Origin of the sequence: Yimella lutea, assembly GCF_006715095.1 — a bacterium.
Taxonomy (GTDB): domain Bacteria; phylum Actinomycetota; class Actinomycetes; order Actinomycetales; family Dermatophilaceae; genus Yimella; species Yimella lutea.
In genome coordinates this window covers 2,283,800-2,341,470 of sequence record NZ_VFMO01000001.1, presented here as the reverse complement: position 1 = coordinate 2,341,470, position 57,671 = coordinate 2,283,800, and the positions used below count along the sequence as shown (strand labels likewise).

Here is a 57,671-nt window from a genome sequence, read left to right as displayed (position 1 = left end):
CCTGGCAGACCGAGCGGTTCACCGACCTCATGACCGACCGCGACGACTGGGTGGTGCGGGTGCGTCCGGAGCAGGTCGTCGAGATCGCGTTCGACGGCCTGCAGAAATCGACCAGGTATCCCGGCGGAGTCGCGCTGCGGTTCGCGCGAGTGCTGCGTTACCGCGACGACAAAACCGCCGAGCAGGCCGACACGATCGACGAGGTACGGCGTTTGGCACAGTGGTAACAGACCGACGAGACCGGCAAGTAGACGCAGGAGCAGCGATGAACGATCAGCAGCAGACCCGAGCGCGGGACGAGGTCGTGCGTATCTGTCAGGACCTCATCGGCATCGACACCAGCAATTACGGCAACGACAAAGGCCCCGGCGAGCGCAAAGCCGCCGAGTACGTGATGTCGGAGTTCACCGAGGTGGGCCTGGATCCTGAACTCATCGAAAGTGAGCCCGGCCGCGCGAGCGTCGTCGTCCGTATCGAGGGTGAGGACTCCTCGCGCGGTGCGCTGGTCGTCCACGGCCACCTCGACGTCGTGCCCGCGAATGCCGAGGACTGGCAGGTCGATCCGTTCGCCGCCGAGATCAAGGACGACTGCGTGTGGGGACGCGGCGCGGTCGACATGAAGGACATGGACGCGATGATCATCGCGAACGTGCGCGAACTCGTCCGCTCCGGCAGGAAGCCGCCGCGCGACCTGATCGTCGGCATGTTCGCTGACGAGGAGGCCGGCGGAGCCAAGGGCGCGAACTGGCTGGTCGAGCACCGTCCGGAACTGTTCGAGGGCGCGACCGAAGCAGTGAGCGAGGTGGGCGGCTACAGCGTCACGGTGCCCAAGAAGGCCGGGGGACAGCAGCGTGTCTACCTGTTGCAGACCGCCGAGAAGGGCATCGCCTGGTTGCGTCTGGTGGCTCACGGACGGGCCGGTCACGGATCGGTGCCGAACGACGAGAACGCCGTGGTCCGACTCGCAGAGGCGATCGCACGCATCAACGCTCACTACTGGCCGCGCGAGTACATCGCCAGCGTCTCGCTGCTCCTCGACGGCCTGAGCGAGATCACCGGCATCACCTACTCGCCGGACGACGCGGGCGAGCTGCTCGCGACCATCGGCGGCGCACGGGGGTTCGTCGAAGGAACACTGCGCGACACCTCCAATTTCACGATGCTCAACAGCGGCTACAAGCACAACGTCATTCCGCAATCAGCGTCGGCGAGCCTGGACTGCCGGTTCCTTCCCGGCCACGAGGACGAGTTGATGAGCACAATCGAACGCCTCGCGGGTGAGTTCGTCGAGGTGCAGATCGTGCACAAGGACATCGCGTTGGACGCACCGGTCGAAGGACCGCTGGTCGACAAGATGAAGCGGGCACTCGCCACCCAGGACCCGGACGCGGCGGTGCTGCCGTACTGCCTCTCCGGTGGCACGGATAACAAGTCGCTCGCGAAACTGGGCGTCGTCGGCTACGGGTTCGCCCCGCTGCGGCTGCCGGCCGACCTCGACTTCGCGCCGATGTTCCACGGCATCGACGAGCGAGTTCCGTTGGAATCGCTACGGTTCGGAGCCGACGTGCTCGGTGAGTTCATGCGCGACTGCTGACCGGCGCCGACCGATCGAACTCAGGCGGTGCGGCGCACCCGGATGATCCGGCGCCGCAACCACACCTTGCGCAGACCGCCCAGATAGAGCCGGGTGCGGGCCAATTCCCAATGCCCGTACTCGGCGTGATCGGTCAGCGTCTGGCGCACGACGGAGCGCTCCACGTCTCGCGGGAACGTCAGCACCTGGTACTCATACTCGGTCATCGCTGCCTATTGTGCGTCAGAGCCGATAGCGTTCGGTGTATGAGCGTCGACCCGCGTGCCGCCCTCTCCTGCTTCATCAACGCCGTGGAACGGCATTTCGAACTAGCGTCCAGCGGACGCGGCAACGACGACCCCCATGTCCAGGAGGCCGCCGACTCGCTCGCCGACGCCTTCGAGACCTACGAGGATGCGCTGTACGAGGCGTACGGGCTCAACACCCCCTTCTTCCTGCCCGCCGACGAGGACGACTTCGACGACGACCTCGATGAAGACGAAGACTCGGACGATGACTCGGACGACGAAGACTCGGACGATGAGGAAGAGGACGACGATGACGAGGTCGACCTGAGCGAGTTCGAGGACGACGACGATGACGACGAGCCGTACCGCGGGTTCGAGGTCGACGACATCGACTACGAGTCGGAATAGTCAGCAGCTCCTCAGCGCGCGGAGACCTCGTCGAGCGCCTGACGGATCGCCGGGGCGATGTCGAGCCGCTGGGACGCGAGCGCGGCGCGCAACTGGGTCTGCTTACGAGCTCCGACGACGCAACTGCTGAGTCCCGGACGTTCGCGCAACCAGGCCAGCGCCACCTCGGTCTGCGAGACGCCGAGCCCGTCAGCCGCCGTCGCGACGGCCTTCATCACAGGCCCGTCCGCCGCACCGAGCATCTGGGCGGCCCAACGCGGGTGATCGCCCGAGCTCGCCCGGCTCTCGGCCGGGACGCCACCACGGTACTTGCCGGTGAGCACCCCACCGGCCAACGGTGACCACGCCATCACCCCGAGCCCTAGCGCGTCTGCAGCCGGCAGAATCTCGGCCTCGGCCGACCGGTCGAGCAGGCTGTACTGAACCTGGTTGGCCACCAAGGGAATTCGCAGTCGCTGCGCCTCACCGGCGACGATCGCCGACTGCCAACCGGAGTAATTGGAAACCCCGACGTAGCGGGCTTTGCCCGACGTCACCGCGCACTCCAACGCTCCGAGCGTCTCCTGCCAGGGCACCTCGTCCGACCAGCTGTGCACCAGCCAGAGGTCCAGATGCTCGGTGCCGAGTCGGGTGAGGGACGCGTCCAACTGGGTCAGCAGCGCACGACGGGAGGTGTCGACCACCCGCTGCCCGGTACGACGCGAGATACCGGCCTTTCCGACAAGGACGAGGTCCTCGCGGTGCAGGCCCTCGATGAGGGACCCGATGATCGTCTCGCTGCCGCCGTCGGCGTACCCGTACGCGGTGTCGATCGTGGTGCCACCGGCGTCCAGATAGTCCTCGAGCAGCAGGCGCGCGTCGTCCTCGTCGACCTGGGTGCCCCAGTTCATCGTGCCGAGAGTGAGCGTGGAGACGGTCAGTCCGCTGCGACCGAGGGAGCGCGAAAGCATGGCCCCAACCTATCGGCGGCCACGCGGGCGGCCCCGCTGACGCACCGTGGAGCGAGTACCGTTCCAGACATGCGACTTGCGCTCAATGTGGGCTACTGGGGAACGACCGGTACCGACGACCTCGACGGCATGCTTGCCCTGGCGAAGGCCGCCGACGAGCATCGCTACGACGTCGTATGGCTGGCGGAGGCGTACGGCTCCGACATCCCGAGCCTGACCGGTTACCTGGCTGCACACACCGAACACGTCGGGTATGGCGCCGCGATCATGCAGATTCCGGGTCGCAGCCCGGCGATGACCGCGATGACCGCCGCGACGCTGGACCGGATCACCGGCGGACGCTTTCACCTGGGCCTCGGTGTTTCCGGGCCGCAGGTCAGCGAGGGCTGGCACGGCGTCAGGTTCGCCGATCCGCTGGGTCGCACCCGTGAGTACGTCGAGATCGTCCGGCAGGCACTCGGTCGCCAGAACGTGGAGTTCCACGGCAAGCACTTCGATCTACCGCTGCCGGACGGCCCGGGCAAGTCATTGCGGCTGCTCTTGCTGCCCGAACGGGAGAACGTGCCGATCTACCTGGCCTCGCTCGGTCCGAAGAACCTCGCGCTCACCGGCGAGATCGCCGACGGCTGGATCGGCATCTTCGTCAGCCCCGAATACCTGCCCGAGCAACTCGAGACGATCGCGGGCGGCCGGGCGAAGTCCGACCTGACGATGGACGGGTTCGACGTCGTCGCCTCCGTCAACGTGAGCATGGCCGACAACGTCGACGCCGCAGCCGATCGGCTGCGCGGCCACGCCGCTCTCTACATCGGTGGCATGGGCTCGAGGGACAAGAACTTCTATCACGCGCTCGCCACCCGGATGGGCTTCGAGAAGCACGCAGACCACGTCCAGAATCTGTTCCTGGCCAAGCAGCACCGCGACGCGGCCGCAGCCGTGCCGCGCGAGTTCATCGAACGCACCGCGATGGTTGCAGACGCAGAAGCGATCCGCGCCCGGCTGCGTGCTTATGCGAAAGCCGGCGTGACGACGCTCGCGGTTTCGCCGTGGATGGACAGCATGCAGGAGCGGATCGAACTGCTCGGACTCATCGCACGATTGATGGACGACGAGGGACTGCGTTCCTCGTGACCACCGTGTTGTTGCTGCGGCACGGGCGGACCGCGGCGAACGCCGCCGGGCTGCTGGCCGGCTGGACCGAGGGTGTCGGTCTCGACGACACCGGCAAGGAGCAGGTGACCGCGCTCGGCCGACGGCTGCGCGATGTTCCGTTGGCCGGCGTGGTGACCAGCCCGTTGCAGCGCTGCCGTGAGACGACGGACGCGATCGTCTCCGGGCGTGAGGTTGAGGTGACGGTCGACGAGGGCGTGGGGGAGTGCCACTACGGCGGTTGGACGAACCGGCCGCTCAAAGAGCTGGCGAAGGAAGACCTTTGGCGCACGGTGCAGGATCACCCGAGCGCGGCCACATTTCCTGCGAGCGAGCAGTACCGGCACGAGTCGATCGCCCAGATGCAGTTGCGAGCGGTTGAGACGATGCGGCACTACGACGCACATTTCGAGCAACAGGTCGGTGCGCACGCGGTGTGGGCGCTGGTGTCCCACGGCGACGTGATCAAGTCGATCCTCGCCGAATGTCTCGGTGAGCACATCGACCAGTTCCAGCGCATCACCGTCGGTCCGGCCTCGCTGAGCGCCGTACGCCTCACCGCTACGCGGCCGTTCGTGCTGCGGATCAACGACACCGGTAGCGATCCCGCCGACCTCGTGCCGAAGCCCGATCAGGCGAAGGACGCCGAGGCAACTGTCGGCGGTGGCTCGACCGCGCAGGGCTGAGGCGCGGCGCTAGGGTCGGTACATGCCGTTGATCGAGTACCTGGACCCCGACAGGTTCGTCGCGGGCACCGTCGGCCCTGCGGGCCAGCGCACCTTCTTCCTGCAGGCCGTCGACGGCCGCCGGATCACCAGCGTGTCGCTGGAGAAGGCGCAGGTCGCGATGCTTGCCGAGCGGATCGATGAACTGCTCGACCAACTGGACGCCACCGCTGACGTCCCGGTCATGGAACCGGACAACGAGCCACTGAGCACCCCGATCGATGATGAATTCCGGGTGGGCACCCTCACGCTTGCCTGGGATCCGGAGACGCTGCGCGTGATCGTGGAGTGCCTCGATTCCACCGTGTCGGTCGAGGTGGATGAATCGGGCGAACCGTCCGTCGCCGTCGACGAACCCGACAGCACCACGCTCCGCGTCGCGGTGCAGCCGCAGATGGCGCGCGAATTCACCCGTCGTGCAACGGCATTGCTTGAGCAGGGCCGTCCGCCGTGCCCGCTCTGCGGCGACCCGCTGGACCCGAACGGCCATGTCTGTCCCCGTGCCAACGGATACAAGCGCTGACGACCAGGTGCTGCGGCTGCTGGCCGACAGCGACCTGGAGATCGAAGGGCGGCTGGTCGATGCGTCCAATGTCGCGCTGCGTGTCTGGGTGGGCGAGGGTGAGAAGCGAACAGCCGCGGTCTACAAGCCGATTCGAGGCGAACGACCCTTGTGGGACTTCCCCGACGGGTCCCTCGCCGGACGCGAGCTGGCGGCCTCGTACGTCTCGGACGCCACCGGCTGGAACTTCGTGCCCAGGACGGTCCTGCGGGACGGGCCGCTCGGGCCGGGCACCGTTCAGCAGTGGGTCGGACCGCTCGAGGGGCGGGAGGACCCCGACTTCGTCCGCATCGACGCGCCGGCTGACGTCCCGGACGGCAACGTCCCTGTGCTCGCCGTCCGGGACGAGGCAGATCGACCGCTGGTCGTCTCGCACAGCGACACCCCGCGCCTGCGTACGCTCGCGGTGTTCGACGCACTGCTGAACAACGCCGACCGCAAGGCGAGTGCGCTGCTGGCGGACGACGCCACGTTCTGGGCCATCGATCACGGCCTGTGCTTCCACGAGGAGGAGAAGCTGCGGACGGTGTTCTGGGGCTTCGCCGGTGAGCCCATCGCCGCCACGGATATCGCTGCGCTGCAACGCTTTTCCGAGGCACTTGACGGCGGGCTTGTGGCGCAGTTGGAGCCCTTGCTCACGCTCTCTGAGATCGAGGCATTGCACGAAAGGCTGCACGGCCTGCTCGCCGACGGCGTGATGCCCGAGGTGCCCGAGGACCGGCATCCGCTGCCGTGGCCACTGTGGTGACCCGTGGTGGCACTGTGGTGAACGGCTCAGCCGACCGTCTCGTGAGCAAGCCCGCCCGACAACTAGGCTCTACGCCGTGAAGTCCTGGTCTCAGCCGTCCTTTCCCCGCCTGGCGAAAGCGGCACCCGCCCTGCGGTTGCGCGACGAACACACCGGTGAACTCGAGGTCGTCCCGACGAACGACCCGGTCGGCGTATACGTCTGCGGGATCACCCCGTACGACACGACGCACCTCGGGCACGCCGCCACCTATGTGACCTTCGACCTCGCGATCCGCGCACTGCGCAACGCCGGCCACGACGTCACCTATGTACAGAACGTCACCGACATCGACGACCCGCTGCTCGAACGGGCAGCGCGCGACGGCATCGACTGGCAGGACCTCGCCCAGCGTGAGATCGACATCTTCCACGCCGACATGGAGGCCCTGCGCAACCTTCCGCCCCAGCACTACGTCGGCGTCGTCGAGACGATGCCTCGCCATGTCGAGGTCATTTCGCGACTGGTCGCGGAAGGCGTGGCGTACGGCCTGCCGGTGGACGCGTCCGAAGCCGGGCAGGACGGCGTCCAGGACTTCTATCTCGACCTGTCGACCCAGCCCAGCTTCGGTGAAACAAGCGGCTGGAACCGCGAGCAGATGGTGGAAGTGTTCGCCGACCGCGGGGGAGACCCCGACCGCCCGGGCAAGCGCGACGTGCTCGACCCGCTGCTCTGGCGCGGTTGGCGCAAGGGCGAACCCCATTGGGACGGAGTCGAACTCGGCCCCGGACGCCCCGGCTGGCACCTGGAATGCACGACGATCGCGCTGGACCACCTCGGCATGGGATTCACCCTGCAGGGCGGCGGCACCGACCTCGTCTTTCCCCACCACGAGATGTCAGCGGTCCAGGCGGAAGCGCTGACCGGGAAGAGCCCGTTCGCGCACCGTTACGCCCACCAGGCGATGGTGGCCTACGACGGCGAGAAGATGAGCAAGTCGCTGGGCAACCTGGTCAAGGTCTCCCAACTACGCGCGGAGGGCGTCGACCCGATGGCCGTGCGCCTGGTCGTCCTTGACCACCACTACGCCCTCGACTGGGAGTACACCGACGACCAGCTCGAGAGTGCGAAGGAGCGCCTGGCGACTTGGCGCGACGTCGCGTCCCGAGCCGGCGATGACGATGCGGACCAACTCGCCGACGCGATCACCGCTGCACTCGCCGACGATCTCGACGCACCCGCCGCGTTGCAGGCCATGGACGCGTGGGCGGCCGATCACGTCCGGGCCGACGCCGGCCCTTCAGCGCGCGTCACCGACGCGATCGACGCCGCCCTCGGCATCGCCCTCTGACAACGGGCCACACGCCGACGATGACTCTCGATGCATGAGGGCACTCCGTATACGGAGTGCCCTCATGCATTTTGCGTTCCCTCAGGGGCGAGGGCCGGGGCCGCCCTCGTCGCGACGGCGCAGGTACTTCTCGAACTCGCGAGCGATCGCGTCGCCGCTGGCTTCGGGCAGGTCGGTGGTGGCCTGGGCCCGTTCGAGGGCCTCGATGTACTCGGCGATCTCCTCGTCGGCGGCGGCAAGTTCATCGACGCCGCGCTCCCACGCCGCTGACTCGTCCGGAAGTTCACCGCGGTCGACCACGGTGTCCAGCAGTTCCTCGAGCTTGACCACCATTGCCAATGTCGCCTTCGGGGACGGGGCGGTCGCGGCGTAGTGGGGCACTGCCGCCCAGACCGAAAGACTCGAGATACCAGTGCGATTGGCGGTGTCGGTCAGCACGCCGACGATGCCGACCGGGCCCTCGTACTCACTGGGCTCGACGTCGTAGCGCTGCTGCATGTCCGGATGTTCGGCAGTCACCGACACCGGCATCGGACGACGGTGTGGCACGTCGGCCAGTAGTCCGCCGAGCGTGATGAGCAGGGAGATGTCGGACTCCACGGCGAGCGACAGCAACTCCTGGACGAACTGCATCCATCGGAACGACGGCTCGATGCCGTGCACCAGCAGGACGTCGCGGTCGAGCGGGGTGTCACGGGCCAGGTAGACCCGGGTCGTGGGCCACTCGATCTGCCGTGATTCGGGACCACCGACCACACGTGGCCGGTTCACCTGGAAGTCGTAGTACTCGGCGGGGTCGATCGCCGCGACCAGATCGGCGTCCCATACCTCGACCAGGTGCGCGACGGTGCTCGTGGCCACCTCGCCGGCATCGTTCCAGCCCTCGAACGCGGCGATCATGATGGGATCGTCGAGCAGTGGGATGTCCTCGATCTCGATCACGTGATTCGTCCCTTCATCCCTGGTTTGCCCGCCGGGGTTCGACGGCTTCGATCCAGCGTACGGAGTGATCGACCACGCCTCGGCGGTGACCGGGCAACGGGATGCAGGTGTCGTAAACTCGGGCGACTCTACGAAGGGAACACCAACAGTGAGCAGCCGCTCCGACTCCCGCTCCGAGACTTTCGAGCGCGACACGACCCACCAGCGTCCAGACGCCACCGCCGAACTCACCGAAGCGCTCAATTCCCGCGTGATGATCCTCGACGGATCGATGGGTGTCTTCATTCAACGGCACAAACTGTCGGAGGACGAGTTCCGCGGCGAGCGATTCGCCGACTGGGAGCGTGACGTCAAGGGCAACAACGACCTGCTCTCGATCACCAAGCCCGAGTTGATCGCCGACATCCACCGCGCTTACCTCGACGCCGGCGCCGACATCATCGAGACGAACACGTTCTCGGCACAACGGATCTCGATGGCCGACTACGGCATGGAGGATCTCTCCTACGAGTTGAACTTCGTCTCTGCCGCGCTCGCCCGCGCGGAGTGCGACAAGGCCGCGACCGATGACAAACCGCGCTATGTCGCCGGTGCACTCGGCCCGACCAACCGGACGGCGTCCATCTCTCCTGAGGTCAATGACCCGGGTGCCCGCAACATCACCTACCAGGAACTCGTCGACGCTTACCTGGAACAGGCGCAGGGCCTGATCGACGGCGGCTCGGACCTGCTGCTGGTCGAGACGATCTTCGACACCCTCAACGCCAAGGCGGCGATCTTCGCCCTGGAAACCCTGTTCGAGCAGGAGGGACGCCGGTGGCCGGTGATCATCTCCGGCACGATCACGGACGCGTCCGGTCGCACGCTGTCCGGTCAGGTCACCGAGGCCTTCTGGAACAGCGTCCGCCACGCCAAGCCGCTCGCTGTCGGGTTCAACTGTGCGCTCGGCGCCGCCGACATGCGCCCGTACGTCGCGGAACTGTCGAAGGTCGCGGACGCGTTCGTCTCGGTCTACCCGAACGCCGGCCTGCCCAACGCCTTCGGTGAGTACGACGAGACTCCTCAGGAGATGGCGGACGTCGTCGGCGGCTTCGCCCAGGACGGACTGGTCAACATCCTCGGCGGCTGCTGCGGCACCACGCCCGAGCACATCAGCGAGATCGCCGACCGGGTCGAGGGCGTGTCCCCGCGCGAAGTACCGAGCATCGCCCCCGCGCTGCGGCTGTCCGGTCTCGAACCGCTCAACGTGGTCGAGGACTCCCTGTTCGTCAACGTCGGCGAGCGCACCAACATCACCGGTTCGGCGCGTTTCCGCAAGTTGATCAAGGACGGCGACTACCCGACCGCACTGAACGTGGCGCGGCAGCAGGTCGAGGCCGGCGCACAGGTCATCGACATCAACATGGACGAAGGCATGATCGACGGCATCGAGGCGATGGATCGCTTCTGCAAGCTGATCGCCTCCGAGCCCGACATCAGCCGCGTCCCGGTGATGATCGACTCGTCCAAGTGGAGCGTCATCGAGGCCGGTCTGCGCTGCGTACAGGGCAAGCCCATCGTCAACTCGATCTCGATGAAGGAGGGCCTGGAACCGTTCATCGAACAGGCCCGCCTGTGCCGTAAGTACGGCGCCGCCGTGGTGGTCATGGCCTTCGACGAGGAGGGACAAGCCGACACCATCGAGCGTCGCAAGGAGATCTGTTCCAAGGCGTACGAGATCCTCACGCAGGAGATCGGTTTCCCGGCCGAGGACATCATCTTCGACCCGAACATCTTCGCGGTCGCGACGGGTATCGAGGAGCACTCCAACTATGGCGTCGACTTCATCGAGGCCACCCGTTGGATCAAGCAGAACTTGCCCGGAGCCCTGGTCTCCGGCGGTGTCTCGAACGTCTCGTTCAGCTTCCGCGGCAACAACCCGGTGCGCGAGGCGATCCACGCGGTGTTCCTGTACCACGCCATCGAAGCGGGCATGGACATGGGAATCGTCAACGCCGGCGCACTGGTCGTCTACGACCAGATCGATCCCGAACTCAAGGAGCGCATCGAGGACGTCGTGCTCAACCGACGTCCCGACTCCACGGAGCGGCTGCTGGAGATCGCGGCCGAGCACAACAAGGAAGCCGGCCCGGTCGACAACAGCGCGGCCCTCGAGTGGCGTAATCTTCCTGTACGCGAACGCATCACGCACGCGTTGGTGAAGGGCATGGACGAGTATGTCGTCGCCGACACCGAGGAGATGCGGGTCGAGCTCGCCGAGGCGGGGGAGCGGCCACTGGCCGTCATCGAGGGCCCGCTGATGGACGGCATGGGCGTCGTCGGAGACCTCTTCGGTGCCGGCAAGATGTTCCTGCCGCAGGTCGTGAAGTCGGCTCGCGTGATGAAAAAGGCTGTCGCACACCTGATTCCGTACATCGAGGCGGAGAAGAAGCCGGGCGACGCGGTGCGCGCCAAGGGCAAGATCGTCATGGCGACGGTCAAGGGCGATGTGCACGACATCGGCAAGAACATCGTCGGTGTGGTGCTGCAGTGCAACAACTACGACGTCGTCGACCTCGGCGTGATGGTGCCCACCGCCAAGATCCTGGAGACCGCGAAGGCGGAGAACGCCGACATCATCGGCCTGTCGGGTCTGATCACTCCCTCGCTGGACGAGATGGTCGGTGTCGCGCAGGAGATGGAGCGACAGGGGTTCGACATCCCGCTGTTGCTCGGCGGCGCGACCACGTCCAAGGCACACACCGCCGTCCGCGTGACCTCGAAGTACCACGGACCGGTCGTGTGGGTGAAGGACGCCTCGCGTTCGGTGCCGACGGCGTCCGCGCTGCTGTCCGACACTCGCAAGCAACCTTTCCTGGACGAGGTCGAGCGTGATTACGAGTCGATCCGGCAGCGCCACGCCGCGAAGAAGAACGACCGCCCGCTGATCTCCTACGAGCAGGCGATGGCCAAGCGTCCCCCGATCGACTGGTCGAACTACCAGCCGCAGCGTCCGCACATGTTGCTGCAGCAGGACGAGAACACCGGTAACGACCAGGTGCACGGGCAGATCCGCAGCTGGACCAAGGTGGTGCGCAACTACCCGATCGCCACGCTGCGCAAGTACATCGACTGGCAGCCGTTCTTCAACGCCTGGGAGATGAAGGGACGCTTCCCCGACATCCTCAACAACCCGGCGACGGGGGAGACCGCGCGCAAGCTGTACGACGAGGCGAACGCGATGCTCGACAAGATCGCGGCCGAGAACTGGCTCGAGGCGTCCGGCGTCGTCGGGTTCTTCCCGGCCAACTCCGTCGGCGACTCCATCGAGGTCTACACCGACGAGTCGCGCGGTGAGATCCGCACGATGCTGCACCACCTGCGCCAGCAGGGGCAGCACCGTGAAGGTGTCGCGAACAAGTCCCTGGCCGACTACATCGCCCCGAAGGACTCCGGCCTGCGCGACTACATCGGCGGTTTCGCGGTCACCGCGGGCCTGGGTGCAGGCGACAAGATCAAGGAGTTCAAGGACGCGATCGACGACTACAGCGCGATCCTGCTGGAATCGGTCGCCGACCGCCTGGCCGAGGCCTTCGCCGAGCGGATGCATGAGGTCGTGCGTCACGAACTGTGGGGTTACGCCGCCGACGAGACGCTCTCGAATGAGGACCTGATCGCCGAGAGGTACCGCGGCATCCGTCCTGCCCCCGGCTACCCCGCCTGCCCCGACCACACCGAGAAGCGCACCCTCTGGGAACTGCTCGACGTGAAGAACCAGACCGGCATCGAACTCACCGAGTCGATGGCCATGTGGCCGGGCGCGTCCGTCTCGGGCTGGTACTTCTCCCACCCCGATTCGCAGTACTTCGTGGTCGGACGCATCAACCGCGACCAGGTGGAGTCGTATGCGCAGCGCAAGGGCTGGACGCTGAAGCAGGCCGAGAAGTGGCTCTCGCCCAACCTCGGCTACGAACCGGAGGACTGATCGTGATGGCAGAGATGCCGGAAGCGATTCTGTGGGACATGGACGGCACGCTGGTCGACACCGAGCCGTACTGGATGAACGCCGAGCGTGAACTTGTCGCCTCGTTCGGTGGTGTGTGGACTGATGAGTTGGCGCACCAACTCGTCGGTAACCCGCTCGTGGTGTCGGCACAGATGATCAGGGAGAAATCGCCGGTGACACTGCCCGACGAGGAGATCGTCGACACCCTCCTGGAGTCGGTGATCAGGCAGATGCACGAGCACATCCCGTGGCGTCCCGGTGCCGCTGAGTTGCTGAAAGAGGCTGTGGCACAGGGGATTCCCAATGCCTTGGTGACGATGTCGTACGAGTCCTTCGCGCGGGTGATGGTGGACGAACTGCCCACGGGCACGTTCGGTGCGGTCGTCACTGGGGACGTGGTCGAGCACGGCAAGCCGCATCCGCAGCCCTACCTTGTCGCCGCCGAGGCACTCGGGGTCGATCCCAGCCACTGTCTGGCGGTGGAGGATTCGCCGACCGGTGCGCGCTCGGCTGTCGCCGCCGGAGCCCGGACGATCGCGGTGCCGCACATCGTCGACGTGCCGGACGAGGTCGGTGCGGTGAAGGTCGCGACGCTGGCCGGGGAGACCATCGAGTCATTGTGGAGCCGCACGACTCAGTCCTGACCTACCTCCGGCTCACCGGCATACGCGGGATCAACTGCGCGTTCCGCTGCGAGTGCAGGCAGCGGTGGCACCGTGCCGCCGAACTGCGGACACAACGCCTGATGGCTGCACCAGGAGCACAGGCGTGAACGGGACGGACGCCAGTCGCCGGTGCTCGCCGACCGCGCGATGGCGTCCCAGAGCGCCTTGATCTTGCGTTCGGTCGCCAGCAGTTCGCGCTCGTCGGGGGAGTAGCGGACGATCTCCCCGTTGCCGAGGTAGACCAGTTGCAGCAGGCGGGGGATCTCGCCCCGGGTGCGCCATAGCACCAAGGCGTAGAACTTCATCTGGAACAGCGCCTTGGCTTCGAACAGTGCGGACGGCGAGCGGCCGGTCTTGTAGTCGACCACCCGCATCTCACCCGTCGGTGCGACGTCGAGGCGGTCGACGTAGCCGCGCAGGGTGAGCCCGTCGACCTCGGCTTCGACGTAGAGCTCCCGCTCGGCCGGTTCGAGACGGGTCGGATCCTCGAGCGCGAACCACTTCGCGACCAGCGTGCGGGCCGGACGCAGCCAGTCGCCGAGCTCACCGTCGACCAGGGACGCGAGTTCCGGCTCGCTCTCGACGAGCGCCTCCCACTGCGGTGCGAGCAGCGAGTGGGCATGCTCAAGCGTGCGATCAGCTGCCTCGACATCGAAGAGTCGCTCCAACACGGCGTGGACGAGGGTGCCGCGAGCGGCCGCGGCGGACGGTGGTTCGGGCAGCCGGTCGATGACGCGGAAGCGGTACAGCAGCGGACATTGCATGTAGTCGGCCGCGCGGCTCGGCGAGATCGCTCGTTTCACACGTGTCACCGGATGGTCGCCGATCCTTGAAACAGTCATCATGCCGTCCTGCATGGGTCTGACCCTAGACAGCCCCACCGACACTCAGTCCCGGCTCCGACAGAATGGGGCCTACGAGGCGTCGTGCACGGAGTCGGGGTAGGTGACGTAGGTGCGCCCGGTGAGTGAGGTCCAGGTGCAGACTCCGTCGTCGCTCATGTGGTAGTCCCAGTGCTTCTTGGTCTTCGTGTCGTGGTGGTGTCGGCAGAGTGCGGCGAGGTTGTGCCCGGCGGTGGGTCCCTGGGGCCATTCGATGACGTGGTCGATGTCGCATCTGATGGCGGTCCTGGTGCACATGGGGAACCGGCAGGTTTTGTCGCGTTGTTGCACGAACTCCCTCATCCGCGGCGTGGGCTCGTACGCGGTTGTCGAGGTCTCGCAGGTGACTCCGGTGTCGGCGTCGACCAGTGCTCGGGTCAGGCGGCATCCGAACTGGTCGATCAACGCTTCGAGGACTTCGGGTGGGATGAACCCGATCCCTGCGATCCGTGCCCACCCTGTCGTGTAGCAACGGTCCGATTCGCGTGCTGTTGAGCCGGATTCGGGGCCACCAGTGTCGGCGGCCTGCTTGGAGTCATCAGGACCTCGCGGGGAGGACGCGGACTGCCCCGGTGGTGGTGCACCATCATCCGAGGAGGCGCCGGGCTGGTGTGCGGGGTCGTCGGTGGCGCGTCGGGCCGCGGTCGCAGCCTGTTGCTCCTCACGAACGACAGGGACCTGGATGACGACCTGGTAGCTGACGTCAGCACCTTGGGTGACGAGGTCGTGCAACGCGCCCAGGCGCAGTTGTCCGAGTGTCGGCTTCGATTCATCGGGGTCGTCACCCTCGGGCGGGTTCTTGGCGCGTTGATCAGCGAGTTGGTCGACGGCTCCGTAGATGCGGGCGATCTGGTCGGCCGGTCCGACGGCGCACAGCTCGGCCATCCCGGCAATGTCGGAGGGGCGAACCCAGACACCGGTGGCTTCTTTGGCTTCTTTGACCCGCGCCTTCTTCGCAGCCTCGGCCTCCCATTGGGTCACCAAAGCGCGCGCGGCGGTCTTCACCTTCAGGTAACCCCAGCTGTTGAAGCCTTTGGTGTCGAGCAGGTGCTGCTCGACCCGGTGAGAGGTTTCGGGTGAAGCGTTCACCAACTCCGAGGCAACGAGGCTGACCTTCCAGAAGGGAATCTCCCCTTCCACCGCCGCAGCCAGCAACCCGGGCGTTTTGGTGCACGTATCGATCGAGTTGCTCATCTTGCTTGACGCAGTGCGGGGATTCATCTGACAGGCAGCCGCCAGGTCGGTGTCGGCGAACGGCGCCTGGTGACCGAGCGGGTGTTCGACCTTCGCAGTGACACCGGTGTCGGCGTCGACGGGTTCTTCGTCGATCGCGGCGTACCGAGCCATGGCCATCGCCTGCACGGCCTGTGAGGTGGATGCCAACTGGGTGGAGCCTTTGATGGCTTCCTCCAACAGCCGCATGTCATCGACATCGACAGGGCGAGCGGTGGCGCTGGACCCGGTGTTGAGCACGGCGTCTGATTCGAGCCGGTGAAACGCTTCCCGGGAGATCCGGTTTGCGAACGTCAGCATCTCCGCGGGTGACCCCAAAGCGTTCAGAAGCTGGTTCAACAAACGCTGCTTCGGGTCCGAAAATGATTGCAGCAGAACGAATTCCACCGGTGATACCGGTTCGTAGAACTCGTAGCTGATGCTCATGAAGAAACTCTAGGCGGGACCACCGACAACCTCCGTCGGCGAATTCGTGCCGTGCCTCGATCGACCAACAGGAGGTTTCCGAAAGCGAGGCCGCCGTTGTGTCGCGTCCCGGTGGTTTCGGCACCGATGCCCTCGTTCCTCGGGCGTCGGGCTCAACCAGCGACGTCGGTCAGGCTCAACCCAGCGACGTAGGTCAGGCTCGACCGTCGCGCAACTGGATTCGGAGGCGCACAGGGCCGACGGATAACCTTCGCCCATGACGCAGACCCCGCAGCCGGCCCCCGGTCTCAAGATCGGATCGCTGCGCGGAGTGCCGGTGTTCATCGGACGCAGTTGGGTGCTCATCGCGGTCGTCATCGTGTTCACCTTCGGTCCACAGGTGCGGCGGGCACTGCCCGAACTCGGGACCACCGCCTACGTCGTCGCCTTCGCGTACGTCGTCGGTCTGCTCATCTCTGTCCTCGTCCACGAGGCTGCGCACGCGTTGGCGGGACAATGGCGCGGGTTCGAGGTGCACCAGATCGTCGCCGACCTCTGGGGTGGCCATACCTCCTTCACCAAGGAAGGCCGCACCGCCGGCAGCAGCGCGATTGTCGCGGCAGTAGGCCCGCTGTCCAATGCGCTGCTCGCACTCATCGGATTCGGTGTACTGCAACTCGATCTGCCGGATGTCGCCCGCCTGCTGGTCGTCGCGTTCACCTGGGCGAACGGCCTGGTGGCGGCGTTCAATCTCCTGCCCGGCTTCCCCCTCGATGGCGGCCACCTGGTCGAAGCGGGTGTGTGGGCCGCCACCGGCAACCGAAACAAGGGGACGGTCGTCGCCGGCTGGTGCGGACGTCTGGTGACGCTGGCCGTCATCGCGGTCCTCATCGTCTGGCCCATGGTGCAGGGCCGTCCGTTGTCCCTCATCGGCACGATCTGGATCGCGCTCATCGCGTCCTTCATGTGGTTTGGGGCGTCCGCGGCGATCAACCGGGGCAACGTCAGCAGCCAGCTCGGGTCGGTCGCGCTGCGCGACATCCTGCGTCCGTTGTCGGCGGCCCCGTACGACATCTCGGTCGAGCACCTGCCGCCGTACGACACCGTCCTGATGGCGCCGAACGGTGAGCCCGAGGGCTTCGTCCCGGCCGGGAGCGCGATGATGGTGCCGCTCGACCAACGAGCGGCCACCCCGGCTTCCGCGCTGATGCTCAAACCGTCCGGACCCTGGGTGGTACGCCTGGAACACGACGAGGACGCCGAACACGACCTCTCCAAGCTGGTCGACAACGCCGCGAGGCACGGCGAAGTCGCCGAGCGCACCGTCGTGCTGGCACCGGACGGACGCCCGGTGGGCTGGATCGAGCGCGACGAACTCATCGCTGCGGTGCGCTCCGCCGTCCGCTGACCCGTTCGCCGGTTCGGAGCACCAGCCGGTGCGACCTAGACTTGCGCCTCATGACCGACGCCCCTGAAAGCAGCACCGACAGCGTCCCGGCGACCACGGACGGCCCGCTCGGTGCCGACCTGCGCCGCGGACCCTTCACCGAGGGCGAACGCGTCCAACTCACCGATCCGAAGGGTCGGATGCACACGATCACGCTCGGCACGGGCAAGCAGTTCCACACCCACCGTGGGTACCTCGCGCACGACGATCTGATCGGCCGCCCGGACGGCACCACAATCACCAACACCGCCGGCGTCGAGTACCTCGCGTTGCGGCCGCTACTGCCTGACTTCGTGCTGTCGATGCCTCGCGGCGCCGCCGTCGTCTACCCCAAGGACGCCGGTCAGATCGTCACCATGGGTGACATCTTCCCCGGCGCGACGGTCGTCGAGGCAGGTGTCGGCTCGGGTGCGCTGTCGATGTCGTTGCTGCGCGCGGTCGGCGACCAGGGACGTCTGTACTCCTTCGAGCGGCGCGATGACTTCGCGCAGATCGCGAAGGGCAACGTCAATTCCTTCTTCGGTGCCCCGCATCCCGGGTGGTCGGTCACCGTCGGCGACCTGGTCGACGCACTCCCGCAGACCGTCGAGAACGGCACCGTCGACCGCGTGGTGCTCGACATGCTCGCGCCGTGGGACTGCCTCGGCGTGGTCGGCGATGCCTTGGCGCCGGGTGGTCTGCTCATCTGCTACGTCGCGACCGCGACGCAGTTGTCCCGCACGGCCGAGGCGATGCGCGACCACAGCGGTTTCACCGAGCCGCAAGCGTGGGAGTCGCTCGTTCGCGGCTGGCACCTCGAAGGTCTCGCGGTGCGTCCGGAGCACCGGATGCACGGCCACACCGGCTTCCTCATCTCCACCCGCCGCCTCGCTCCGGGGGTCACCCCGCCGGTGCGCAAGCGTCGCCCGAGCAAGGGTGCCGCGGACGGTTACGACGAGGCCGACGTCCAGGCCGTCATGCCGTCGGGCGAGTGGAGCCCGGAAGACGTGGGGGAGCGGCCGGTCTCGGACAAGAAGGTCCGCAAGCTGGCGCGTTCATTCAGTGAGCAGCAATCGGACCAGGAGCGTCCCGGCGGTTAGGGTCGAAGCCGGAGCCGTCTGTCGAAGGAGAGTGACGTGGCCGACCAACGCCCCACCGGTCAGAACCCGCAGTACGACGAGGTGCAGAGTCTGCGCGCCGAGGTCGAGGCCCTGCGGACGCGCGTCACCAACCCGACCCAGCGGCTCGATCTCGAACAGACGATCCGCCAGCTGCAGTCGGCACAGGCGACTTTGTCGACACAGAACGAGCGGCTGGTGCGCACCCTAAAGGACGCGCGCGAACAGATCGTGTCGCTCAAGGGTGAGATCGACCGCCTCGCCCAACCGCCGGCCTCCTTCGGCGTGGTGCTCGAACGATCCGACGACACCGTCGACATCCTGACCTCCGGGCGCAAGATGCGCGTCTCGGTCAGCCCGACCATCGAGCAGACCGACCTGGTCCCGGGACGCGAGGTCGTCCTCAACGAAGCCCTCAACGTGGTCAAGACGCTGGGCTACGAGAACGTCGGCGAACTCGTCCAGTGCAAGGAGTTCCTCGGCGAGGACCGCGTGCTCGTCGTGCTGCACGGCGACGAGGAGCGGGTGTGCCGGGTGGCGACTGCGCTCAAGGACGAACGCATCCGGGTGGGTGACTCGCTGCTGCTGGACGCACGCACGAACTTCGTCTTCGAACGCATCCCCAAGGCCGAGGTGGCCGACCTGGTGTTGGAGGAGGTGCCCGACATCCAGTACGAGGACATCGGTGGGCTCACCGGCCAGATCGGGCAGATCCGGGACGCGGTCGAGTTGCCTTATCTGCACGCTGACCTGTTCCGTGAGCACGCGCTCCGTCCGCCCAAGGGCGTGCTGCTGTACGGCCCTCCCGGCTGTGGAAAGACGATGATCGCCAAGGCGGTCGCGGCGTCGCTGGCGCGCAAGGTGGCCGAGAAGACCGGTCAGGACCAGACCAAGAGCTACTTCCTGAACATCAAGGGCCCGGAACTGCTCAACAAGTACGTCGGTGAGACCGAGCGGCACATCCGGCTGATCTTCCAGCGCGCCCGCGAGGCGTCCTCGGACGGCACGCCCGTGGTGGTGTTCTTCGACGAGATGGAGTCGCTGTTCCGTACCCGCGGTTCGGGCGTGAGCTCCGACGTCGAGACAACCGTCGTGCCGCAGCTGCTCGCCGAGATCGACGGCGTGGAGAAACTCGAGAACGTCATCGTCATCGGTGCCTCCAACCGTGAGGACATGATCGACCCGGCCATCCTGCGTCCCGGACGTCTGGACGTGAAGATCAAGATCGAACGGCCGGACGCCCAGAGCGCCCACGAGATCTTCGGCAAATACCTCACCGCGACGCTGCCGCTGCACCCCGACGACGTGGCCGAGCACGGTGGTGACAAGCAGGCCGCGGTCGAGGCGATGATCCAGGCGACCGTTGAGCGGATGTACGCCGAGGTCGATGAGAACCGCTTCCTTGAGGTCACCTACGCCAGCGGCGACAAGGAGGTCCTGTACTTCAAGGACTTCAACTCCGGCGCGATGGTGCAGAACATCGTCGACCGGGCCAAGAAGATGGCGATCAAGGATCAGTTGACCACCGGGGTCAAGGGCATCCGGGTCGAGCACCTGTTGCAGAGCTGCGTCGTGGAGTTCAAGGAGAACGAAGACCTGCCCAACACCACCAACCCGGACGACTGGGCGCGCATCTCGGGCAAGAAGGGGGAACGGATCACCTACATCCGCACTCTGATCGACGGCAAGACCGGCGGCGGATCCGCCAAGACGATCGATTCGGTCGCCACCACCGGCCAGTACCTCTGAGGACGCCGGCAGTCGAACAAGTACGGAGATCGCGTGAATCACGGCGACCAGCACCACCAGGAACAAGCGTTCATCGACGGACAACCGTTGTCTGCCAAGGGCAACGGAGTTGTGCACCCGGGGGCTCAGGCGCTGCGGATCATGGCGTTCTCGCTCTGTGCCGGGTCTGTCTGCTCTGTTTGCCACTGAGGCGCGAGGTTCGTAATCAGTCGGCCTGCGGGACGTCTCTGTGAAAAGATAGTTCGGCAGAGAACTCACGTGCCTGCCTCGGCTGGTACGCCGACGCGAGAGTGGTGCCCTTCTTGATCGAACAGACGAACTCACGGGTGGATCGGATGACCGACCCGCAGCGAGACGTCTTCGACGCGGTCATGGGCCTGGACGCCGCCCGGATGCGCGGGCACATCGTCGATTTTCAGAGTGCGCGCGGCAATGACGCGGTGGTCGCGGAATTGCTCGTCCCTGTCCTGGGGATCATCGGGGAGATGTGGGAGAACGGCACGCTCAGCGTGGCCCACGAGCACCACGGGTCACAGATCATCCGCAATGTCATCGGGGAGTTCCGGCGCAAGGGCAGTGGCCCCGTCCACGGCAAGATCGTGCTCGCCTGTCCGCCCGGGGAACTGCATGACCTTCCGGCGCACCTGTTCGGGCTCATGCTGCGCGACCGCGGTTGGCAGCCCGTCGTCCTGGGTGCGGACACGCCGTGGACCGCGATCCTGGCCGCCGTGCGAGCGGTCTGCGCGGACGCCTGCATCCTCACCGGCACTCGCCCCGGCCCGTTGCTGATGCACAGCGACCGCCTGCGCGAACTGAGCACCGTCACCAAGGTCTTCATCGGCGGCGGAGCGGTGAACGGACCGGCCGTGCGCGGAGTGACCCCGTTGCCTCTCGACTGGCCCGCCGCTGCGGACGTCGTTGCCGGAGCGTTGAAGACGCGTCAAAACCGGAGCGTCAGCCCCGCCTGAGCACCAGCGTCCGGATGAGGCGCCAGCCGATCAGTCCGGCGCCGACGAACAGCGTCGCGACGATGACGAAAGCAAGCGCCGTACCGTCGCCCATGATCCGCCGCAACAGCATGCCGATCGCGATCGCGCAGACCCAGATCGCAACACCGGCCGGGACATGCACTGGCACGCGGCGGTCCCAGTTGTAGTACGCGACCACCCAGCCGGCGACCATGCCGAGCAGGAATGGCCACGCCGTATCCAGCACTCCCACAACAGGATTCGCCTCACCGTGGGTCCGGCGTCCGGTGGCCGCGAAGACCGTCACGACGACGACGTCGAGTGCGAGCAGGTACCAGCGCGGCCTGCTGTGGCCGGCCACCTCGGCACTCATCGCACCCACCAGTCGTTCAGCTGGTCGGCAATCTCCATCCGTGCCTGGTGGCCGCAGCTGGTCGCGCCGGGCATGTTGAGGAAGCCATGCGGGACGCCGTAGTACCGGGTGAGACGCACCCGGACCCCGGCGCGTTCGAGCATCCGGGCGAAATCGATCCCTTCCTGGGCCAGCGGGTCACGGTCCGCCGTCTGCACCAGAGCAGGCGCCAGACCACGCAGGTCGGCACGCGCCGGCGACAAGGTGGGGTCGGTGTCCCGCAGACCGGTGCCCTCGAGGTACAGCTCCTTGTAGCGGTCCATGTCGCCCCCGGTCAGTGCGGGCGCTCGGCGCATCTCGTGCACGATGGACAGGTCGGTCGCCGGGTAGATCAGCACTTGTCCCAGCAGTTCGCGGTTGTGGTCGCGGGCGTGGATCGCGACGAGCGCCGAGAGGTTACCGCCGGCGCTGTCACCGCCGACGACGACGCGCGGCTCATCCGTGCCGCACTCGGCCGGACCGTGCGACAACCAGTCGAAGACGTCCAGCGAATCGTGCAGTCCCGCAGGCGCTTTGTGCTCCGGAGCCTTGCGGTAGTCCGGTGCGAGCACGGTGCAGTCGGCCCGGTCGGTGAGCATTGACAGCATCGAGTCGTAGTCCCGCGGACGCCCGCGTACCCACCCACCGCCGTGGATGTACAGCAGCACGCGGTCGGTGTGGCGGCGGGTGCGGTAGCGGCGCACGGTGATGTCGTGCCCGTCGCGTCCGGCCATGCTGAATTCGTCGATCGACACGCCCTTGGTCACCGAGCCGATGATGAGGGAGGCGGGGAACTTCGGCGCGGGGGAGAGGGCTCGGGAAGCTGCGATCTGTTCCAGGCTCATCTCCGACAAGGTGGTGCGCTGCAGGCGCGCCAAGCTGAAGCACAGGGCACGGGTACGCAACGGCATGCCGGCGGTGTCGGACCAGGTCGTTCGGGACATGGCAGCAGTATCGCTGCCGGGCACGGACACCACGGGGTGCGACACAGCCCCGGCTCATAGGCTGGGCCCATGAGCGTGCGCCGGGTGATGGGTATCGAGACCGAGTACGGCATCTCGCAACCGGGGGATCCGTCCGTGAATCCGATGCTGATGTCCGGGCGGGTCGTCACCGCGTACGCCCGATCGATGGGACTCCGCTCGGGACAGACGGGCTGGGACTACGCCGACGAGGCGCCGTTGCAGGACGCCCGCGGGTTCGCGATGGACCGCGAGTTCGCCGATCCGAGTCAGCTCACCGACGAGGAAGATCCGACGATGGCGAACGTCGTGCTGACCAACGGTGCACGCTTGTACGTCGACCATGCCCACCCGGAATACAGCTCGCCGGAGGTCACCGGGCCACGGGACGCGGTCATCTGGGACCGCGCCGGCGAACTCGTGATGCGCGAGGCGGCCAGGCTGCTGAACCAGCCTGGCATGCCGCCGCTCAACCTCTACAAGAACAACACCGACGGCAAGGGCGCGTCCTACGGAACGCACGAGAACTACCTGATGCGGCGCCTGACACCCTTCGCCGACATCGTCAGTGGCCTCATCCCGTTCTTCGTCTCACGTCAGGTCGTCTGTGGTTCGGGCAAGGTCGGAATCGGCACCGAATCACAGCGTGCCGGATTCCAGTTGTCGCAGCGGGCCGACTTCTTCGAGACCGAGGTCGGCCTGGAGACGACGCTGAAACGTCCGATCATCAACACCCGTGACGAGCCGCACGCGGTCACCGAGAAGTACCGCCGGTTGCACGTCATCATCGGCGACGCCAACCACTGCGATGTCGCGAACTTTCTCAAGCTCGGCACGACCAGCCTGGTGCTCGGGGTGATCGAAGCCGGGGCGGTCACGCAGAATCTCGCCCTGCAGGAGCCGGTCGCCGCGCTGCAGGCGATCTCGCACGACCCGACGCTGCGCACCTCGGTGCGGTTGGAGGACGGCCGCGAACTCACCGCACTGCAGATCCAGTACGCCTACCTGCAGATGGTGCGTGACTGGTTGGGCAGCGGCGACCTCGACAGCGAGACCGTGGAGGTGCTCGACCGGTGGCAGCAGGTGCTCGACAAGCTCGCCGACGACCCGATGTCGGCGGCCCGCGAGGTTGACTGGGTTGCGAAACTTCAACTGCTGCAGGGGTATCGGAACCGCGGGCTGGAATGGAGTGACCCGAAGATGCGTGCGATCGACATTCAGTGGAGTGACGTACGGGCCGACAAGGGCATCTTCCACAAGCTCGCCGCGAGCGGCCGGTTCGACGAACTCGTCTCGGCGGCGGACGTCGAGGCGGCGGTGAGCAACCCGCCGACCGACACCCGTGCCTACTTCCGCGGACGTGCCGTCCGTCAGTTCGGCGAGAACATCGCCGCAGCCTCGTGGGACTCGGTCATCTTCGACGTCCCTGAGCGACGCACGATGCAGCGGGTGCCGATGCTCGAACCCTTGCGCGGCACCGAGCAACATGTCGGCGCACTGTTCGACAGGGCCGGCAGCGCGGACGAACTGCTGCGGACGCTGCTCACCGACTGACGGCGCGCTTCAACTCGCGGGCGACAGATTGCACGAGTTGCCCGGCCCCTTGATCAGGCTGCTGGTGCGCTCGTAGGACACCTTGTTGGAGTCCGCGGTGACCAGGCGAACGAAGTAGCCGGCCGTACGGGCGACCCGGGTGGGTTGGAAGACGGCCTTGGGCTGTGTCCACCTGCCGTCGTCACCGCGCTCGAAACTGACCTTGACCATGACGCCGTCCTGGGTGGCGTCCGGGAAGCCCCAGTTCACGCCCTGGTCGGAGATCTGGTTGCCGAGGCCGAAATAGACCATCTTCCCGTTGACCCGCTCGCACTTCTGGACGACGTGGGCGTGGTTTCCGATGATCGTGTCCACCGAACCCGACTGCATGAGCTCGTTCGCGGTCTCGACCATGGCCGGTGTGGGGGCGTGATCGTTCGCGTTGCCCCAGTGCATCGAGACGAGCACGATCTGAGCACCGGACTTCCGTGCGGCGACGGCGTCGGCGATGATCCCGCTCGCCTTCTTGCGTTTCCACATCGCCTCCTTCATCCAGATCGCCTCATCCGGAACCCACAGGTCGCTGCCGCCGGCGAAGTTGTCGAGGGTGTAGCTGTAGGCGAGGTGGGCGACCTTGACGCCCTTGACGTCGTACATGGCCGGCTGACCCGGTGTGTTCGCGTCCGGCCCGGGCCCGGCGGCCTTCAGACCGTGGTCCGCCATCACCTTTCGTGTATCGGCGAGACCCTTCACCCCGGCATCGAAGGTGTGGTTGTTCGCGGTGCTGCAGCCGTCGTAGCCCATCCACGCCATCGCTTCGGCGAACTCGCGAGGACCGTTGTGCCGCAACCCCTTCGTGAGGTTGGTGTTGTCAGGCGACAGCGCGGCCTCCATGTTGCAGATGGCGAGGTCGGCGGACTCGGTGAACGGCTTGGCATCGGCCATCAGAGCCTTGAAGTTGTAACCGCCGTCCTTGCTCTGCGCCTTGGCGGCCTTGATGGGATCTTCCTGGGGGATGTCGTCGCCGCTGAAGGCGATCGTGAGGCGGTCGGCCCCGGTCTGCGCGGTCTCGCCATCACTCCCGGGGCTTCCTGAACTACCGGAACGTGCGCTGGAGCCATCACTTCGGCTCCCGCCGTCTCCTGAGGTTCCGGAATCGGAACCACCCAGGGCGCAACCGCCGAGCATCACCGACGCGGCGAATGCCGCGGCGACCGTCACACGCGCCCTCTTCATACCCCTTGTACGCATGTGCGACACAGTAACCGCGGACTACCGGGCCGCCTCGCCGCCACGCGGTTAGGGTGGACGTAGTTCAGTACGCGCGATGAAAGACGGTGTCATGGCACAGGAACGCATCAACCCCCAGCGCCGCGACGGCGACCCGGCGCAGGAGACGCCGCCACCCGCACCCGCTGCACCGCAGGTTCAGACCGGCGACATCGACAGTGTCCTCGACGAGATCGACGGCGTGCTCGAGGCGAACTCAGAAGAGTTCGTGCGCGGGTTCGTCCAGAAGGGCGGCCAGTGACCGCGGACCCGAGCGGACGACTGCCGGCCGCGTACTTCGCCCCGGGATCCTCGTCGTTCACCGAGTTCCTGCAGGCCTACGCCCCGACGCTGATGCCCGACTCGACCCATGCGCCCTCGAGTGTGCAGGTGGACGCTCCGCACGGCACGACGATCGTCTCGCTCAGCTACAACGGTGGCGTGCTGGTCGCCGGTGACCGGCGCGCCACGATGGGCAACCTCATCGCCAGCCACACCATGAAGAAGGTCTTCCTCACCGACGACTACTCGTCGGTGGGCATCGCCGGCACCGCCGGTGTCGCGATCGAGATGGTGCGCCTGTTCCAGGTCGAACTCGAACACTACGAGAAGATCGAGGGAGACCGACTTTCGTTGCAGGGCAAGGCGAATCGGCTCGCCTCGATGATTCGCGGCAACCTCGGCATGGCGATCCAGGGGCTGGCGGTCGTACCGCTGTTCGCCGGGTTCGATCTCGACACCGGCAAGGGCCGCATGTTCAGTTACGACGTCACCGGCGGTTGCTACGAGGAGCACCAGTACCACTCGGTCGGCTCGGGGTCGTTGTTCGCCCGCGGCGCTCTGAAGAAGCTCTGGCGCTCGGGGATGAGTCAGGACGACGCCGTGCGGGTGATCGTCGAGGCGCTGTACGACGCCGCCGACGACGACTCCGCAACCGGTGGTCCCGACCCCGGCCGGCGCATCTGGCCCAACGTCGCGATCCTCGACGCCGAGGGCTCGCGGTTCGTCACCGATGTCGAGATCGAGGCGGTCGTGGAGACCGTCGTCCGTGCCCGCAGGGAAGGGGAGGCGCACCGATGAGCATGCCGTTCTACGTCTCGCCCGAACAACTGATGAAGGATCGGGCCGACTACGCGCGCAAGGGAATTGCTCGTGGGCGCGCGGTGGTCGTGCTCGCTTATGAAGGCGGCATCGCGTTCGTCGCCGAGAACCCCAGCCGGGCACTGCACAAGATCTCCGAGATCTACGACCGGATCGCCTTCGCGGCGGTCGGCAAGTACAACGAGTTCGAGAACCTACGGGTGGCCGGGGTCCGGTATGCCGATCTGCGCGGGTACTCCTACGACCGTTCCGACGTCACCGCCCGAGGCCTGGCCAACGCGTACGCGCAGACGCTCGGCACGGTGTTCACCCAGGAGTCGAAGCCGTACGAGGTGGAGATCGTAGTCGCGCAGATCGGCGCGACGGCAGACGACGACCAGATCTACCGCCTGATGTACGACGGGTCCGTCGCGGACGAGCACGGGTACGTCGCGATGGGCGGCGGCGCAGATCGGATCTCCGCAGGACTGGAGCAGGAATGGCGTCCCGACCTCGACCTCGGCGGCGCGCTGCAGTTGGCGGTGCGGTTGCTCGGTGTCGATGCCGAAGGTAATTCGCGAGAACTCACCGCCGACCAGCTCGAGGTGGCGGTGCTCGACCGCAGCCGCGAGCGTCGTACCTTCCGGCGGCTGCCCGTACCTCTGCTGCAGACACTGCTGAGCGCCCAGGCCGACTGATGCTGCGCGCCGGTGTCGTTCGTCCGGACAAGGACGGGGTCACGCCGCTGCAACACGCGAAGATCAAGGGCTGCGACGAGATGGTGAAGATCCTTTCCGTCGCTTCGTGACGCCCGAAGCCTGTGCACGATCCGTGGGTTGTCGATGCCGGCTGACATACTGCGGAACCGGCGCACAGTTCGGCGCCTAATGATTTTGGAGGGGGCGCGTCAGCTCTTGGCGGTCGAAGCACGCAGGACCACAGGTCGTTCGACGGAATCGGTGACGGACGCCGGCGAACTCCTCAGCGAACCCAGCATCTCCCCGCCCGGGCGCCCCGGTCTGCGGGGCAACGCGCTGGTCCGCTTGTTGCCGTACCTGCGCCCGTACCGCACCCGGATGATCGTCATGTTCATCGTCGCGCTGGCCTCCATCGGCAGCACGATCGCGATCCCGCTGATGACGCGGGCGGTGATCGACGGCCCGGTCGCGCACAACGACGAGCGCGGTCTGTGGATCCTCGGCGGCAGCGCTCTCCTTCTCGGTGTCGCCGAAGCGGCGCTGTGGATGATCCGCCGGTGGCTGGTGCAGACCGCGAGCACCGGTGTCGAGAACGACATCCGCCAGCAACTGCACGCGCGCCTGCAGGTGCTGCCGATGAGCTTCCACGGCAGCTGGCAGTCGGGCCAATTGCTCTCCCGGGTGATGAACGACCTCGGCATGATGCGTCGCTTCATCGGCTTCGGGTCGGTCCTGTTGATTCTCAACGTGATTCAGGTCGTGGTCGTCACGGCGATCCTGCTCGGGATGTACTGGCCGCTCGGTCTGGTGGTGCTGATCTCGATCGGGCCGGTGGTCGGCGCGAACCTGCACTACGAGCGCCAGTTCAGCAAGGCCTCCCGTGCCGCTCAGGACCAGACCGGCAACGTCGCCACACAGGTCGAGGAGGCAGCGCTCGGCCTTCGCGTCGTCAAGTCGTTCGGACGCGAGCAGTACGTGTTCGACCGATTCGACACCCAGGCGACCGAACTTCGTGAGATCCAGTTGCGCAAGGTCAAGATCATGTCGCGGTTCTGGACGCTGCTCGAAGTCATCCCGACCGCCACGCTGGTGATCGTGCTCGCGATGGGCGCCCATGCCGTCGGCAACGGCGACATCACGCTCGGCACACTCGTCGCCTTCATCACCTTCATGCTCAACCTGGTCTGGCCGATCGCCGCCCTCGGCTTCCTGCTGTCCATGCTGTCCATGCTGCAGGAGACCGTGACCGCGGCAGACCGTGTCGCCGAGATCTTCGACACGCCACGCACCGTCGAGAGCGGCACGAGCGACACCCGCATCACCGGCGGCCGGCTCGAACTGCGCGATGCAGGGTTCCGGTTCCCCGACAGTGACGAATGGGTGCTGCGTCATCTGAACCTGGTGGTCGAGCCGGGGGAGACGGTCGCCCTTGTCGGCGCGACCGGCTCGGGCAAGTCGGTGTTCACCGGACTGATCCCGCGCCTGCGCGACGTCACCGAAGGCGCCGTGTTGATCGACGGCGTCGACGTACGCGAGCTTCCGTTGCCGGTGCTGCGCAAGGTGGTTGCGACGGCATTCGAGGATCCCACGCTGTTCTCGATGTCGGTCCGCGAGAACCTCACGCTCGGCAACCCGGACGCGACGCCACAACAGATCGACGCAGCGATCCAGGTCGCTCAGGCGGAGTTCGTGCGAGACCTTCCGTTCGGCCTCGACACCCGCATCGGCGAGCAGGGGATGAGCCTGTCCGGTGGGCAGCGGCAACGGCTCTCGCTCGCCCGTGCGGTGCTGGCCGATCCGCGCATCCTCGTGCTCGACGACACGCTGTCCGCGCTCGACGTGCACACCGAGGCGTTGGTCGAGGAAGCCTTGCGCCACGTGCTCGCCGACGCGACCGGAATCGTTGTCGCACACCGTGCCTCGACCGTCCTGCTCGCCGACAAGGTGGCGTTGCTCGATCACGGCACGATCACCCATGTCGGATCTCATACCGAGTTGTTGGCGACCGTCCCGCAGTACCGCTACCTACTGGCGGCGGACGACGAACTCGATCCCGATCTCGAGCACGACGAACCCTGGCAGACCGATGAACGACGTGAGGCGCGCGACGAGGTGGTCCTCGTCGGCCGAAGCCGTGACGTCGAATCCGACGACGATCGCGAGGGACGCCGATGAGCACCGACACCGACCAGAAATCAGCCGGCACCACACCCGAATCGATCGAACAGGAAGCTGCCGCCTGGCGTGGTCGGATGGCAGAACAACAGCAGGACGACGTCGAGAAGAACGCCGAACGCGGTCAAGCGAAGGCGCTGCTGTGGGACCTGCTTCGTCCGTACCGCCGCCTCGTCGCGGTGCTCGGCGTCGCCGTCGTCATCGAGAATGCAGCACGCCTCGCCGTGCCGCGTCTGGTGCAGATCGGTGTCGACGACGCAGTGCCGCCGCTGCAGCGCTCCGGCGACTCCAGCGTGCTCACCCAGGTCGTCATCGCCCTGCTGATCGCACTGGTTCTCCAGGGCTGCTTCCGGATGTTGTTCATCCTGCAGTCCGGGCGCATCGGCCAGAACGTGCTGCTCGAACTACGCCGCCGCGTCTTCAAGCACTTCGGCAAGCTCGACGTGTCCTTCCACGACCGGTACACCTCCGGCCGGGTGGTCAGTCGCTCGACCAGTGACGTCGAAGCCATCCAGGAGATGCTGGAGAACGGCTTCGACGGCCTCATCACCGCAGTCCTCACCCTGGTTGGCACCTCGATCCTGCTGGTCACCCTCGATCTGCGCCTGGGCCTGGTGTGCCTGATCAGTTTCCCGTTCCTGATCGCGCTGTCACTGTGGTTCCGCCGCGAGTCGGCGAAGGCGTACCGACTGGTGCGTGAGATCTCGGCGCTGGTCATCGTGCAGTTCGTGGAGTCGATGACCGGCATCAAGGCCGTCCAGGCCTACCGTCGCGAACCCCGCAACCAGCAGATCTTCGGTGACCTCGCCGACCGCTATCGCGACATCAACATCCGCACCATGCGCCTGATCGCCATCTTCATGCCCGGCGTGAAGCTGATCGGCAACCTCACGACGGGCGTGGTGCTGCTGTACGGCGGCTACCTGGCGATGCACGGCGAGATCACCATCGGCGTGCTGACCGCGTTCCTGCTCTACCTGCGGATGTTCTTCGAGCCGATGCAGGAGATCACGCAGTTCTACAACACCTTCCAGTCCGCGACCTCCGCGCTGGAGAAGCTCGCGGTGGTGCTCGACGAGAAGCCGGCGATCGCAGACCCGGAGCAGCCGACCGAGCTCACCGACGTCCGTGGCGAGGTGGAGTTCGACGACGTCCACTTCTCCTACGTCGAGGGACGACCGGTGCTTCCCGGGCTCGACCTGCGCGTCCCGGCCGGACAGACCGTCGCGTTGGTCGGTACGACCGGTGCGGGAAAGACCACGATCGCCAAGCTCATCGCCCGGTACCACGACCCCGATTCCGGACGCGTCCTGCTCGACGGCCACGACCTGCGCGATCTGTTGCAGACCGACCTGCGCCGTCATGTCGTAATGGTGACCCAGGAGAACTTCATGTTCGAGGGCACCGTGGCCGACAACATCCGCTTCGGACGTCCGGACGCGACCGACGAACAGGTGCGCGAAGCGGCCGCAGCCGTCGGCGCCGACACCTTCGTGGACGCCTTGCCCGATGGCTTCGCCACCGATGTCGCCAAGCGCGGCGGACGACTGTCGGCCGGCCAGCGGCAGCTCATCGCGTTCGCGCGAGCGTTCCTCGCCGACCCCGACGTGCTGATCCTGGACGAGGCCACCTCTTCGCTCGACATCCCCAGCGAACGGCTGGTGCAGCAGGCATTGCAGACGATCCTGGCCGGCCGGACCGCGCTGATCATCGCCCACCGACTCTCCACGGTCGAGGTGGCCGACCGGGTAGTCGTTCTCGAACACGGGCAGGTACTGGAGGACGGTCCGCCACGCGACCTCATCACCCGTGAAGGCGGCCGGTACGCGTCCCTGCATCAGGCCTGGATCGACTCGCTCGCCTGACGCTGCCGCCCGACGACGGTTTCGGCCGGGAGTGCGACGGTTCCGTACTCGCGGCGCGGAATCCAGCACGGAGCGGAGCGAGCGCGTGAGCGTCGGGACGAACGGCGGCGGGACGGACAAGGACTGATCCGCGTCTGAGTGGATTGCCCGGCAGCGCGTAGCTGCCGGGCCGTTGGCGCGTTCAGCGTTCGCGCAGCCGGGTGGTGATCAGATCGGCTTCGTCGGTGGGGGAGAGACCCGCATTCCTGGGCCGGCCCGGACCCGCTCGTAGTTCCCAGGCGAGGGTGTCGGTGAAGGTGTCGGCCAGCGGCCGCACCTCCAGACCCACCTGCCGGGCCGCGCCGGCGTCGACGCTCATCATGCCGGCGAGTTCGGGCCAGGGCACCCACAGCGGTAACGAGCGCTCACCCATCCACGGGGAAACTGCGTGCGCCTGCAGCCAATCCGGCGGCACCGCAACGAGATCCGCAGTGTGTCCGGCGACCCGACGAGCGGTCGCGAGCATGGCGTGCAGCGGGACGGACGGTCCGGTCGCGTTGAAGACACCGGTCGTGCCGTCCTGCGCACAGCACACCAGCCACTTCGCCAGGTCGCGAACGTCGATCAGTTGCACCTTCGCGTCCGGTACGTGGGGGACGAGCACCTTGTCGTCCGGGCGGGACGGATGGGCAAAACGCAGCGACCAGTAGCCGGTGCGGTCGGTGGTGTCCTCCGGTCCGGCCAGCAGACCGGCCCGGGCGATGAGGTGCGCTTTCGGGAAGGCCTGTGCGACAAGGCGTTCGCAGGTCACCTTGCCCGCACCGTACTGCTCGGGCGTCCAGTCGTCACCGTGCCACGCCTCGAGCACGGCGGCACTTTCGTCAGCGCCGATGGCGTCGGGACCGACCCGCTCGTAGACGTTGATGGTGGAGACGAACAGCCATCGATAGGCACGGCCGCTGAGCGCGTCCAACGCTGTGCGGACATGCAGCGGGTCGCGGGCCACATCGATCACCGCGTCGAACTCGCCGATGAGGCCGTTGTATCCGTCCGGTGTGCTCCGCTCGCCCCGGACGAGTTCGGCCCCGTGGACCACCGACCCGCTCGCGCCACGGGCGAGACAGACCACCTCATGACCGGCGTCGAGTGCAGCCCTCGCGGTTGCTCGTCCGAGGAAGGCCGTACCGCCGAGGATGAGGAGTCGCATGACCCCATGTCAGCAGGCTTTCGTCCCACTGACCAGGATGTTTCGCTTTCGGCGCACAGCGCGCGTCCGACACCCGTCTAGGGTCGGAGCATGGAACGGCGCATCTTTGGCATCGAGACCGAGTACGGCGTGACGTGCACCTCCGGCGGGACGCGCCGGCTGACCCCCGATGAGGTGGCGCGCTACTTGTTCCGTCGTGTGGTCAGCTGGGGACGCTCGAGCAATGTCTTCCTCGGCAATGGCGCCCGTCTCTACCTCGACGTCGGAAGCCACCCCGAGTACGCCACCGCGGAGTGCGACGACATCCGCGAGGCGGTGATCCAGGACAAAGCGGGGGAGCGCATCCTGGTCGATCTCGCGGTCGACGCCCAGGAGCGCATGGCCGAGGACGACATCCGCGGCGACATCTACATCTTCAAAAACAACACCGACTCGGCCGGCAACTCCTACGGGTGCCACGAGAACTTCCTGGTCTCGCGGCACGGCGACTTCCAGCGGGTCTCCGAGCACCTGATCCCGTTTCTGATCAGCCGCCAGATCACCTGTGGCGCAGGCAAGATCGTCCAGCTCGGCAACCGGGCGGTGTACGCGGTCAGCCAGCGCGCCGACCACATCTGGGAAGGCGTCAGCAGCGCGACGACCCGTTCGCGCCCGATCATCAACACCCGCGACGAACCGCATGCCGACGCCGAGCACTACCGGCGGCTGCACGTGATCGTCGGCGACAGCAACATGTCGCAGACCACCACCCAACTGAAGCTGGGATCGGCCCACCTGGTGCTGCAGATGATCGAGGAAGGCATCCCGATGCGGGACATGAGCCTCGACAACCCGATCCGCGCCATTCGCGAGATGAGCCACGACATCTCCGGCCGCACACTGGTGCGTCTCGCCAACGGCAAGGAGATCTCGGCGCTCGCCATGCAGACCGAATACTTCGAGCGGGCAACAGCATTCGTCGAACGGCAGGGCATCAGTGACGAGACCACCAAGCAGGTGCTCGACCTGTGGGGCCGGACGCTGACCGCGATCGAGACCGACAACCACTCGCTGGTCGACACCGAGATCGACTGGGTGATCAAGAAGAAGCTGCTCGACCAGGTCGCCACCAAGCACGGCTACGACCTCGATCACCCGCGCATGCTGCAGCTCGACCTGACCTACCACGACATCAAACCCGGACGCGGTGTCTTCGACATCCTGCAACGGGCCGGTCGGGCGGCCACGATCTGCACCGACGACGAGGTCACCGCGGCGGTGACCACGCCGCCGCAGACGACCCGCGCCAAGTTGCGCGGAGACTTCGTCCGGGCGGCCCAGCAGCATCGCCGCGACTTCACGGTCGACTGGATCCACCTCAAACTCAACGACCAGGCGCAACGAACGGTGCTGGTCAAGGACCCGTTCGCCAACGAGGATCCGCGGGTGACCGCGCTGATCGAGGCGATGGGCTGAGCCGGGCTGACAGCCCCCGCACAGTCCCGCCGGTTATGGTGGACCGTCCGACAGCCGACAACACGAGGTATTTTCGCGTGCGCCGTAACACCCGCCTGCTTACTGTGGGCGTCCTTTCCACCACCTTCGTTCTCGCAGGGTGCGGCGACGACTCGGGCTCTAACAAGAGCAGTTCGCCGACGTCGTCCAGCGCAGCGACCAGCAGCGCCGCCAAGCCGCTGACGGTCTCGCCCGACAAAGTGACGCCGATGACGGCGATCAAGGTCGACGAGAAGAACCCGAAGGCGCCCAAGCTGACGCTCGCCACCAAGCCGTTCCAGGCCAACCAGACGACCGCACGTGTGGTGAAGAAGGGCAGCGGTGCGGCGGTGAAGGCCACCGACATCGCCTACGTGAACTATCTGGCGGTCAACGGCACCAACGGCAAGGAACTGTTCAGCACCTACGGGAAGGACGACGTCGCCGTCGTCCTCAACGACAAATCGCAGTTCCCGGGCTTCGTCAAGGCCCTGACCGGCAAGCCGGTGGGCACCGTGATGGACGTCGCGATCCCGCCGGCCGATGGTTTCGGTGCACAGGGCAGCCAGCAACTCGGGATCACCGCCAAGGACACGCTGATCTTCCGGATGACGATCACCGGTGCGTCCGCCGTGCTCGACAAGCCCGAGGGCACGACCGTCGCCCCGAAGAAGGAGCTGCCTGCGGTTGCGGTCAGCGACGGCAACCAGAGCAAGAAGCCCGCGACGATCACCATGCCGAAGTCCGGTGGCAAGGTCGCCACCGCACCGAAGTCGCTCGTCTCACAGGACCTCATCACCGGCAAGGGCCGCAAGGTCGTCGAAGGTCAGACCGTCAAGGTTCGCTACACCGGAGTCGTCTGGGGCACGGGCAAGGTCTTCGACAGTTCGGCCAAGAACGGCGGCGCGCCTGCCGACTTCCCGCTGCAGACCGCGTCGGCGACCAACCCGCAGGGGATGATCCCCGGGTTCGTCAAGGGCCTGGTCGGCAAACCGGTCGGCAGCCGTGTGCTGCTGGTTCTGCCGCCCGCCGAAGGCTACGGCGCGCAGGGTCAGCCGGCGGCCGGCATCAAGGGCACCGACACACTGGTGTTCGTGGTCGACATCCTCGCCGCACTCTGACCCCACCCATCCGTCCGCGTTCCACATCAGGAGAACAGTCATGCCGTTCGACCCGAACACCACCAAGCCCGAGATCGACTTCCCGGGTGACAACCCGCCCGCCGAACTCCTCATCGAGGACATCACCGAAGGTGAGGGCCGTGCCGCCGAAGCCGGCGACATGGTGAAGGCGCACTACGTCGGCGTCGCTTGGTCGACCGGCGAGGAGTTCGACGCATCCTGGAACCGCGGCGCACCGCTGGACTTCCAGGTGGGCGTCGGTCAGGTCATCCAGGGTTGGGACCAGGGCATCGTCGGCATGAAGCCGGGCGGCCGCCGCAAGCTGACCATCCCGCCGGAGCTCGGCTACGGCGCTCGCGGTGCCGGCGGCGCGATCGGACCGAACGAGACCCTTATCTTCGTGGTCGATCTCGTTGCGGCGAGCAAGCCCGGCGCGGGAAGCGCCTTCGGTCTGCGCTGAGATCCGCGGGCACAGGGCGGTTTCAATCGGTCGTCGCAACACTGGCTCGTTGAATCGACTGCAGCTGCTCGGCGAACACTTCCGCGGGCGTCTTCCAGTCGAGTGCTTTCCGGGGCCTGTTGTTGAGCGTGTAGGCGACCGCGGCGAGGTCCTCGGCGGTCCACCGCGACAGGTCGGTGCCTTTCGGGAAGTACTGCCGCAGCAGCCCGTTCGTGTTCTCGTTCGTGGGCCGCTGCCAGGGCGAGTGCGGGTCCGCGAAGAACACGCGAGTGCCGGTGTCGAGCACGAGCTGCGCGTACTCCGAGAGTTCCTTTCCTCGGTCCCAGGTGAGCGTCTTACGTAGCTGCTCCGGGAGCGTGATCAGCGACGCGCTCAGCGCGGTGTTCATCGCGACGGCACCGTAACCGCTGAGCGCGGGCCCGTGCTTCGTCCTCGGCTGTTCACCGTAACCCTCCAGGCGCGGCAGGTGAACCAGCAGCGTGGAACGACTGGAGCGTTCGACGAGCGTGCCGATCGCGGACCGGTTCGTCCCGATGATCAGATCCCCCTCCCAGTGCCCTGGAACCGCACGATCTGCGGCCTCGGCAGGACGCTCGGAGATCACCACGTCCGCGGTGACATGCGCCTGAGGCTTGTTCTGCGATCGGGCCCGGGGCTTGCGTAACGCTCGCCCGGTCCGCAGCGCGGCGACGAGTTCTCGCTTGAGCGCGCCGCGTCCCTCGATGAACAGCGACTGGTAGATCGCTTCGTGGCTGATGCGCATGCTCTCATCATCGGGGAACTCGACCTCGAGGCGTTTCGAGATCTGCTGAGGACTCCACGCCGTCGACCATCTCCGGTCCTGTCGATGTGGCTTGTTCCGCCCCTCCCACGCAGCCACCTCAGGACCGGCGACCACCGTCCCATCGGGCAACCGCACGTTGCCGTCGAGCCGGTCCTGCACGTACTCGCGCAACCGGTCATTCGTGACAAGCTTCGCGGGCTTCGGCCGGCGTGCCATCAGCTCGGCCTTCCACTGCGCGACCGATGCCCTGTACTCCAATCTCCCGCCCCGCGTGGCCGCATTGCGTCGCAACTCCCGAGAGATCGTTCCTGGGTCCCGACCGAGGCGGCGTGCGATCTCCCGCACCCCGTGCTTCTGCTCGCGCAGCAGCATGATCTCCTCCCGCTCAGCGAAGGAGAGGTACCGACCACCCGGGTCGGTCAGCGTGATCGTGGGCATGCCGCCACCCTGCCGGAACCACCGCGCACCCACCGCGGGCGACACACCGACCATGACCGCGGCGTCCTCGGACGAGGCCCCTGCGGCGACCTTCCGCCAGAACTCGCGCTCGACGCCGCGACGCGTCTTCGGCGCGCCCGGCGAGATCATCGCCGAACGGCCCGTTAACTCCTTCAACCACCCCGCGGGACGACCCATCACCACTCCTCAGATCAGAGTGTTGCGACGACCGGTTGAAACCGCCCAGTCCCCAAGAATCCGCGTGAGTTTCGGCCCTTCGCCCAGCCCGGCGAAGGGCCGAAACTCACGCGGATTTGTCGTGATCAGGTCGGCAGAGAAGCGGCGTACCGTCCCGCGGCAGCAGCCGCGAGGAAGGACGCCGCGTCGTCGTCCATTCCGCGTCCCATCGTGCGCATCGCGACCGGGCTCGAGTCGAGTGCCTCGCGCAATCCCTGCACCGCGACGTCGATTCGGCGTAGCCGTCCGTCGGACTCCCGGACGAGGTCGTCGGCCTGACGCGAGACCTTCGCCCCGAAATCGTCGCCGATCACCGGCACGGGCAGATCCGCCGGCACGAGCGCAACGCGCGTATATGCCGTGCGGCTGTGGTGGGAGATGCCGTGGTGCCTCTCGCGAGCATCGCCCTCGGAGACCCGCAACGACGCGATCGGACGACCGCCGAGCGTGTACGCGGCGTTCAGTGCCTCACCCGCAGATGTACCGGAAAAGCCCCAGCGGGTGCCGGTGCCGAGGTTGCCCGGTCCCTGAGCCACGACCACCACGTCGGCGCCGAGCACATGCCGGGCGGCGAGCAGCCCGGTGTACACATTGACTGCCTCGAGATCGCCGCCGAACGCCTGCCCGACGGTCACCACGCCGGAAAGCCAACCGGCGTCGCGCAGGCCGCTGATCGCCTCAGAGAATGCAGCCGGAAGAGCGCCTCCGTCCGTCATCACATATGCAACGTCGAGTTGAGGTCGAGACTCTCGTAGGCCGGCGACAACCGCGGGAACGGCGGAGTGAAGGTCGGCAGTGATGACCGGTACTCCGCCCAGGTCGTCTGCGTCCCGCAGCAGTTCGTGGTGCGGGCTCTCCTGCTCGTCGACGCCGAGAACCATCGTCTGCAGGGGCGTGTAACGCGCCTTCATGATGTGACCGTCGCCGGCTGCCGGCACCGGCGGCAGACGGTCGGGGAGTGCGACCACCAGGGCGACGCCGCCCGTCCCGAGTCGGCGGTCGACGGCGTTCGTGTTCAGCAGGACCCGGTCACCCACGGCGGGATCACCGACCAGGTCGATGTATGCGAGCGCAGCGACCTCGGCCCCGTCGTCCGGCAGCTGCACGGTCAGTTGTTGCGCGCTCGACCAACGGGAGCCCAGCCCGACGACGACACCACTTCGCCACGTGATCACGCTCGTACACTAGTGCGATCCGATCCGATAGCGTCGGACGCATGAGCGCCCCGACTCCTGCCGCCAAGACCGAGCGGTTGCTCAACCTGGTGATCTGCCTGCTGTACACCCGGCAGCCGTTGTCCAAGCAGCGCATCCGCCAGGCGGTGCCCCAGTACGGGTCCGCGAGCAGCGACGAGGCATTCGACCGCATGTTCGAGCGCGACAAGGACGAACTGCGTGACCTCGGCATCCCGCTGCGGATCGAGGTCGTCGACCCACTGTTCGACGACGAGACCGGCTACCGGATCGACCGCCGCGAGTACGCCCTTCCCGACATCCACTTCGAACCCGACGAACTCGCCGTCCTCGGACTGGCCAGCCGCACCTGGCAGCAGGCCAGTCTGGCCGGGCCCGCGGCGAGTGCGCTGCGCAAGCTCGAGGCGGCCGACGTCCAGCGTGACGAGGGCACGCTTGTCGGCCTGGAGCCGCGTGTGCGCACCGCGGAGCCTGCTTTCCCGGCGATGAAGGACGCCGCGCTGGCCCGCCGCCAGGTCGACTTCGGCTATCGCAAACCCGACGGCACCGTCGGACGACGCAGGCTGCAACCGTGGACGGTCACCAACTGGCACGGCCGCTGGTATGTCGCCGGCTTCGATCTCGACCGCGAGGCGCCCCGGGTCTTCCGGCTCGGTCGGGTCGACGGTGCGGTGAAGACCGTGGGAAAGCCTGATGCCTACGAGGTGCCCGCCGACCACGACCCGATCGCGATGATCCAGGGCAGTGAGGTCGAGCGGGAGCCGCAGCCGGCGATCCTGCACGTCCGCACCGGCAGCGGCAACGCGTTGCGCCGCCGGGCGCGGACCGCCGGCGAGGTCGACGACACATGGACCCAGATCGACATCGACTACACCGACACCGAGATCTTCGCCGAACAGATCGTCGGCTACGGCCCTGCCGTCCGGGTCATTCAACCCGCCGATCTGCGAGACGCCGTCATCCGACGACTCCGAGCGATTCTCGAGCCCGACCGAACCACCGAGCAGGAGCGCTGATGGCCGCCGAGAGCGCGACGACCCGCCTGTCCCGACTGCTGACGATGGTGCCGTGGCTGATGCACCGGCAGGGCATCGACATCGAGCAGGCCGCCCGCGAACTGGACGTGACACCCGAGCAGGTCGAAGCCGACCTGAACCTGCTCTTCGTCTGCGGCACGCCGGGTCATATGCCCGACGACCTCATCGAGGCCGAATGGGACAGCGGAAAGGTGTTCGTCGGAAACGCCGACACGATCGCGCGACCGCTGAGGCTCGGGGTCGACGAGGCGCTCGCGCTGATCGTCGGCCTACGCACGCTGGCCGCGGTGCCAGGACTGGGGGCGCGGGACGCGATCGACCGCGCCCTTGCCAAACTGATCGACGCTGCCGGCGACGTGTCGGCCGCGTCCGAGCGGGTGCGGATCACCACCGGCGACAGCTCGCAGACTGCGTGGCTGGCCGACGCCCGGCAGGCGATCGCGGACAAGCGCCGGCTGCGGTTGCGCTACCTGGTCGCTGCCCGCGACGAGAGCACCGAGCGGGACGTCGACCCGATGCGTGTGGTGTTGATGGACGACCACTGGTACCTCGAGGGCTGGTGTCACCGGGCCGAGGATGTGCGAATGTTCCGGCTCGACCGCATCGAAACCCTGGAGGTGCTCGACCAGGACGGCACCCCGCCGGCGCAGGCACAGCCGCGTCAGCTCGGTGATTCGGTTTTCTCGCCTGGTTCGGACGCGGTCCCGGTGACCCTCGAACTGCAACCGCAGGCGTCCTGGGTGGTCGACTACTACCCGGTCGACGCAGTGGACCGCGCGGACGACGGCACCCTCACCACCACGCTGCGCACCACCGACATGCACTGGGTACGCCAACTGGTCTGGCGGCTCGGCGGAGCGGCTCGCGTAGTGGAGCCGGCGCAGCTGCGAGAGTCCGTCGACCGGGGTGCTCGCGAAGCACTTGCCGCGTACGGCGGGTGAGAGGGTGATCGGCGCCACCGTCGCGTAGAGTTGGCGCCGTTCCGAGATGGGCACGTCCGAAGCGTGCCTACACACTCCCTGGAGGGAAACCGACATGTTCCGAGGCGCGTTCCAGCCCTGGCACCTGCTCATCCTGGTCCTGGTCGTCGTCGTCGTGTTCGGCTGGAAGAGGCTTCCGGACGCTGCCCGCTCGCTGGGTCGCTCGGCCCGCATCCTCAAGAGCGAGGTCGATGAGATGAAGGCCGAGTCGTCGGCCTCGAAGCAGACGGTCAACGGCGAGACCGTCCGCGACGAATCGGTCCAGGACTCCGAGGAGCGGCTGAAGAACCAGACCCACAACTCCGGTGGATCGCACGCTGCGGGCACTCAGCCGCAGGCCGGTCACCCGGACGGCTTCCCGCAGCGAGACAGCCAGAACGGCACCGCGTCCAACTGACGCACTGAATCCGCTTCCCGAACTCGACGACCTCGATGGCACTGCTGCGTCGTAAGGACAATCCGGAGGCCCGGATGTCCTTGGGCGAACACTTCCGCGAATTCCGTCGGCGTGCCCTGGTGGCGGTGCTTGCGCTCGTGGTCGGCGCGGTGGTGGGTTGGATCCTGTTCGACCCGGTCGATGTACGCCTGGGTGGGGTGACCTTCAAGAACGAAGGCATCTTCCAGTGGCTGAAACGGCCGTTGACCCAGGTGGCCGCCGGGCGCCCCGATCCCAGCCTGATCAACCTCAACTTCGGTGGGCAGGGCGTCACCAGCGCGTTCGAGATCAAGCTGAAGATCGCCATGTGGGTGGGGCTGATCCTGTCCAGCCCGGTGTGGCTGTGGCAGATCTGGGCCTTCCTCGCTCCCGGCCTGACCCGCAAGGAGAAGCGGCTGTCGATGGTCTTCCTCGGGTCGGCCGTGCCGCTGTTCGCGGCGGGTTGCTGGGTCGCCACCTGGGTGCTGCCGAACGCGGTGAAGTTCCTGCTCGGCGTGACACCCGGCGACGCCGTCAACTACCAGGACGGCAGTGCGTACATCACGTTCGTCACCCGTTTCATCCTGGTGTTCGGTCTGGCCTTCCTGCTCCCGGTCTTCCTCGTCGCATTGAACGCCGTCGGTGTGCTGCCGGCGAAGGTCATGCTCAAGGGCTGGCGAGTCGCGGTCATGGTGATCTTCGTCTTCGCCGCGATCATGAGTCCCAGTCCGGACGCCTGGTCGATGCTCGCACTCGCCTTCCCGATGGTCGGGCTCTTCTACCTCGCCGTCGGCATCGCCGCCATCCTCGACAAACGGCGTCAGAAGAAGCGTCCGGAGTGGCTGGACGTGTCGGACGACCACGCCTCCACCATCTGAGCGGAGCGCCGAACTAGTCTGCGGACATGACCGTTCCGTCCGCGCCGAGCCCTTCCCGCCGCACCTTCGACAGCACGCACCTCGAACGGTTCGCCGAGGGTTACGACTTTCCGCTCGACGATTTCCAACGCGCCGGCTGTGAAGCGGTGCAGAGCGGACAGGGTGTGTTGGTCGCTGCACCCACCGGCGCCGGCAAGACCGTCGTGGGCGAGTTCGCCGCGCATCTGGCCGTGCACACCGGCCTGAAGACCTTCTACACGACCCCGATCAAGGCTCTGTCGAACCAGAAGTACGCCGATCTGGTGGAACGACACGGCAGCGACAAGGTCGGCCTGCTGACCGGTGACTCCTCGATCAACGGCGAAGCGCCGATCGTGGTGATGACCACCGAGGTGCTGCGCAACATGCTGTACGCGGGTTCCGACACCCTGTCCGGCCTCGGCTTCGTGGTGATGGACGAGGTGCACTACCTCGCCGACCGGTTCCGCGGCGCGGTCTGGGAGGAAGTCATCATCCAGCTCCCGCAGCAGGTGCAGGTGGTGTCGCTGTCAGCGACCGTCAGCAACGCCGAGGAGTTCGGTGAATGGCTGCGCACCGTCCGAGGCGACACCGAGGTCATCGTCGAGGAGCATCGTCCGGTACCGCTGTGGCAGCACATGATGATCGGCAACCGCATCGTCGACCTCTTCGCCGAGTCGGGCGGTGAGAAGCGCGTCAATCCCGAAGTGCGGCAACGCATCTCCGCGCTCCAGCAACGTGACAACCCGCGCGGGGTACGGATGGACGCGGGTGCCCCACGTGGACGGCGCGGGCGTCCGGGCAAGGGACCGTCCGGTCCGGTTCGCGGTGGGCGACCATCGCGTGGACCCAGTCGCGCCGAGGTGATCGAAGCCCTCGACAAGGAGGGTCTGCTCCCGGCGATCACGTTCATCTTCAGCCGGATCGGCTGCGACTCCGCTGTCTCGCAACTCCTGGCATGGGGCATCAGGCTCATCCCGCCGCAGGAGGGCGAGCGCATCCGACGGATGGTCGAGGAACGAATCGCCACCCTGCCGGAGGAGGACCTCGCGATCCTCGGTTATTACGACTTCGTCGAGGGGCTCACCCGCGGTTTCGCCGCTCACCACGCGGGCATGTTGCCGACCTTCCGCGAGATCGTCGAGGAACTGTTCGCCGCCGGACGCATCCAGGCGGTCTTCGCCACCGAGACGCTCGCGCTCGGTATCAACATGCCCGCTCGAACGGTCGTGCTGGAGAAGTTGGTGAAGTTCAACGGCGAGGCACACGCACCGGTCACCCCGGCCGAATACACCCAGCTCACCGGTCGCGCCGGACGCCGGGGCATCGACTTCGAAGGCCACGCCGTCGTCCTGTACGGCCGAGACACCGACCCGGAGTCCGTTGCGGGACTCGCCAGTACGCGCACCTACCCGCTCAACTCCAGCTTCGTCCCGACGTCCAACATGGCGGTCAACCTCGTCGACCGGCTCGGTCGCGGCCCGGCCCGGCAGACACTGGAATCGTCGTTCGCGCAGTTCCAGGCCGACCGATCCGTCGTCGGCCATGCGCGCTCGATCAAGAAGAACCAGGAGGGTCTGGAGGGTTACGCAGAAGCGATGCGCTGCCACTTGGGCGACTTCGAGCAGTACGCCGCGCTGCGTCGCGAACTGTCCGATGTGGAGAAGCAGCTGAGCCGCCGCACGTCCGCCGCGAACACGGCAGCCGCAGCCGTCTCCTTGTCCAAACTGTCGGTCGGCGACGTCGTCCGTGTGCCGCTCGGACGACGCGAGAGCCTTGCTCTCGTGCTGTCGATGGACGCGCCTCGACGTGGTCTCGCGCAACCCTTCGTCCTGACCGAGGACGGACGCACCAAGCGCCTGGACGAGTCGGACGTCCGCGGCCCTGTGCCCACGCTCGGTTCGCTGCCGGTGCCGAAACGTTTCAACCACCGCGACCGTAAGGCACGCTCCGATCTCGCCTCGACGCTGCGGATCAAGATGCGCGACGCCCGTGCGGGTGACGTGGACGCGCCGGACACCGAGGAACTGCGCCGGCTCGACGGCAAGGTGGGGGAGTTGCGCGAACGCATCCGGCAGCACCCCTGCCACGACTGCCCGTACCGCGAGCAACACGCCCGCTGGGCCGAGCGCTGGTGGAAGCTGCGTCGCGAGACCGACGGACTGCAAAAAATGGTCGACGGACGCACTCACAGCGTCGCCCGCACCTTCGAGCGGGTCTGCGACCAGCTCAGCGAACTCGGGTTCCTGTCACCGGACGGTCAGTCGGTCACCTCCGACGGACGAACGCTGCAGCGGATATACGCCGAGAAGGACCTGCTGGTCGCCGAATGTCTGCGTCAGGACGTGTGGAAGGGGCTCGACCCGGCGTCGCTGGCCGCTGCGGTGTCCGCGATCATCCACCAGTCGCGCAGCAAGGACGGTCCGGATCCCGACCCGAAGATGCCGAACCGTGAGGTCGCCGATGCGGTCGAGCGGCAGAATGACGTCTGGGAGGGCCTGCTCGAACTGTCCAAGAGGCACCAGTTGCAGCCTCCGGGCGAGCCGGACGCGTCCATCGTGTGGTCGATCCACCGCTGGGCCGCCGGGCAACGCCTTGAGACCGTCCTGCGCGGATCCGACCTGACCGCAGGCGATTTCGTGCGCCGCTGCAAGCAGTTGATCGACCTGCTCGATCAACTGGCCGACCTGGAGGACTACCCGTCCGTGGCTGCGAACGCCAAGCGTGCCGTCAACCTGTTGTTGCGCGGTGTGGTCGCCGCCGACCGCCTGGACTGACCGCACACCGATCCGTCCGCACCGGCGCCGCGTGTGCCACCGGATCGGGGGCCGGCTCTGGCAGGATGCTCGACATGGCCTTCTCCAACAAGCACCTGACGCAGGGCGAACACGTCGAACTCGAGTTCCGTACGCACGCCAAGAGGATCATCGGCCCGTTGCTGGTCATTCTGTCGATGATCGTGCTCGGGGTGCTGGCCTACCTGTTCCTGCCGGATGACGGACGCCCGTGGACTCTCGTCGCCGTGCTCGTACTCTGTGCGATCGTCGCGATCGTCTGGGGCCTCATTCCGATCTGGAAGTGGCGCAACACGGTGTTCGTGCTCACCAACCGCCGTCTGATCACCCGCACCGGAATCATGGCCAAGTCCGGTCGCGACATCCCGCTCTACCGCATCAACGACGTGCAGTACGAGAAGGGCGTCTCGGACCGCATGCTCGGCTGCGGCACGCTCTTGATCTCCGACGCCTCCGACCAGCCGCAGCTGCGTCTGGACGACATTCCCCACGTCGAGTCGGTGCAGGTCAAGATCAACGAACTGCTGTTCGCCCACTTCGGCGACGGCCAGGACCGTCCGGACTCGGTGCCCGCCGCCGGACGTGGCAACGACCGCCGTCAGGACCGCTTGGACGACCCTCGCGATCGGGGTCGTTCGGCCGCGCCGTACGACCGGGAGTATGGCGAGCGCGCCGGCTCCGACCGCGACTACGACCGTGGCTACGACGACCGAGGCCGCGACCAGCGGGGCTACGACGAGCGCGGGTACGACCAGCAGGGTCACGAGCGCGACTCCTCCCGCGGCTCGGGTGACCGGCCGTACGACAATCAGCCCCGGGTCGACCCCCGCGACGGCGCCGGCCCCGACCAGACACGCCCGCTGCCGCGCCAGGACGACCCGCCCCAGCGCTACTGAGCCTCAGTCGTCCAGGCCGAGGGCCTTCGTGACGCGCGCGACCGAACTGCCGATTGCGAACTCCTCGATCAGCGCGTCCAGTCGTTCGGGATCGGCGACCTGCTTCGGCAGCCCCGTGTCGATGTCGGCCGGCAGCACGATGTCTCGCACGACGTTCACCACGCCGGGCGCGACATCGAGGTAGGCCGCCGATGCCTCGAGCTTGGCTCGACGGGCACCCTTGATCTCGGGGTCACCGCTGTCGATCGCCGCGCGGAGCCCGGCAAGATCGCCGTAGCGTGCGATGAGCTGAGCTGCGGTCTTCTCGCCGACGCCTGGCACTCCGGGCAGACCGTCACTGGTGTCTCCGCGCAGCACCGCCATGTCGGCATAACCCGCTCCGGTGCCCACGCCGTACGCCTGTTGCAGGAACGACTGATTGATCAGATCCGGTTGCCGCACACCACCTTTGGCGGTGTACAGGACGCGGACGTCCTGGGCGTCGTCGACCAACTGGAACAGGTCGCGGTCGCCGGTGACGACGTCGACAGGCATCCGGCCGAGATGGGTCTGCACCAAGGTCCCGATCACATCGTCGGCCTCGTACCCGTCGATCCCGAGGCGGCACAATCCGATTGCTGCCAGGACGTCGCGGATGACGGGTACCTGCGGCGTCAGATTGTCCGGTGACTCCTCCTGGACATCGCTGCCCTCGGTGAGGCGGTGACTCTTGTAGGACGGGATCGCATCGACCCGGAACGCCGGACGCCAGTCGTTGTCCCAGCAACAAACGAGGTCCGTCGGCTTCTCCCGATCGACCAGGGTGGCGATCATGTCCAGAAATCCGGTCACCGCGTTGATCGGGACACCGGCGGGTGAGCGGCGGTCGGGCACTCCGAAGAACGCGCGGAAGTACAGCGAGGCGGAGTCGAGCAGCAACAGGCGTCGGGTGGGCTCCATGCTGCAATACCGTAGAGGCATGGAAGACCTGGACCGCCGCATCGTCACACTTCTGGCGTCCGACGGTCGGCTGAGCTTCACCGATCTGGCCCGCGACACGGGGCTCTCGGTCAGCGCGGTACACCAGCGGGTGCGCCGCCTGCAGGAGCGGGGGGTGATCAAGGGGTTCCGCGCCGTCGTCGACCACGAAGCTGCCGGACTGCCACTCACCGCGCTGATCTCGATCGCGCCGTTCGACGCGTCCGCGCCCGACGACATCCCCGACCGGCTGCGTGGCCTGCATCAGATCGTGGCCTGTTACTCGGTCGCGGGGGAGGAGAACTACGTGCTGAAGGTGCGGGTAGCCAGCCCGCGCGAGCTCGAGGATCTCCTCGCCACGATCCGTTCTGCCGCCGCCGTCACCACACGGACGACAGTTGTGCTGAGCACGGCGTGGGAGGACCGCAGTCCCTTCGGTGACTGAACGACCGGGCGATCGTCGCTGCGCCTCGTCAATGGCGTGCCATCCGTCACCTGCTCGGCGTGTCGTCCCGCGACACGCCGCCGTCCCGAAGATCATTCCGAGAATCTTTTGCCGACACCGGTCCAGAACCGACCCGCTGACCAGCACAAACAGACGTTTTCGCAGTTCAGAGCCGCGTTTGACAGTGCATGGTCGGCAGGTAGCGTAGCTCTCACGCCAGATGGGCCCCGTCATCCAGTAGATAACTTTCGCACGCGTTGCGATCGGTCCCAACGATGAGTTACCGGGGCCCATCTGCATCACCTCGTGGTTCGGGCTTCCGGATTTGATGCGCAATCGGATCACGCCCCGCGGCAGTGCTCAACCGCGCAGATTAGGCTTGCTCGGTGACTACGACCTCCGCACCGGTTCGACCGGCACTCGTTCGTACGGCCGGTCGACTCCCGGCGCGGTCGGCGCTCGCAGTGCTCGGTGGGCTCTCGCTCTGGCTCGCCTTCCCCGGTACGGCGTGGTGGCCGATGGCACCGGTCGGCGTGATGCTCATGTCCTTGTCCACCATCGGGACGACGGCGCGACGCGGATTCTTGCTGGGTCTGCTCGGCGGACTCGCCTGTTTCCTGCCGACCCTGCACTGGAGCGGCATCTACGTAGGCGACACGCCGTGGATCGCGCTGTCGGTGACCGAGTCCCTCTACCTCGCGTTCATGGGCATGGCGATCGCCGTGGTCCAGCGCAGGGGTGCGGTTCGGCCGGGCGCCGTTGCGGCCCTGTGGGTGTTGCAGGAGTTGTTCCGCTCGAACGTGCCGTTCGGCGGATTCCCCTGGGCACGGCTGGCCTGGACCACGGCCGACTCACCCTTGGTGCGGTTCGCGTCCATAGCCGGAGCACCAGGTCTGACATTCGTCGTCGCGTTGCTCGGTGCTCTGCTGGCGCTCGTCGTATTCCGATTAGCCACAGGGCAATTGAGCCTGTTGCGGCTCCTCGTACCCACCGCTGCGACCGCGTTGGTCGGCGCATCGGCGTTTGTTGTCCCGGTGCCGACGGAGGGCAAGCCGCTCCAGGTCGTCGGCGTCCAGGGCAACGTGCCGACAACCGGACTCGACTTCAACGCGCAGCGCCGCGCCGTGCTCGACAACCACGTCGCCACCACGAAGCAGGCGGCCCGGATGGTTGCCGACGGCAAGATTGCGTCACCCGAACTCGTCGTGTGGCCGGAGAATTCGTCGGACATCGACCCGACCCGCAACGCCGACGCGGCAACCGGGATCGCACAAGCTGTCGGTGCCGTCGGCGTGCCGGTCATCGTCGGCGCGGTGCTGCAGGAGCCCGCCCCGAAGGTCTCCAACACCTCCATGCTGTACCTGCCCGGTCGAGGTCTGGTCGATCAGTACGTCAAGCAACACCCGGTTCCGTTCGCGGAGTACATGCCGTACCGGAGTTTCTTTCGTCAGTTCTCCGACAAGGTCGACCTGCTGACCACCGAGTTCGCCCACGGCAAGCAGGTCGGGGTGTTCGACATCCCGACCAGGTCCGGCACCGTGAAGGTGGGTCCGGTGATCTGTTTCGAGGTCGCCTACGACGCCGTCACCCGCGCACCGGTGGATCGGGGCGCGCAGTTGCTCATCGTCCAGACCAACAACGCCACCTTCGGCTACACCGCGGAGTCCGAGCAGCAACTCGCCATCTCACAGGTGCGGGCGGTCGAACACGGCCGCTCGGTGGTTCACATCTCGACCGTGGGCGTGAGCGGATTGATCACGCCGGACGGTGTGGTGCACGACCGTTCGGAGTTGTTCACCCGTAAGGTTCTCGCCGGGGAACTGCCGCTGCGGTCTGCCAAGACGATGGCCGACCGTTGGGGTGCAATTCCCGAGTACGTGATCGGCGCGATCGCGGGGTTGCTGGTCCTGATCGCGTGGCGCCGTACCCGGGGCGAGCGAGCGACCGTCCGCCGGACGGGAACATCCGCACCGGGCGGGGGCGTCGATCCGTCCGACAAGGCGGACGAGTCGACGACGACGCCGTCCCAGACAGAAGAGGAAGCACGTGACTGACATCCGCCGCGAGCCGCTGAAGCGCGTGCTCGTCCTGCTGCCGACGTACGACGAGCGGGACAACCTGCCGTTGATCATGGCGCGGATCCGCAAGGCGGTGCCGGACGCCGACGTGCTCGTCCTCGATGACAACTCGCCCGACGGCACCGGCGAGCTCGCCGATGACATGGCGGCCAGCGATGATCACATCACGGTGCTGCACCGCGCGGGCAAGGAAGGTCTCGGCAAGGCCTACCTCGCCGGTTTCGCCTGGGGCCTGGAGCGCGGATACGACGCGCTTGTCGAGATCGACGCCGACGGCTCGCACCCGCCCGAGATGCTGCCTCGAATGCTCGAGGTAGCCGGTGAGGCCGACCTGGTCATCGGTTCGCGGTGGGTCCCGGGCGGATCCATCGTCAATTGGCCGAAGTCCCGCGAGATCATCAGCCGCGGCGGCAATCTGTACATCCGGCTCGCCTTGGGCATGCCGGTCAAGGACGCAACCGCCGGCTACCGCGTCTACCGCGCCTGCGCACTGCGTGCGCTCGGCCTGGCCGACGTCTCCTCACAGGGTTACTGCTTCCAGGTCGACCTGACCTGGCGCGCGGTGCGTGCCGGCCTGGTCGTCGCAGAGGTGCCGATCACATTCGTGGAACGCGAGATTGGGGCGTCCAAGATGACCGAGTCGATCGTGCGCGAAGCGATGCTCAACGTCAGCAAGTGGGGCGCCGCGCACCGACTCGATCAACTCAAACGGCTCGCCGGCAGGAAGTGAACGCCATGGCCCAGCGACGCGGACGCGGCAAGATCGGCTGGATTCTGTTCCTGATGCTGCTGGTGATCCCGGTCATCGAGGTGATCGTGATCATCCAGGTGGGACGCACCATCGGCGGTTGGCAGACGTTCGGTCTGCTGGTGCTGTGGTCGCTCATCGGTGCCTGGCTGGTCAAGAGCCAATGGCGTACCGCCTGGCGGGCGCTGCGCACTGCACTGCAGACCGGCCGCATGCCGGCCCGCGAACTCACTGACGCCGCGCTGATCCTCATCGGCGGCACACTTCTGTTGGCGCCCGGGTTCCTGACCGACATCATCGGTCTGTTCCTCATCCTGCCGTTCACCCGGCCTCTCGCCAGGCCACTGCTCCAGGCAGCGGTGGCACGTCGGCTGCTCGACGGAACGATGGTCGGGGCGACGACGGTGTCCACGGGTCCGACCGGGACACCCGGTGCCGGCCCGATGACCGGCCCGCGGCGCCGTCCGGCGCAGGACGATGTCATCGAGGGTGAGATCGTCGACGACTGAGTGGGCAGGTGAGCTGAGCAGCCCCCGACTGCCGTCCTCCCTCGCGTGGGGAGTGGGTTCGGCCGCTCGTGCCCGCCAGGACGTCACTGTGCGCGGAACAGTCGTGATCGCCCCGTCCGAGTCGGTGGCCGATCTGCCGGCGGATCTGTCCGGTCAGATCCTGATGCGGGTGGTCAGCGTGACCCAGGACATCACGCCGCTGGCCGTCGCTGCTGCAGCACGCGGGGCCGTCGCCGTCATCGCCACCCGCGTGGACGTGGTCTACCCGCGCCAGGCGTCCGCGTTCGCTCCGGTTCTGACCGCCGATGTCTCGATCCCTGTGGTCGGAGTGGGCCAGGTGCAGAAGCACGCCTTGCTGGATCTTCAGCGCTCTGCGCCGATCGAGCTGCAACTCACCACCACGCTGCACCCGACGCCCGGGGGAGCGTCTGGGCTATCGCGCACGAATGAGCGACGTGACGCCGCGTGGCTCGAGCGATCACCAGTCGTTCTCCGAGGTGGGAGTCGACAGCGGCAATTTCTCCTGGCGGGGCGTCGAGACGCCGGCGCTGCTCGAGCCGGAGTACCACTCGGCTGACGACACGATTGCGGCCAACATCTCGCTCGAACGATTGACCGTCTCGATGGAGATCCAAGGTTCGGCCGCACTCGCGCTCGCCCGCGCCTGAACACGATTCGGCCCCGGGACTCTGGTGAGTTCCGGGGCCGAATCGTTCGATGGGCTCAGGCCGTGCGCTTACGCCGGGGCTTGACCCCGCGCGACTCCCGCAGCAGGGTGAGGCGCTCTTCGAGCAGTTCCTCGAGTTCGGGGATCGAGCGACGCTCCAGCAACATGTCCCAATGGGTGCGCTGGTGCTTGACCGGCTTGCGTTCCGGTTCGGGGCCGTCGACGAGAACAGCCTCTGCGCCGCAGCGACACTCCCACAACGACGGGATGTCGGCCTCGACCGAGAACGGAAGCTCGCTGACGTGTCCTTCCGGGCACTGGTAACGGGTCAGCTGCCGGTCGCTGAGGGTGACGCCCTCGTCGCTCTCGTGGGAGACCGACGAAAGGTTCGTGCCTCGCAATGATCGCTCTGCCATGGTTTTCCCCTTTGCACCGAATCTGCACGTGGCCGCAACGAATCAACTCAAGATCGTCATGTGTTGGTGATCTGACCGTCGCGGTATCTGTTGGTGCCAACGGGCGCGGGCCGCGGATTGTTCCGAATGCCGCGAAATTTCTCCCTAGATGACCTGGGGCACATGGTTGCCGACGTCGCTGATCCCCTTGCGGACGTCCACCGCCCGCAGCAGCAGACCGCCGACGACGAAGAAGATCACCAACGCGACGATCGACAGACGGTAGCTGTGAAACAGCTGGTAGACCAGACCGAATACGAAGGTACCGAACCAACTAGTGCCGCGTTCCATCGCCTGATAGAGGCTGAAGAACTCCGACTCGCGACCCTTGGGGACCAGGTGGCTGAACAGGGACCGGGACAGGGACTGGCTACCACCCATCACGATGCCGATGCCGACGCTGAGAACGAGCCAGAGCCCGAACGCCCTCTCCGGAATGAAGAAAGCCACGCAGACGACGCCGGTCCACAGGAACAGGCTGAGCAGGATGAGTTTCTGCGAACCCTGGGTGCGGGCCATCCGTCCGAAGAGCATCGCGCCGAGGAACGCGACGAACTGCACCAGCAGAATCGTGATGAACAGCTGGTTCTCGTCGAACTTCAGCTCCAACGCTCCGTACAGCGCTGCCGCGGCGATGACGGTCTGAATACCGTCGTTGAAGAACAGGTATGCGACCAGGAACTTCATCGTCTCGGGGTATCCGCGCAACTCCTTGAAGGTTTCCTTCAGTTGCTTGAAGCTACCGCTGAACATCGGCTGCTTGCCGGATGCATCGGCCGCACTCGGGACATTGCGCAGGGCGATGACCGGGATGATGCCGAAGAGCAGCCACCAGATGCCGCCGGCAGCGAAGATGATGCGGACCGTCATCGACAGTGAGACGCCAAGTTTCTCGTGCATGAGCAGGAAGGCGAGCGCTCCGGCCAGCATGAGGCCGCCGCCGAGGTAACCCATCGCCCACCCGACGGTCGAGACCCGGTCGCGGTCGTCCGGGGGAGTGATGCGGATCATCAGCGCCGAGTAGATGATCAACGCGGCGCCGAGGCTGGTGTTCGCGACGATCACCAGCACGATCGCCAGCTGCCAGTTGTCGCCCTCGAGGAAGAACATCGCCGTGGCGGCGACCCCACCGACCAGCGTGAAGAAGCCCAGCAACCGGGTCGGACGCGGAGAGCGGTCGGCGAGTGCGCCGACGAACAGCAGCACGAACGCGGAGATGATGGTGGACGCGGTGAGCGTGTAGGGCACCAGCGAGCCCGGCGGGATCGAGAAGCCGAGCACGGACAGGTTCGTGAAGCATTCCTCGTCCGTGGGCCGGGTCGGACACGCCGCCTTGTTGGCCAGACTGGTCACGTACGGGCCGAACAGCACCGTCATCGTCGCCGTCACGAATGCCGAACAGGCCCAGTCGTACCAGTACCAGCTGCGCTGCAGCGTGCGTTGTTCGGGCGTCGATTGCGTCCCGGCAGGCGCCTGCTTGGTCAGATCCACGAGTGAACTGTGACACATTCACGCACGCCTGGCAGTCGGACGCACCAAGCCTGCAGGGACACAATCGTGATGAACCATGATCGAGGTCGAACGGATGCGGCGGCTACGGTTGGACGGTGCGCGGATCCAAGGGGGACCGCAGACAGGGGGAGGGCACGAGGATGGCCGACGATCGCGTCGGAGCGACCTTCGGCCCATATCGCATCGACGATCTCATCGGACGTGGCGGTATGGGCGAGGTCTACCGCGCCTATGACACGATCAAGGACCGCGAGGTCGCCTTGAAACTGCTGCCGCGTGAGCTCGCGAAGGACGCGAGTTACCGGGAACGCTTCCAGCGCGAGGCCAGGGTCGCTGCGCGCCTGCAGGAACCGCACGTGATCCCGATCCACGACTTCGGTGAGATCGACGACATTCTGTTCATGGACATGCGCCTGGTGCGTGGCAAGGACCTGCGCGCGGTGCTGCGCCGGCCAGACCACATGGACGTGACCTTCGCCGTCGAAGTGGCCCGACAGGTCGCGGACGCGCTGGAGGCGGCCCATAACGACGGCTTGGTGCACCGCGACGTCAAGCCGGAGAACATCCTGTTGTTGCCCTCGGGCTTCGCCTATCTGGCCGACTTCGGAATCGCCAGTCGCAGTGACGAGGTTCGATTGACCTCCACGGGCACCGCGATCGGATCCTTCGCCTACATGGCTCCGGAGCGTTTCCAGGACGAGCCTGTCGGCCCGGCGACCGACATCTACTCACTCGGCTGCGTGCTCTACGAGTGCCTCGCCGGGGAGCCGCCATTCCCGCGGTCGTCCGTGCCGTCGATGATCCAGGCGCACCTGAACGACGCACCACGCGGGCTGACCTGCGTCAGGGATGACGTCCCACCCGCCCTGGAGAAGGTCATTGCGCGGGCGATGGCCAAGGATCCGGCCCAGCGGTTCGGCAGCGCGCGCGAGTTCGGGCGTGCCGCCACGGCAGCCTTGGAGGCGTCCGGACAAACGGTGAGGTCGGCCGGTGCAGGGGTGGCTGCTGCCGGAACGGCGACAGCGATGCTGCCCAAACGCTCGCCCGCTGCCCTGACCGGAGGAGCCCCGTCAGGAACATCCCGTCCCCACTCGGACCCCGCCTTCACACCGCGGCGTCCGACCGGCACCCACTTCCGCACCCCCAACCCACCCCCCGCTGAGCGACCGGGCCGCAAGCTGGGCCCCGAGGCCGCGCTGTGGGCTGTGCTCGCCGCGCTCGCACTCGTCGCTGCGTTCGCGGCCTGGCAGGTCTGGGGCCAGGACGACGGCACGGGTGCCGTCGGAGCAGACACCCCCGATCGCTCGTCGCCGAGTTCGGGAACCACCAGCTCAACAGGTCCGAGCAGTACGTCGCGCCCGTCGAGCCCGACATCGACCAGTACCTCGGTGAGCACCCGACCGGACGGCAAGGTCACGACCGTGACGGTCACGCACACCGGCTCCTCGACCACCACCACGTCCGCGAGCACGCAAGCGTCGAGCAGGGAACCCACGACGTCGACAAGTACCGACACGTCGACGTCCACACCGACCAGCCCGACCATTGCGCCAGGTGCGGGGTACGACTCGCAGGGCTGGACCGGCCATTCGGAGGTGCGCTGTTCGGGCGGCGATCGGGCGGTGCTCGTGGCCTCCTCGGACACCTCGTTGGTGACTATCTGCGAGGCCCCGTCGGGCAGCCGTTACTACCTCGGGCTGCGACCTGACCAGACTGAGAAGCCGAACAACATTCGAGTCGCGAACCCGGTCCGTGAGAGCGACGGCTGGCGAGCCAACTCCGGCGGCTATGTCTACAAAGTCACGCCGTCGATGCTGTACATCTCGAACAACTCCGGCACCTTGCGGGACGAGGCGATCTCCACCTACGTGGAGCCGTCCTGATCGATCAGACTCGTCGAATCTGACCCAGGTCGCGCACCGCACCGTACGACGCCGACGTCGCCAACGCGGCATACGCCTTGAGGGCCTTCGTGACGACGCGGTCACGGTTCACCGGCTGCCATGGGTGCTCGGAGGCTTCCATCTTGGCGCGGCGATCGGCCAGCGTCGCTTCGTCGACCTCCAGCGACAGGGTGCGTGTCCGGACGTCGATGAGAATCTCGTCGCCGTCCTCGACCAGGCCGATCAGACCGCCCTGGGCTGCTTCGGGCGAGACGTGTCCGACCGAGATGCCCGAGGAGCCGCCGGAGAACCGGCCGTCGGTGATGAGCGCGCACTTCTTGCCCATGCCGGTGCCCTTGAGGAAGGCGGTCGGGTGCAGCATCTCTTGCATGCCCGGGCCACCGGCCGGTCCCTCGTAGCGGACGACGATCACGTCACCCTCCGTGATGCGCTTGGACAGGATCGCATCGACCGCGTCCTCCTGGCTCTCGACGACGAGCGCCGGGCCACGGAAGGTCCACAGGTCCTCGTCGATACCGGCGGTCTTGATGACTGCGCCGTCCTCGGCGAGGTTGCCGTGCAGCACGGCGAGGCCGCCGTCCTTGGTGTACGCGTGCTCGACCGAGCGGATGCACCCGTTCTCGGCGTCGGTGTCCAGGCTGCTCCACTTGTTGTCGGTGGAGAACGCCTCGGTGGTGCGCACCCCGCCCGGTGCGGCGTGGAACAGGTCGACCGCTGTCTGCGACGGGCTCTCGGCGCGGATGTCCCACTCGGAGATCCATGCTTCCAAGGAGGGGGAGTGGACGCTGTGCACGTTCTCGTTGAGCATCCCACCCCGGAACAGTTCACCCATGATCGCCGAGATTCCGCCGGCGCGGTGTACGTCTTCCATGTGGTAGTCGGAGTTCGGCGCGACCTTGCTCAAGCAGGGCACCCGCCGGCTGACGGCGTCAATGTCCTCGAGGCCGAACGGCACCTCGCCCTCCTGGGCGGCAGCGAGAATGTGCAGCACGGTGTTCGTCGAACCACCCATGGCCACGTCCAGTGCCATCGCGTTCTCGAACGCTTCCTTGGTCGCGATCGAGCGCGGCAGCACCGAGTCGTCGTCCTGCTCGTACCAACGCTTGGCGAGGTCGACCACCACGCGTCCGGCTTCCTCGAACAGCGCCCGGCGCGCCTGGTGGGTGGCCAGGGTCGAACCGTTGCCCGGCAGCGAAAGTCCCAGCGCCTCGGTGAGGCAGTTCATCGAGTTGGCCGTGAACATCCCCGAGCACGATCCACAGGTCGGGCAGGCCGCCAACTCAACCTTCGCCAAGCCCTCGTCGTCGACGTCCTGGGACGCGGACGCGGAGATCGCGGTGATGAGGTCGGTCGGCGCATGGGCGACGCCATCGACAACGACCGCCTTGCCGGCCTCCATCGGACCGCCCGACACGAACACGGTCGGGATGTTCAGGCGCATCGCGGCGTTCAGCATGCCCGGAGTGATCTTGTCGCAGTTGGAGATACAGACCAGTGCGTCGGCGGCGTGGCCGTTCACCATGTACTCGACCGCGTCGGCGATCACCTCACGGGACGGCAGGGAGTACAGCATCCCGCCGTGGCCCATCGCGATGCCGTCGTCGACGGCGATGGTGTGGAACTCGCGGGCGACTCCGCCGGCCGCCTTCACCTGTTCGGCGACGATGTCGCCCATGTTCTTCAGGTGGACGTGGCCGGGCACGAACTGGGTGTAGGAATTGGCGATCGCGACGATCGGTTTGCCGAAGTCGGTGTCGCCCATGCCGGTGGCGCGCCAGAGTGCGCGAGCACCTGCGGCGTTGCGGCCGTGGGTGGTGACGCGGGAACGCAGTTCGGGCATGATCGACTCCTTTCGTTCACCGGCGCCGTTGTGCACCGATGATCATCCCAATCATCGCATCGCGCACTGCGTGGAGCACCGAGCGTCCATGACTCGAACGTTCGGTCCAGGATACGGACGGACGAACGGACAGCTTCGGACGCCCTCGAAATCCCCGCGAGGCAGCGTTGCTGACTAGCGTTGACGCAAGAAAACTGACTTCGACGAAAGGTGCCCTGATGGCGCTCGTACGCATGCTGGCCCGCCCGCTTCTTGCCGCCCCGTTCATCTTCGGTGGCTTCAACCAGTTGCGCTCCAGCGGCCAGCTCGCCCCTAAGGCCGCGCCGGTCACCGACCGTTTGGCTGCGCCGCTGAAACTGCCGACCAACGACCCCAACACCCTGGTGAAGGCGAACGGTGCCGCGATGGTCGCCGGCGGAATCCTGCTCGCGACGGGCAAGGCGCCCCGCGTCGCCTCGACGCTGCTGTCGGGTCTGCTGATCCCGACCACGCTCGCCGGGCACGCCTTCTGGGAGGCCGACACCGAGGAGGAGAAGCGCCGTCACCTCGTCTCCTTCGTGACCAACCTCGGTCTGCTCGGTGGTCTGATCACCGCTGCGGTCGACACTGCGGGCAAGCCGGGTCTGCCCTACCGCGCCGGCATGGCGAAGAACGCCATCGGCCGCGCTGCACACACGACCGCGCTCGAGGCACGCTTGGCGGCGGCCAACGCGCAGAACAAGCTGCCGGTCTGATCCGGTCGAGAAGGACGCGTCGACGGCTGTCGGCGCGTCCTTTCCCGGTCCGTGACCGGGTCGACCGGTCACAAATCTGCGTCGTGGTGACATTCCCGAGGTGTAGGAACAAACTCTCGGGAGGACACCATGAACGACATCGACGAACTCGCTGAGCCAAGCGTCGATGTGGCATTTCACCGCTGCTGACGGCACTGCGCGATCACGTCGGGCACCACTGCGTCGGCATTGACCGGGGTCCACGCCTCGCTGGGCACCCATTCGCTCCCACACGAGCGGCACGCGAACAGCGGCTCACCGTTGAGCTGCTGTTGCGTTGTGTCCCAATCACATTCGCTGCGACAGGGTTCGATGCGCAGGTCCGCCACGATCGTGGTCGGCTCAGACCGGGAAGCCCAGATGGGCGAGCGCCTGTCGCAGCAGCACTCCGTGGCCGCCACTCATCTCCTCGCTGCGGGACAACTCCATCGCCTCGTCCGGGTTCAGCCACGCGAGGTCCAGGGCGTCCGCACTCGGTGCGCAGTCGCCCATCACGACGACGACGTGCGCCATCGACACCGCGTGCTGCCTCGGGTCGTGGAACGGAGTCACACCGGGCGTGGGGAAGTACTCGGCGATCGCGAACGGCTGCGGCGAGATCGGCACCTGTGGGAGTGCCATCGGGCCGAGGTCCTTGTCGATGTGGCGCAGGATCGCGTCCCGGATCCGCTCGTGGTAGAGCACCCGACCGGACACCAGTTCCCGCTTGATCCGACCTTCGGACGTACCACGCAGCAGCAGACCCACCTGCGTGACGACAGACCGTTCGTCCACCCGCACCGGCACCAAGTCGAGGTAGAGGATCGGCAGGCGTTCGCGCGCGTCCCGGAGTTC

Annotated in this window: 53 protein-coding genes (2 of these 53 running past the window's edge); 37 read left to right on the top strand and 16 right to left on the bottom strand. The window is 66.8% G+C overall.

The window, feature by feature from the left end; translation table 11 throughout:
• A protein-coding gene (locus tag FB459_RS11390; RefSeq protein ID WP_141928583.1) for an ATP-dependent DNA ligase crosses the window boundary here: on the top strand, positions 1-227 show its 3' end. Its footprint begins 1,303 nt before the window's first position; the window shows 227 of its 1,530 coding nt (coding positions 1,304-1,530); its start codon lies beyond the left edge, outside the window; the stop codon is at positions 225-227.
• Positions 228-265: 38 nt separating this feature from the next.
• Positions 266-1,594, top strand: coding sequence for a M20/M25/M40 family metallo-hydrolase (locus tag FB459_RS11385; RefSeq protein ID WP_141928582.1), 1,329 nt, complete (start codon positions 266-268; stop codon positions 1,592-1,594).
• A 20-nt stretch (positions 1,595-1,614) separates the two neighbouring features.
• Here the strand turns inward: FB459_RS11385 and FB459_RS11380 are convergent, their stop codons facing one another.
• Complete coding sequence (locus FB459_RS11380; RefSeq protein ID WP_129626864.1) at positions 1,615-1,800, bottom strand: DUF5703 family protein; 186 nt, start codon at positions 1,798-1,800, stop codon at positions 1,615-1,617.
• Positions 1,801-1,839: 39 nt separating this feature from the next.
• Here FB459_RS11380 and FB459_RS17355 point away from each other — a divergent pair, with 39 nt between their 5' ends.
• Positions 1,840-2,229: a DNA primase gene (locus tag FB459_RS17355; RefSeq protein ID WP_170221887.1), complete on the top strand. Its 390-nt coding sequence runs from the start codon at positions 1,840-1,842 to the stop codon at positions 2,227-2,229.
• Between the two features lie 11 nt (positions 2,230-2,240).
• Here FB459_RS17355 and FB459_RS11370 read toward each other — a convergent pair whose 3' ends face one another.
• Entirely contained in the window at positions 2,241-3,179 is a 939-nt protein-coding gene (locus FB459_RS11370; RefSeq protein WP_141928581.1) for an aldo/keto reductase, read from the bottom strand.
• A 69-nt stretch (positions 3,180-3,248) separates the two neighbouring features.
• Here FB459_RS11370 and FB459_RS11365 point away from each other — a divergent pair, with 69 nt between their 5' ends.
• The 5 genes from FB459_RS11365 to mshC all read left to right on the top strand — a co-directional run bounded on the left by FB459_RS11365 (position 3,249) and on the right by mshC (position 7,693).
• Positions 3,249-4,310: an LLM class F420-dependent oxidoreductase gene (locus FB459_RS11365; protein ID WP_141928580.1), complete on the top strand. Its 1,062-nt coding sequence runs from the start codon at positions 3,249-3,251 to the stop codon at positions 4,308-4,310.
• Positions 4,307-5,014, top strand: coding sequence for an MSMEG_4193 family putative phosphomutase (locus FB459_RS11360; RefSeq protein WP_129626856.1), 708 nt, complete (start codon positions 4,307-4,309; stop codon positions 5,012-5,014). The genes FB459_RS11365 and FB459_RS11360 overlap by 4 nt, the downstream gene beginning before the upstream one ends.
• A 22-nt stretch (positions 5,015-5,036) precedes the next feature.
• Positions 5,037-5,576, top strand: coding sequence for a DUF3090 domain-containing protein (locus FB459_RS11355; RefSeq protein ID WP_129626855.1), 540 nt, complete (start codon positions 5,037-5,039; stop codon positions 5,574-5,576).
• Complete coding sequence (locus tag FB459_RS11350; RefSeq protein ID WP_168990284.1) at positions 5,554-6,363, top strand: SCO1664 family protein; 810 nt, start codon at positions 5,554-5,556, stop codon at positions 6,361-6,363. Before FB459_RS11355 ends, FB459_RS11350 begins: the two co-directional genes overlap by 23 nt.
• 76 nt (positions 6,364-6,439) lie before the next feature.
• On the top strand, positions 6,440-7,693 hold the full coding sequence (gene mshC / locus FB459_RS11345) for a cysteine--1-D-myo-inosityl 2-amino-2-deoxy-alpha-D-glucopyranoside ligase (protein WP_141928579.1): 1,254 nt from the start codon (positions 6,440-6,442) through the stop codon (positions 7,691-7,693).
• 81 nt (positions 7,694-7,774) lie between these two features.
• Here the strand turns inward: mshC and FB459_RS11340 are convergent, their stop codons facing one another.
• The gene (locus FB459_RS11340) at positions 7,775-8,635 is read right to left on the bottom strand and encodes a PAC2 family protein (protein ID WP_141928578.1); all 861 of its coding nucleotides are present in this window, start codon (positions 8,633-8,635) and stop codon (positions 7,775-7,777) included.
• A gap of 148 nt (positions 8,636-8,783) precedes the next feature.
• Here FB459_RS11340 and metH point away from each other — a divergent pair, with 148 nt between their 5' ends.
• Both metH and FB459_RS11325 read left to right on the top strand, forming a co-directional pair.
• On the top strand, positions 8,784-12,599 hold the full coding sequence (gene metH, locus FB459_RS11330; RefSeq protein WP_141928576.1) for a methionine synthase: 3,816 nt from the start codon (positions 8,784-8,786) through the stop codon (positions 12,597-12,599).
• A 5-nt stretch (positions 12,600-12,604) separates the two neighbouring features.
• Positions 12,605-13,264, top strand: coding sequence for an HAD family hydrolase (locus FB459_RS11325; protein ID WP_141928575.1), 660 nt, complete (start codon positions 12,605-12,607; stop codon positions 13,262-13,264).
• Here the strand turns inward: FB459_RS11325 and FB459_RS11320 are convergent.
• A complete protein-coding gene (locus FB459_RS11320; RefSeq protein WP_246092417.1) occupies positions 13,255-14,142 on the bottom strand; it encodes a RecB family exonuclease in 888 nt (295 codons plus the stop codon). The two genes, FB459_RS11325 and FB459_RS11320, sit on opposite strands and share 10 nt — an antisense overlap.
• Before the next feature lie 57 nt (positions 14,143-14,199).
• Positions 14,200-15,825, bottom strand: a complete 1,626-nt coding sequence (locus FB459_RS11315; protein ID WP_141928574.1) for an HNH endonuclease signature motif containing protein — start codon at positions 15,823-15,825, stop codon at positions 14,200-14,202.
• Between the two features lie 256 nt (positions 15,826-16,081).
• On the opposite strand from FB459_RS11315, the gene FB459_RS11310 reads away from it, so the two are divergent.
• The 5 genes from FB459_RS11310 (at position 16,082) to FB459_RS11295 (ending at position 21,065) form a co-directional block, all read left to right on the top strand.
• Positions 16,082-17,212 carry a site-2 protease family protein gene (locus FB459_RS11310; protein ID WP_141928573.1) on the top strand — a complete coding sequence of 377 codons (1,131 nt, stop codon included), beginning with the start codon at positions 16,082-16,084 and terminating at the stop codon, positions 17,210-17,212.
• A gap of 50 nt (positions 17,213-17,262) precedes the next feature.
• Positions 17,263-18,330 (top strand): tRNA (adenine-N1)-methyltransferase, encoded by a 1,068-nt coding sequence (locus FB459_RS11305; protein ID WP_141928572.1) that lies wholly within the window; start codon positions 17,263-17,265, stop codon positions 18,328-18,330.
• A 162-nt stretch (positions 18,331-18,492) separates the two neighbouring features.
• Positions 18,493-20,097, top strand: coding sequence for a proteasome ATPase (gene arc / locus FB459_RS11300; RefSeq protein ID WP_246092557.1), 1,605 nt, complete (start codon positions 18,493-18,495; stop codon positions 20,095-20,097).
• Between the two features lie 33 nt (positions 20,098-20,130).
• Positions 20,131-20,286, top strand: coding sequence for a hypothetical protein (locus FB459_RS17350; RefSeq protein WP_170221886.1), 156 nt, complete (start codon positions 20,131-20,133; stop codon positions 20,284-20,286).
• Between the two features lie 113 nt (positions 20,287-20,399).
• Positions 20,400-21,065 (top strand): cobalamin B12-binding domain-containing protein, encoded by a 666-nt coding sequence (locus FB459_RS11295; RefSeq protein WP_141928570.1) that lies wholly within the window; start codon positions 20,400-20,402, stop codon positions 21,063-21,065.
• Here the strand turns inward: FB459_RS11295 and FB459_RS11290 are convergent.
• The gene (locus FB459_RS11290) at positions 21,052-21,438 is read right to left on the bottom strand and encodes a DUF3054 domain-containing protein (protein WP_141928569.1); all 387 of its coding nucleotides are present in this window, start codon (positions 21,436-21,438) and stop codon (positions 21,052-21,054) included. The two genes, FB459_RS11295 and FB459_RS11290, sit on opposite strands and share 14 nt — an antisense overlap.
• Entirely contained in the window at positions 21,435-22,400 is a 966-nt protein-coding gene (locus tag FB459_RS11285) for an alpha/beta hydrolase (protein ID WP_141928568.1), read from the bottom strand. Before FB459_RS11285 ends, FB459_RS11290 begins: the two co-directional genes overlap by 4 nt.
• 69 nt (positions 22,401-22,469) lie before the next feature.
• Between FB459_RS11285 and dop the strand changes: the two genes are divergently transcribed.
• Positions 22,470-23,972, top strand: a complete 1,503-nt coding sequence (gene dop, locus FB459_RS11280) for a depupylase/deamidase Dop (RefSeq protein WP_141928567.1) — start codon at positions 22,470-22,472, stop codon at positions 23,970-23,972.
• A gap of 9 nt (positions 23,973-23,981) precedes the next feature.
• Here dop and FB459_RS11275 read toward each other — a convergent pair whose 3' ends face one another.
• Positions 23,982-25,202 (bottom strand): CapA family protein, encoded by a 1,221-nt coding sequence (locus tag FB459_RS11275; protein WP_141928566.1) that lies wholly within the window; start codon positions 25,200-25,202, stop codon positions 23,982-23,984.
• Positions 25,203-25,293: 91 nt separating this feature from the next.
• On the opposite strand from FB459_RS11275, the gene FB459_RS11270 reads away from it, so the two are divergent.
• The 5 genes from FB459_RS11270 to FB459_RS11245 all read left to right on the top strand — a co-directional run bounded on the left by FB459_RS11270 (position 25,294) and on the right by FB459_RS11245 (position 31,038).
• The gene (locus tag FB459_RS11270; protein WP_129626828.1) at positions 25,294-25,482 is read left to right on the top strand and encodes a ubiquitin-like protein Pup; all 189 of its coding nucleotides are present in this window, start codon (positions 25,294-25,296) and stop codon (positions 25,480-25,482) included.
• Positions 25,479-26,300: a proteasome subunit beta gene (gene prcB / locus FB459_RS11265; RefSeq protein WP_141928564.1), complete on the top strand. Its 822-nt coding sequence runs from the start codon at positions 25,479-25,481 to the stop codon at positions 26,298-26,300. The genes FB459_RS11270 and prcB overlap by 4 nt, the downstream gene beginning before the upstream one ends.
• A complete protein-coding gene (gene prcA, locus FB459_RS11260) occupies positions 26,297-26,998 on the top strand; it encodes a proteasome subunit alpha (protein WP_141928563.1) in 702 nt (233 codons plus the stop codon). The genes prcB and prcA overlap by 4 nt, the downstream gene beginning before the upstream one ends.
• A 261-nt stretch (positions 26,999-27,259) precedes the next feature.
• Complete coding sequence (locus tag FB459_RS11250) at positions 27,260-29,173, top strand: ABC transporter ATP-binding protein (protein ID WP_246092416.1); 1,914 nt, start codon at positions 27,260-27,262, stop codon at positions 29,171-29,173.
• 77 nt (positions 29,174-29,250) lie between these two features.
• Positions 29,251-31,038 carry an ABC transporter ATP-binding protein gene (locus FB459_RS11245; protein ID WP_141929515.1) on the top strand — a complete coding sequence of 596 codons (1,788 nt, stop codon included), beginning with the start codon at positions 29,251-29,253 and terminating at the stop codon, positions 31,036-31,038.
• 181 nt (positions 31,039-31,219) lie between these two features.
• Here the strand turns inward: FB459_RS11245 and FB459_RS11240 are convergent, their stop codons facing one another.
• Positions 31,220-32,224, bottom strand: a complete 1,005-nt coding sequence (locus tag FB459_RS11240) for an NAD-dependent epimerase/dehydratase family protein (RefSeq protein WP_141928560.1) — start codon at positions 32,222-32,224, stop codon at positions 31,220-31,222.
• A 90-nt stretch (positions 32,225-32,314) separates the two neighbouring features.
• Between FB459_RS11240 and pafA the strand changes: the two genes are divergently transcribed.
• From pafA to FB459_RS11225, 3 genes are all read left to right on the top strand, one after another.
• On the top strand, positions 32,315-33,679 hold the full coding sequence (gene pafA, locus FB459_RS11235; RefSeq protein ID WP_141928559.1) for a Pup--protein ligase: 1,365 nt from the start codon (positions 32,315-32,317) through the stop codon (positions 33,677-33,679).
• Between the two features lie 77 nt (positions 33,680-33,756).
• On the top strand, positions 33,757-34,818 hold the full coding sequence (locus tag FB459_RS11230; RefSeq protein ID WP_170221884.1) for an FKBP-type peptidyl-prolyl cis-trans isomerase: 1,062 nt from the start codon (positions 33,757-33,759) through the stop codon (positions 34,816-34,818).
• Positions 34,819-34,858: 40 nt separating this feature from the next.
• The gene (locus FB459_RS11225; RefSeq protein ID WP_141928557.1) at positions 34,859-35,278 is read left to right on the top strand and encodes an FKBP-type peptidyl-prolyl cis-trans isomerase; all 420 of its coding nucleotides are present in this window, start codon (positions 34,859-34,861) and stop codon (positions 35,276-35,278) included.
• A 22-nt stretch (positions 35,279-35,300) separates the two neighbouring features.
• Here the strand turns inward: FB459_RS11225 and FB459_RS11220 are convergent, their stop codons facing one another.
• Positions 35,301-36,698: an IS30 family transposase gene (locus FB459_RS11220; RefSeq protein WP_425472348.1), complete on the bottom strand. Its 1,398-nt coding sequence runs from the start codon at positions 36,696-36,698 to the stop codon at positions 35,301-35,303.
• A gap of 125 nt (positions 36,699-36,823) precedes the next feature.
• Positions 36,824-37,912, bottom strand: coding sequence for a DUF3866 family protein (locus tag FB459_RS11215; RefSeq protein ID WP_141928556.1), 1,089 nt, complete (start codon positions 37,910-37,912; stop codon positions 36,824-36,826).
• Between the two features lie 41 nt (positions 37,913-37,953).
• Between FB459_RS11215 and FB459_RS11210 the strand changes: the two genes are divergently transcribed.
• The 6 genes from FB459_RS11210 to FB459_RS17565 all read left to right on the top strand — a co-directional run bounded on the left by FB459_RS11210 (position 37,954) and on the right by FB459_RS17565 (position 44,949).
• Positions 37,954-38,946 (top strand): helix-turn-helix transcriptional regulator, encoded by a 993-nt coding sequence (locus FB459_RS11210; RefSeq protein WP_141928554.1) that lies wholly within the window; start codon positions 37,954-37,956, stop codon positions 38,944-38,946.
• Positions 38,946-39,908 (top strand): helix-turn-helix transcriptional regulator, encoded by a 963-nt coding sequence (locus FB459_RS11205; RefSeq protein WP_129626808.1) that lies wholly within the window; start codon positions 38,946-38,948, stop codon positions 39,906-39,908. Before FB459_RS11210 ends, FB459_RS11205 begins: the two co-directional genes overlap by 1 nt.
• A 94-nt stretch (positions 39,909-40,002) precedes the next feature.
• Positions 40,003-40,344: a Sec-independent protein translocase subunit TatA gene (gene tatA / locus FB459_RS11200; RefSeq protein ID WP_141928553.1), complete on the top strand. Its 342-nt coding sequence runs from the start codon at positions 40,003-40,005 to the stop codon at positions 40,342-40,344.
• A 35-nt stretch (positions 40,345-40,379) separates the two neighbouring features.
• Positions 40,380-41,240, top strand: coding sequence for a twin-arginine translocase subunit TatC (gene tatC / locus FB459_RS11195; RefSeq protein WP_239701866.1), 861 nt, complete (start codon positions 40,380-40,382; stop codon positions 41,238-41,240).
• 26 nt (positions 41,241-41,266) lie between these two features.
• A complete protein-coding gene (locus FB459_RS11190; RefSeq protein WP_141928552.1) occupies positions 41,267-44,035 on the top strand; it encodes a DEAD/DEAH box helicase in 2,769 nt (922 codons plus the stop codon).
• A gap of 74 nt (positions 44,036-44,109) precedes the next feature.
• On the top strand, positions 44,110-44,949 hold the full coding sequence (locus FB459_RS17565) for a PH domain-containing protein (protein ID WP_211345182.1): 840 nt from the start codon (positions 44,110-44,112) through the stop codon (positions 44,947-44,949).
• A gap of 3 nt (positions 44,950-44,952) precedes the next feature.
• Here FB459_RS17565 and FB459_RS11180 read toward each other — a convergent pair whose 3' ends face one another.
• Complete coding sequence (locus FB459_RS11180; RefSeq protein WP_141928550.1) at positions 44,953-45,888, bottom strand: 5'-3' exonuclease; 936 nt, start codon at positions 45,886-45,888, stop codon at positions 44,953-44,955.
• A 19-nt stretch (positions 45,889-45,907) separates the two neighbouring features.
• Between FB459_RS11180 and FB459_RS11175 the strand changes: the two genes are divergently transcribed.
• From FB459_RS11175 to FB459_RS17560, 5 genes are all read left to right on the top strand, one after another.
• On the top strand, positions 45,908-46,351 hold the full coding sequence (locus FB459_RS11175; RefSeq protein ID WP_129626799.1) for an Lrp/AsnC family transcriptional regulator: 444 nt from the start codon (positions 45,908-45,910) through the stop codon (positions 46,349-46,351).
• 386 nt (positions 46,352-46,737) lie between these two features.
• The gene (gene lnt, locus FB459_RS11170) at positions 46,738-48,405 is read left to right on the top strand and encodes an apolipoprotein N-acyltransferase (RefSeq protein WP_129626797.1); all 1,668 of its coding nucleotides are present in this window, start codon (positions 46,738-46,740) and stop codon (positions 48,403-48,405) included.
• Positions 48,398-49,159 carry a polyprenol monophosphomannose synthase gene (locus FB459_RS11165; protein ID WP_141928549.1) on the top strand — a complete coding sequence of 254 codons (762 nt, stop codon included), beginning with the start codon at positions 48,398-48,400 and terminating at the stop codon, positions 49,157-49,159. Before lnt ends, FB459_RS11165 begins: the two co-directional genes overlap by 8 nt.
• Before the next feature lie 5 nt (positions 49,160-49,164).
• The gene (locus FB459_RS11160) at positions 49,165-49,686 is read left to right on the top strand and encodes an FxsA family protein (protein WP_141928547.1); all 522 of its coding nucleotides are present in this window, start codon (positions 49,165-49,167) and stop codon (positions 49,684-49,686) included.
• 446 nt (positions 49,687-50,132) lie between these two features.
• On the top strand, positions 50,133-50,354 hold the full coding sequence (locus FB459_RS17560) for a zinc-binding metallopeptidase family protein (RefSeq protein WP_211345181.1): 222 nt from the start codon (positions 50,133-50,135) through the stop codon (positions 50,352-50,354).
• Positions 50,355-50,409: 55 nt separating this feature from the next.
• Here the strand turns inward: FB459_RS17560 and FB459_RS11150 are convergent, their stop codons facing one another.
• Positions 50,410-50,769: an RNA polymerase-binding protein RbpA gene (locus FB459_RS11150; protein ID WP_129626789.1), complete on the bottom strand. Its 360-nt coding sequence runs from the start codon at positions 50,767-50,769 to the stop codon at positions 50,410-50,412.
• Between the two features lie 144 nt (positions 50,770-50,913).
• The gene (locus FB459_RS11145; RefSeq protein WP_342771347.1) at positions 50,914-52,299 is read right to left on the bottom strand and encodes an MFS transporter; all 1,386 of its coding nucleotides are present in this window, start codon (positions 52,297-52,299) and stop codon (positions 50,914-50,916) included.
• Positions 52,300-52,415: 116 nt separating this feature from the next.
• On the opposite strand from FB459_RS11145, the gene FB459_RS11140 reads away from it, so the two are divergent.
• A complete protein-coding gene (locus tag FB459_RS11140; protein ID WP_170221882.1) occupies positions 52,416-54,203 on the top strand; it encodes a serine/threonine-protein kinase in 1,788 nt (595 codons plus the stop codon).
• A gap of 4 nt (positions 54,204-54,207) precedes the next feature.
• Here the strand turns inward: FB459_RS11140 and ilvD are convergent, their stop codons facing one another.
• Entirely contained in the window at positions 54,208-56,064 is a 1,857-nt protein-coding gene (gene ilvD / locus FB459_RS11135; protein ID WP_141928543.1) for a dihydroxy-acid dehydratase, read from the bottom strand.
• A 218-nt stretch (positions 56,065-56,282) separates the two neighbouring features.
• Between ilvD and FB459_RS11130 the strand changes: the two genes are divergently transcribed.
• A complete protein-coding gene (locus FB459_RS11130; RefSeq protein ID WP_141928542.1) occupies positions 56,283-56,798 on the top strand; it encodes a DoxX family protein in 516 nt (171 codons plus the stop codon).
• A gap of 381 nt (positions 56,799-57,179) precedes the next feature.
• Here the strand turns inward: FB459_RS11130 and FB459_RS11120 are convergent, their stop codons facing one another.
• A protein-coding gene (locus FB459_RS11120) for an NUDIX hydrolase family protein (RefSeq protein WP_370447363.1) crosses the window boundary here: on the bottom strand, positions 57,180-57,671 show its 3' portion. It continues 39 nt past the right edge of the window; the window shows 492 of its 531 coding nt (coding positions 40-531); its start codon lies beyond the right edge, outside the window — the gene reads right to left on this strand; its stop codon occupies positions 57,180-57,182.

Coding starts and splice junctions, on each gene's coding strand:
- FB459_RS11385 (WP_141928582.1), top strand. CDS start 266: ATGAACGATCAGCAGCAGACCCGAGCGCGGGACGAGGTCGTGCGTATC.
- FB459_RS11380 (WP_129626864.1), bottom strand. CDS start 1,800: ATGACCGAGTATGAGTACCAGGTGCTGACGTTCCCGCGAGACGTGGAG.
- FB459_RS17355 (WP_170221887.1), top strand. CDS start 1,840: ATGAGCGTCGACCCGCGTGCCGCCCTCTCCTGCTTCATCAACGCCGTG.
- FB459_RS11370 (WP_141928581.1), bottom strand. CDS start 3,179: ATGCTTTCGCGCTCCCTCGGTCGCAGCGGACTGACCGTCTCCACGCTC.
- FB459_RS11365 (WP_141928580.1), top strand. CDS start 3,249: ATGCGACTTGCGCTCAATGTGGGCTACTGGGGAACGACCGGTACCGAC.
- FB459_RS11355 (WP_129626855.1), top strand. CDS start 5,037: ATGCCGTTGATCGAGTACCTGGACCCCGACAGGTTCGTCGCGGGCACC.
- FB459_RS11325 (WP_141928575.1), top strand. CDS start 12,605: ATGGCAGAGATGCCGGAAGCGATTCTGTGGGACATGGACGGCACGCTG.
- FB459_RS11320 (WP_246092417.1), bottom strand. CDS start 14,142: ATGCAGGACGGCATGATGACTGTTTCAAGGATCGGCGACCATCCGGTG.
- FB459_RS11315 (WP_141928574.1), bottom strand. CDS start 15,825: ATGAGCATCAGCTACGAGTTCTACGAACCGGTATCACCGGTGGAATTC.
- FB459_RS11310 (WP_141928573.1), top strand. CDS start 16,082: ATGACGCAGACCCCGCAGCCGGCCCCCGGTCTCAAGATCGGATCGCTG.
- FB459_RS11305 (WP_141928572.1), top strand. CDS start 17,263: ATGACCGACGCCCCTGAAAGCAGCACCGACAGCGTCCCGGCGACCACG.
- FB459_RS11290 (WP_141928569.1), bottom strand. CDS start 21,438: ATGAGTGCCGAGGTGGCCGGCCACAGCAGGCCGCGCTGGTACCTGCTC.
- FB459_RS11285 (WP_141928568.1), bottom strand. CDS start 22,400: ATGTCCCGAACGACCTGGTCCGACACCGCCGGCATGCCGTTGCGTACC.
- dop (WP_141928567.1), top strand. CDS start 22,470: ATGAGCGTGCGCCGGGTGATGGGTATCGAGACCGAGTACGGCATCTCG.
- FB459_RS11275 (WP_141928566.1), bottom strand. CDS start 25,202: ATGCGTACAAGGGGTATGAAGAGGGCGCGTGTGACGGTCGCCGCGGCA.
- FB459_RS11270 (WP_129626828.1), top strand. CDS start 25,294: ATGGCACAGGAACGCATCAACCCCCAGCGCCGCGACGGCGACCCGGCG.
- prcA (WP_141928563.1), top strand. CDS start 26,297: ATGAGCATGCCGTTCTACGTCTCGCCCGAACAACTGATGAAGGATCGG.
- FB459_RS11245 (WP_141929515.1), top strand. CDS start 29,251: ATGGCAGAACAACAGCAGGACGACGTCGAGAAGAACGCCGAACGCGGT.
- FB459_RS11240 (WP_141928560.1), bottom strand. CDS start 32,224: ATGCGACTCCTCATCCTCGGCGGTACGGCCTTCCTCGGACGAGCAACC.
- pafA (WP_141928559.1), top strand. CDS start 32,315: ATGGAACGGCGCATCTTTGGCATCGAGACCGAGTACGGCGTGACGTGC.
- FB459_RS11225 (WP_141928557.1), top strand. CDS start 34,859: ATGCCGTTCGACCCGAACACCACCAAGCCCGAGATCGACTTCCCGGGT.
- FB459_RS11220 (WP_425472348.1), bottom strand. CDS start 36,698: ATGGGTCGTCCCGCGGGGTGGTTGAAGGAGTTAACGGGCCGTTCGGCG.
- FB459_RS11210 (WP_141928554.1), top strand. CDS start 37,954: ATGAGCGCCCCGACTCCTGCCGCCAAGACCGAGCGGTTGCTCAACCTG.
- FB459_RS11205 (WP_129626808.1), top strand. CDS start 38,946: ATGGCCGCCGAGAGCGCGACGACCCGCCTGTCCCGACTGCTGACGATG.
- tatA (WP_141928553.1), top strand. CDS start 40,003: ATGTTCCGAGGCGCGTTCCAGCCCTGGCACCTGCTCATCCTGGTCCTG.
- tatC (WP_239701866.1), top strand. CDS start 40,380: ATGGCACTGCTGCGTCGTAAGGACAATCCGGAGGCCCGGATGTCCTTG.
- FB459_RS11190 (WP_141928552.1), top strand. CDS start 41,267: ATGACCGTTCCGTCCGCGCCGAGCCCTTCCCGCCGCACCTTCGACAGC.
- FB459_RS17565 (WP_211345182.1), top strand. CDS start 44,110: ATGGCCTTCTCCAACAAGCACCTGACGCAGGGCGAACACGTCGAACTC.
- FB459_RS11180 (WP_141928550.1), bottom strand. CDS start 45,888: ATGGAGCCCACCCGACGCCTGTTGCTGCTCGACTCCGCCTCGCTGTAC.
- FB459_RS11175 (WP_129626799.1), top strand. CDS start 45,908: ATGGAAGACCTGGACCGCCGCATCGTCACACTTCTGGCGTCCGACGGT.
- FB459_RS11160 (WP_141928547.1), top strand. CDS start 49,165: ATGGCCCAGCGACGCGGACGCGGCAAGATCGGCTGGATTCTGTTCCTG.
- FB459_RS17560 (WP_211345181.1), top strand. CDS start 50,133: ATGAGCGACGTGACGCCGCGTGGCTCGAGCGATCACCAGTCGTTCTCC.
- FB459_RS11150 (WP_129626789.1), bottom strand. CDS start 50,769: ATGGCAGAGCGATCATTGCGAGGCACGAACCTTTCGTCGGTCTCCCAC.
- ilvD (WP_141928543.1), bottom strand. CDS start 56,064: ATGCCCGAACTGCGTTCCCGCGTCACCACCCACGGCCGCAACGCCGCA.
- FB459_RS11130 (WP_141928542.1), top strand. CDS start 56,283: ATGGCGCTCGTACGCATGCTGGCCCGCCCGCTTCTTGCCGCCCCGTTC.